Origin of the sequence: Chitinophaga cymbidii (assembly GCF_007992715.1) — a bacterium.
Lineage (GTDB): Bacteria > Bacteroidota > Bacteroidia > Chitinophagales > Chitinophagaceae > Chitinophaga > Chitinophaga cymbidii.
In genome coordinates this window covers 230,686-288,356 of sequence record NZ_BKAU01000006.1, presented here as the reverse complement: position 1 = coordinate 288,356, position 57,671 = coordinate 230,686, and the positions used below count along the sequence as shown (strand labels likewise).

Sequence of the window (57,671 nt, the reverse complement as noted above, 5' to 3'; positions counted from 1 at the left end):
GTGAAAACCAACCCGCTGGCCGTATCCTTCGGCGTAAACGACTTTGTAAACTACGTTAACGCAAACACCGGCACGTTGATCTGGAACCCGAAGGAATACCTGAACGTACATGTTATTCCCATCGGCGCCAACTATGCCCTCGGCACCGCCTATCCCGCAAAGCAGCTGGCAATTCCCGGTGAAGACCCGATCCTCGGCGTGGCAGGCACCGCGGCCAGTGAAGACGACTTCGTGATGAACTTCGCCAACACCTGCGCGGGACTGCCGCGAACCGTGCTTTTCCCCGGCCATGAGCGCAAGATCGAAGCATTCCGCTACATAGGCACGTTCTATGGATTGTATACACCGTTGTACAGCGCCTCAAGATTGTATTCGGATTACTGCTACGATACCCGTAAATTCGACGGTCAGGATAAACGGAACAGTTACTCCTTTGCCACCAAAGTAGGCATCGACAACGAAAAATATATTGCGGACAATGCGATGGACGACATACGCTATCCTACCCTGCTCTCCTCCATTACGGTGGACCAGGTGGCCCGGATGCGCGCTGTGATGACCCGTTGCCCCGGACGCATGAACACAAAAGATCAATAATCACCTAAACATTAAAAAATGAAACGAATCATGCTTTTGATCGCAGGCAGCGTCACTACCCTGATGCTGCACGCGCAGGACGGCAAACAAATGGCCTTCTCGCTCAACGGGAAGATCGATGATATCGGGGAACCCGGAAAGGTGATCCTGATGTACAGCGCCGACGGAAAAAGGCAATCAGACACCGTTGAGCTGAAAAGCGGTGCATTCAGCTTTTCCGGCAACATAAACAAACCGCACCAGGCGATCATCATTGTGCAAAAAGACAGCGATAATCCCCGTATGCGGTTCGGCATGGGTTATGGCAACGAGATCATCGGCAAGGATGGTACGTCATTTTACCTGGACGAAGGCGCCATCACCATAAAGGGAAAGACGATCAAAGACGCCTCCATCAGTGGTTCTGCAGCGCAAAAGGACTATGCGGCGCTGCAAAAAGCAAAGCAGCCCGTGACCGACAAACTGAAGGCCATCAGCGACGAGCTGAAGAAATATGCTGCGGACCGGGAAGGCGAACAGTATAAATCGGTGATGGACAAGCTGATGAAAACCCAGAAGGAAAACGCACCCATTGAAACGGCTTTCATCAAAGCGCATCCGGACAGCTGGGTAAGCTGGAACCAGGTGATTGGCAAAAGCATCATCAGCGATCCCAAAGCCACGAAGGCGCAGTACATGCAAATGAACCCGAAATTCCGCAACAGCGAAGAAGGCAAACAGTTCGAAGAAAGGCTGGAAACCGCGTTCAAAACCGCGGTGGGCGCCGTTGCCCCCAACTTCACGCAGGATAACACCGAAGGCACCCCGGTTTCTCTGGCCTCGCTGAAAGGGAAATACGTGCTGATCGATTTCTGGGCCAGCTGGTGCGGTCCCTGCCGCGCGGAGAACCCGAACGTGAAGCTGGCGTACGAAAAATACAAGAGCAAGAACTTCGAAATACTGGCCGTGTCGCTGGACGAAAAGAAGGACGCCTGGGTGAAAGCCATTGCGGATGACGGATTGCCCTGGCTGCACGTAAGCGACCTCAAAGGCTGGAAGAACGTAGTAGCGCAATTGTACAATGTGCGCGCCGTTCCGCAGAACTGGCTGATCGACCCCAACGGCGTGATCATCGCCAGCAACCTCCGCGGCAAGGAACTGGAAGAAGAACTGTCAAAAGCACTGCAATGATGATAAAAAAACAACTTGTACTGTCCGCGCTGACGCTGTTCGTCGCGCAGGCAATGGCACAGAACGTGGTCATAAAAGGGACCTTCAGCGGCGACACCAAAGGCGCCAACAAGGTGTACATCTACGGGACCGGCGTAAAGCAGGACTCCGTTGTGATGACCGACGGGAAATTTGAATTTACACTCCCGTTTGAAAAGCCTTTCATGCCGCTGTTCTATACGGAATACGACAAAACCGTGAAGCGCATGTACGCCCCCTTCCCCGTGCTGGTAGAGCAGCCGGGAACGGTCATTCTTTCAGACGGCGATATCACGAAGGGAATGGGCAGCATGAAGGTTTCCGGTATGTCATCCGCTAAAGACTACGGAGAACTGCGCGAGCAGCAGAATGCCGTGTATAAGGATATGAACGCCGAACTGGCGAAAAAGTACGGCGACAAATGGTATGCCCCCGACAATCCAAAAGCGGCCGACGTTGCAAAGGACAGGGAGCTGATGATACAAAGCAGTATGGGCGCCCTGCTGGAACGTTTCATTAAAGCGCATCCGGATTCTTATGCATCAGGCATCGCGCTGAGCTCGAGCCGTTCCACGCTGAAAACGCCGGAGCTGGAAAAGCTGTATGCCCTGTTGTCTTCCAAAGGAAAGCAGACCGAGGAAGCCAAAAACGTAGCGGACTACCTGAAGGGCGTGAAGAACTCCGCTATCGGCAGCACGGTAAAGGATTTTACGCTCAACACACCGGAAGAAACCCCGCTTAGTTTCAGCAGCCTGAAAGGCAAATATGTGCTGATCGATTTCTGGGCCAGCTGGTGCGGTCCCTGTAAGAAATCTTTCCCGCACATGAAAGAAGTTTACAAGAAATACAAGAGCGATCAATTCGAGATCTACAGCATTTCTATCGATAAGGACAAGGACGCCTGGCTGAAGGGACTGAAAGAACAGGACCTTCCCTGGCTGCAGACACTGGATACCAAAAACATCTCCCAGAGCGGTTTTGCGGTAACCGGCGTACCCACCACCTTCCTCATCGACCCGAAAGGAAAAATACTGATGAAAGAAGTAGGATTTGATTCCAGCGGTGAAAGCCCGCTCGAGAAAAAGCTCGTAGAGCTGTTCGGTGCGAAATAGGTTTACAAAGGAAGGCCGCTCACAATGGAGCGGCCTTCTTTCTTATTTCCATTTCTTCATGATCTTCACCAGCATCTTCGCTATTACCTCATTGCCTTTGTCCGAAGGATGCAGCCCGTCATACGTCATATCGATCGCTTCCCGCGGATAAGGATATGCATCCGCTGACGGATCGAATGGCACGCCAATGAAATCCGGGTACGGGTAGTTCCTGTAATCACCGGTGGCGGTATCTTTCAGCCGTTTGAACTTCACCAGCTTTTTCAACGATATCTCTTTCCTGTTATACAGATCAGCCACTTTGATGTGTTCGTGCCGGCCGATGGCTTTTACCGCCGCGGCAAACTGCGCAAGCGACTGACCGTTCTTCTCCCTGTAGGACCCCCAGGCGTTGTTCTTCATATTTTGCAGGTACACAAAATCCACACGCTGCATGGGCGTTACGAGCACAATATCCGCCTCCGCGTTCAGGCTGCGCAGCTTGTTGATGATCGTGCGGTAAGCGCCATAAAACGTACCATTGCCGGTGTTGCCGAGATAATCGTCCATCGTGCCCAGCGGCAGGCCCGCCCACCAATCGTTCGTACCGAGAAAAACAGAATAGATATCCGCCTTTTCCAGTCCCAGTTGCTCAATTTCCTTCGCGATCCGCACGGCCGTCCATCCATTATGTCCCTGGTTCGTATACCGGATATGCGGCAGCTGCTCCGTCACCCGCGTAAGATACCCTTTGGTAACGCGGTGGCCGGTTTCATCCGGATGATCGTTCAGGTAAGTGATGGAATCGCCGATGGCGGTCCAGGTAGTTTCCCGCTGTGAAAAAGAAGCACAGGCAAGAACGATGATAATAAGGAAGAGGAACTTTTTCATGTATGTCTAAAGATAGCAGATGTGGTAAAAGAATCAAAATCCCGCGCCGAGCCTGATCGCCCTTTCCACCGGCGACTGGCCATCCATGTCAAAATCCCCGCGCGCCACCAGCGGCGGCTGCGCCAGGAAACGCGGATGCGTGCCACGGTGCGGCTGCGCCGCATGCACAAGGAAAGGATGACACAGGTACACGGTACCCGCTTTCCCAGTAGCCAGCGCTTCCGGCCGGTGTGCGCTGACATCCAGCTTTCCCGCCAGTTCCATAAAGGAAAGGCCTGCCTCTCCTTCCGGCAGCAGGAGCTTCGCTACATCCAGGTGAGAACCCGTCCTGATGCGGGTAGGCGCATCCAGCTCCCCGACATCGGAAAAGAGGAACAACATGAGCAACGCCCGGCCTTTTGACCGGATATTCACCCGCGCAGTGAAGAAATCATTAGGATCATCGCCTGGAAAACTCGCATCCACATGCCAGCCAGTATCGCCGGGATCTTGCGGGGAAGGGAAACGAATGGGAAAAGATCCGAGGGCGCCAAGGGGAAACCACTTCCCCACGCCTGCCAGCTGATCGAAAGCCGTGTGTAGTAACGGCGTATTCGCCGCCTTCACAAATGGCTCCTGCGTATACTGCCAGAGCCTGATCACCGGTTGGGTCCACGTAGCCGGATCATCCGGATCGCAGCCGGTTTCTTTCCAGAGTATGCGGCGGCATTCTTCCGCGAGTTCGGTTGAAAATGCATTTTCGAGCTTTATATAGCCATCCTGCACGAATTGCTGCAATTGTGCATCAGTCAGTTTTTCCATTGTTATATTGTTTGAGATAAAAGAAATACAGCCTCCGGGAGCCGGAGGAATGTGTCAGTACGACGAAAAGAGCGGGAATGCTTAAAGGATTACTGTAAATCTCATAAGGATACAAAAATATTCAATTTCCGGAAAAAATGCTCATCTAACTTTTCAGATACTCCTTCACAAAATCCCTACAATAAGATTTGATCATCTGCCGCACCTCCGCAAACTGCTGCATTATTTCTTCCTCCGTGCCCGCCGCCTTCGCCGGATCAGGAAAATTCTCATGCAGCTTCACCGCTTTTGACGGAAAAACCGGGCATCTTTCTTTTGCATGGTCGCAGACAGTAATCACAAAATCGAAGTCAATGCCGGTGTATTCGCTGATGTTGTTGGAGGTATGACCGGAGATGTCGATCCCATCTTCCGCCATGGTGGCGATGGCGCGGGGATTCACGCCATGCGTTTCAACCCCTGCGCTATATATCTCCGCGCGGTTTCCCGCGAAATGGCGCAGGTATCCTTCCGCGATCTGGCTGCGGCAGCTGTTGCCGGTACAAAGCACCAGTACTTTTTGCATAGAAGATGTTTTAACAGCATCCACCGCCGGGCGTGCAGGCGTCTGCGGTTGCAAGGATCTTGAGGGAATCGGGTTTGGGTGTTCCGCAGGTCTGTCCCCGGTCATTCGCTTTGCATTGCGTGGCATCCGGCTGCAGATGAACGATCAGGTTTTCGCCATCTACTACAATATTATCCGGGTACATCTGCCGGGTATCAAAGGAATGATTACCGAACTCGATCTTTACAACCGCTTTCGGATGCAGATCGATTTTGCTTTCCACCAGGTCGATGATCTTCAATGCCTTGCTGGCCTCCATCGCTCTGTCAGATTGCTTTTCCGACGGCTCCCAGAGTTGCACGATCACTTCCGTCCATGCATTCATCACTCCGCCGCAATCCACCGACGTAACCGGCGCATGTTTGATCTCGGTGATGTGATAGGATGCAGCCACCCATTTACCGGCGGCATACTGAAATTGCAGGATCTGTCCGGGGTTTGCCCGGAGGGATGTTTTGAACGTGTCCCAGTTCATTTTCTTATTTTCCATTTATTGCAATATTACGATGATTGAAAGCAAAAAATTTTAGCAGCAGCCTCCCTGGATATTCACATCCGAGAAAAAGCCCGCGAACTGCTCCCGGAACTTCTTCCAATTGCCGGGATGAATACAATAGCAAACGCTCGCGCCTTCGATGCTTCCCTGTATCAGTCCCGCCGTTTTCAGCTCTTTCAGATGCTGCGATATGGTCGCCTGGGCCAGGCCAAGTTCCTCCACCAGGTCACCGCAAATGCAGGTGTTGGTCTTCGCCAGGTATTGCAGGATCGCAATACGCGCAGGATGACCGATCGCCTTCGCCATGGCGGCTATCTCGTTCTGCTTTTTGGAAAAGAGGTCGGATTTGGTAATGCCCATCGGAATTATTTATCGCAATATTACGATATAAAACCAGAAATCCACAAATATTATTTTTTAATACCTTTACCCCGGAAATAAACAGAACGGACCATGAACTTTACGCTGGACAAGATACCGGAACGCACGCAAAAGCCCCGGAAACACGGGCTTACGATGGTAAATGACAAGGGGCTGAGCCTGCAGGACACGAAGAACTTCCTGTCCGCCTCGGCGCCGCATGTGGATTTTGTGAAACTAGCCTTCGGCACCGCTTATGTAACCCCCAACCTCGGCGAGAAAATAAAGATATACCAGTCCCATAACGTTCCCGTTTTCTTCGGCGGCCTGCTGTTCGAAGCCTTTCTCATACGTAACCAGTTCGATGATTATGTAAACACGATCAAGGAATACGGCATCACCCATATTGAAGTATCCGACGGATCGCTGGACATCCCCCACGCCGAAAAATGCGGCTACATCGAAAAGCTGGCAAAGCTGGGCACCGTGTTGAGCGAAGTAGGCTCCAAAGACAAGGACCGCGAGCACATCACCCCGCCTTACAAATGGATAGAACTGATGAAAGCGGAGCTGGACGCCGGCGCCGAATACATCGTGGCCGAAGCCAGGGAAAGCGGCACCGTAGGGCTGTACCGCGATTCCGGTGAAGTGCGCGAAGGGCTTGTACAGGAGATCCTTACACAGGTACCGGGCGAAAAGATCATCTGGGAAGCGCCGCTGAAAAGCCAGCAATTGTACTTCCTGGAGCTGACCGGCTGCAACGCCAACCTGGGCAACATCGCGCCCGGCGAGATCATTTCGCTGGAGGCTATGCGCATTGGGCTGCGGGGGGACAGCTTTCATTTTTACCTGGACGGCGAATAGGAATTGATTAGGCAGTAATCCCGGAGATTGCTTATATTCGTCTGGTCAACCAACGATCATTATGTGATCTTCCATCTGCACATACCGTCCTCCCCGCTTTGTCACTTCATAGAAAGTTTTATTTACTATAAAGGCTTCCAACCGACTCATTCGTTAGACCGCTTTCTGCCGGATGGAAAGGTGAACATCGTCATCGACCTGGCAGATGCGCCGCAGTTCATTTACGACAACGATACGTTAGAAGAAATACAGGCCTGCCGGTATGTGTGGTTCTCCGGCATCCGCAATAATTGCATCACCATCCCTTCCGGCCGGGACAGCGAAATGTTCATCATCAATTTCCACAAAGGGAAAGCCTATCCATTCGTGCAAATGCCCCTGCACGAGCTGACCGATACCGTGGTGGACGGGAACCTGGTACTCACGAACGAGATCCTTCACCTGCGGGAACAGCTGCTGGCGCTGCCGGCCGTTCCGCAGAAATTCGCATACGTGGAAAAATACCTGAAGCGGCACTTCGGCAGCAGGCTGGAGCCTAACCGGTGTATCGACTTTGCCGTATCCCGTATCCTGCAGCTGCCCGATCAGCTGACCATTGAAGAGATTTCCCGCAAGGTCGGCTATTCACACAAGCATTTCATTCAGCTGTTCAGAGAAAACGTGGGCCTCACGCCAAAGGCTTTCCTGAAAGTGATCCGGTTCCAGAAAGCGATCAGGGAAATTGAAGCGCTTCAGAAAGTAAGCTGGTCGCGGGTAGCGCTGGAAAGCGGTTATTACGACCAGGCGCATTTCATCAACGATTTCAAAAACTTCTCCGGTTTTACCCCAACGCAATACCTTGCCATGAAGAACGGTCAGCTGAACTATATTCCCGTTGCCTGAGGTAAATTTTTTCCAATACCAGAGGATGAATGTTCATTTATTTTGACTTAAAATAATCTTATGGATCAGTTTTACATCAACCACTGGGCGGTGCTGGTCTGCGCCATCGCCAACCTGGCGCTGGGCGCGCTTTGGTATTCCCCGCTCCTGTTCTACAAAGCCTGGAAAACAGAGAACGGGCTTTCCGACGAAGAGCTGAAGAACATCAACCCGCTGAAAGTCTACGGGCTCACCTTCCTGTTCGCGCTTATCATGAGTTATAACCTGGCGTTCTTCCTGGGGGACGACAAAACGGACATGGCATGGGGCGCTACCGCCGGCTTCCTGACGGGCTTCGGGTTTGCGGGGTTGATATTTGCCGTGGTGGCTTTGTTCGAGCGGCGTTCCTGGCGGTATATCCTTATCAACGGCGGATATATTACGGTGTATTTTACACTGATCGGGTTGATATTGGGCGCCTGGAGAAGCTGAAATTTCCTATCTTGAGGTTTTACATACCGCAAGCATGGATTTTTATACCGATAAAGTAGTCTGGATCACCGGCGCGTCGTCCGGCATAGGCAAAGAACTGGCATTGCAGCTTTCAAGACAAAAGGCGTCGCTCATCCTCACCGCCAGGAACCGGGACGCCCTGCAGGACATTCAACGCGCCTGCCTGCAGCACACACCCAACTGCGCTTTGCTGCCGGCGGACCTCACCGATGCGGGAAACCTTGCCCCGCTTGCGCAGCAGGCCCTTGATACCTTCGGACACATCGATGTACTGATCAATAATGCGGGCGTTACCCAGCGCGCTTTCGCGGAAGACACCGCGCCGGAAGTAGACCGCCGGCTGATGGAGATCAATTTCTTCACCCCGGTAGCCCTCACCAAATTACTGCTCCCCCATTTCCGCGCCCGCAAAACCGGGCATGTGGCTGTACTCAGCAGCATGGCGGGACTGATGGGATTTCCCAAACGCACCGCGTACGCCGCCGCCAAACATGCCATCAAGGGATATTTCGAAACCTTGCAGGTAGAGCATACCATTCCCGGTTTTCATGCCACGATCGTGAGCCCCGGCCGCATTCAAACGCCCATTTCCCTGAACGCCCTTACTGCTTCAGGCCAGCCGCACAGCAAAATGGACGCGGGGCAGCAACATGGCATTCCTGTTGAGGTTTGCGTCCGCCGCATACTGAAGGCCATTGCAACACATAAGCGTCACCTCGTGATCGCGCGGAGCGAGCGCATTCTTTGGTGGCTGCATAAATGGTGCCCTCCGTTGTATTACCGGATTGCGCGAAATGCAGGGCTGAAAGATGAATAAAAAGGATATATTTAATCTGTAAAAACCGAAACTATCCGTGCTGTACCCGTTCGTAAAAATATTGTCCAGGCTCGCCTTGCGGATATTCTGCAGGCAGGTCACCTTCAGCGACAGATCGCTTTTGCAGCATAAAGGGCCATTGATACTGGCCTGCAACCATCCCAATTCCTTCTTCGACGCGATCCTGCTCGGCAGCCTGTTTGAGCAGCCCGTGCATTTCCTGGCGCGCGGCGATGCGTTCCGGAAACCGGTGGTCCGCAAAATACTCACGGCGCTCCGCATGATACCTATTTACCGGCTGAGCGAAGGAAAGGAATACCTGGCGCTGAACGACAGCACATTTGAACGTTGCCAGGAAGTGCTGCTGCAGGGCGGTATCCTGCTGATTTTTGCCGAAGGATTGTGTGAGAACCGGTGGGCGTTACGCCCGCTGAAGAAAGGCACGGCGAGGATCGCGCTGGAAGCCTGGAAAATGCCGCACCTCGCGGAAAAATGTGCGGTGCTGCCCGTCGGGATCAACTACGATTCCTTTTCCCGCTTCGGAAAAAGGATCATCGTGCATTTCGGGAAAAAGATCACTGACCAGGATATGCCGGCCACGCTTTCCATGAGTGAAAAAATACTTCATTTCAATGCCCTGCTGACCGCACAACTGGAAAAGGGCGTATTGACTTCCGATGGTCATGATGAGCTGGTGCAGGCGCTTATCAGCAACCACACCCGTATGCAAACCGGCGACGACCAGCTGATCGCTTCGCTGAAAGAAGCACAGGCGAGGGTAACGCCGGAGGAAGCGGAGAAACTGCGGCCACCGGGGCTCATGGCCGGAGGCATTGCGGACATGGCGGGCGCCGTGCTGCTGCTGTTGCCTGCGCTTGTGGGCTGGATACTGCACATCCCGTATTACCTGCTGGTAAAAAGGTTCGTGGTACAAAAAACAAACGGAACCGTTTTTTACGATTCCGTGTTGTATGGCTTGCTGTTGCTCACCTATCCTTTTTACTGGATCCTGTTAAATGTAATGGGAATGATATGGCTGGAATACTGGTATTTCCTGCTTTTTATGCCATTCCTGGCCTGGATTACGCTGAACTGGCTGGATTGTGTGAACCGTTTGGTCAACGGCCGCGCCTTCGCTAACGTATTTTATTCAGCGCCATCATCCCGATAACCCAGTCGGGCAACCGTTTATGGCCTTTTTCCTTTCTTTTCTTCAGGTTGAGGTACCAGCCGAATTTCTTCAGCACGGGTACTTTATGGGTTTCCACCAGCTCTATCAGCGTTCCGTCCGGATCTTCCACATAGCAGAAACGGCCTGCGGCCTCTCCCATATCGAAGGAATTGGCGCTGTCTACCGTAAAGCAGTAGCCTGATTTGGTGGAATTGGATTTGAGGCTGTCCATATCCAGCGCATCAAAGCAGATATGGATAAAGCCGCAATCGCCCCAGTAGCGGTTGTCGTATATCTTCTGCGGCGTCAGTTCCGTGTTCTGGATCAGCTCTATCTGCACGGCGCCGAGCAGTTTACTGAAAGCGCCTTTGTTGGCTACCTGTTTTTTCAGCAGGATGCGTTTGCAGTGCGCGCCTGCGGGTTCTTCCGGCGGCACATCATGCATGGGCGCTTCGCCGCTGTACACTACTTCATCGATGCCGAGCACGGATTTGTAGAAATGCTGCGCTTTGTCCATGTCACTCACGCCGATCACCGCGCCCACCACGCCACCGCAGATGCCGCGGTCTGTTTTGAACCATTCGTCGCCTTCCACGATGTTGAAGTGATTGCCGTAAGGATCGGTCAGCCAGAAATGCGGACGGTCGTCCGGCGAAGTGTAGATCGCGGAGAGCTTCACGTTGTCAAGCCCGCTGAAATAGCTGTGCGCGGCCTGCACATCTCTGGATTTGATCTTCACGGCAAAAATGCCAAGGTCGCCCAGCCGGGGAAGCATCGCCGGCTTCACCGGTTCACGGGAGGTGAACTGCCATATCTCAAATCCGCCGCCGCCGGCCATGTTGAGTGACAGAATTGCGTGTCTGTGGTGCACTTCAGTGCCAGTGTAACGGGTCATCAGTGCGGCTGCCGCCTTATCCTCAAAAATCAGCACGTCCATCCCGAACAATACTTTGTAGAGATGTTTCGCTTCACAGGCATCCTTTACACCAATTCCCACCTGTTGGATTCCGGTAATAAATTTCCCCATATGCTTTAAAGATAACAGAAAAAAGTTACCGGCAAAACAAAATAAATAGCCGTTTATTCAGTTCGCAGACTGTTGACGGGATTAGCCAGCGCCGCTTTTACGGTTTGCAGTACGATCAGCACAGTGGTAATAACCGCCAGCAGCACGATCGTGATCACAAATGGCGCAGCGGTGATGTGAATACGATAAGCGTAATCGGCCAGCCAGCGCTGCATTACAACATAAGCCACCGGCGCGGCGATCAGCCCGGCCACAGCGATCACCACCATGAATTCCTTCACAAAAAGCCCCACGATGCCGCTCACTGAAGCGCCCAGCACTTTCCGCACGCCGATCTCCTTTGTGCGTTTGCGGATGCTGAGGGAGATCATGCCGGTTACGCCCAGCAGCACAATGACCAATGCCAGGATGGTGGCGGTATACGCGGCCTGCTTCAGCTGTATTTCCGTTTGATAGATCCGCGCCAGCGTGTCGTCCATAAAAGTATATTCGAAAGGAGCGCCGGGCATTATTTCCGCCCATTTCCGCTCCAAAGCGGCCATGCCGTTGCCTTTCAGCTTGAAAGAAAAATAACGGAAAACATTGGCGGCACTGACGTGCAGGAAGATCATCGGCTGCACGGCCTCCTGCATCGAACTGAAATGAAAATCCTTCGTCACGCCCGCCACCACCATATCTGAAGCGCTGTTATGCATCCGTACCCGCTGCCCTACCGCGTCCGCCGGAACTTTCCAGCCAAGGGTGCGTGCGAGCGTTTCGTTGATCACCACTTTCCCGGGACCGGTGAGCATGCCCGGATCATGAAAGAACATGCCGGCGGCCATTGCAATACCGTAGGTATCCGCATAGTACTCATCAGTAGCGAGCATCAGCGAGGGCGTGGCTGTGGTGGAATCAGCGGAGGCGCGGTAGACCTGGAGGCTTCCGCCGTTGTTGCCGTTCGGTATCTCGTATGAAAGCGATACATTTTTCAGTTCCGGCATCGCGGCAAACCGGTCCCGCAGCGTTTCCATGCGCTTCGTGCCCTCGGGCGTCCAGTCCCGCGGCAGCTGCGCGGAAACGATGTAATCCTTGTTATATCCAAGCTGGTTGCTGAAAAACAGCTGTACCTGTTTTGAGATGATGAATGCGCCGGTGAGCACTACCGCTGCGGTGAAAAATTGGAAAGCCACCAGCGATTTGCGCAGCCATACGTTCTCTTTCGCGCCGCTGGCCTTTCCTTTCAGGGAATCCACAGATCTGAGCGAAGACAGTACGAAGGCGGGATAAAGGCCGGCCGCCAGCCCGGTTACCACGATCAGCGCCAACGGGAAGGCGATGAACCAGAGCGGAAATTCCGCGGGCGAGGGAATCGGTTTTCCCAGTATCTGGCTGAAGACGGGTTTTACGAACAGGAAGACCACAAAACCCAGTATAGCCGACAACGTTACAAGGATCGCGGATTCGGTGAGAAACTGCCAGATGAGCTGCTTTCTCAATCCGCCCAATACCTTGCGCACGCCGATCTCTTTCATACGCGAAGAAGAGCGGCTGACGGACATGTTCACAAAGTTGATGACGGCCATCAGCAGGATGAACAGCGCGATGGCGGACAGGGTATAGAGCATGCGGTTAACAAGACCATTATCTTTCTCGCGGTAATAATTTTTCAGCGAAACGGCGTATGGATGCAGGTTATCCGATATCTGCGCCGCCGTGTTGGTTTTCAGCAACGCCGCCATCGGTTTTTCAAGGTCTGCCGCATCTACGCCGTCCTGCAGTTCCAGGAAGCCGGGGATGCTGGTGTTGGTCCAGTTATCGAGGTTCCGGCCGAAGAACGGCAGGGCTTCCAGCGAAAGGAAGAACCCGTCGCTATCACGATGATCTACCAGGCTGGTGACGGAATTCCTGCCGGGTACTTTGATCACGGCCGTGATCATGAAGGCATGGCGGTCGCCGGCAAAGTTTTCTATGTTGAGGGACTGACCGGTGACATCCGTTCTCCCGAAATATTTCAATGCTTTTTCATCGGTCAGCACCAGCGAGTACGGGTCCTGCAGCGCGGTACGGGGATTTCCGTGCAATACAGCAAAACCGTACATTTCCAGGAAAGTGCTATCCCCTACCTGCAGCCCTTCCCGGAAACTCTTGTCACCAAGCGACACATTGGAGGTGATGCCATCCCAGCGATAGTAATTTTTCACCAGTGTGGGATACTGTTCCTTCAATACCCGCGGCAGCGCGCCCACGGAAGTGATCGCCGGTCCCATATTCGGGTCTTTCCAGTCGCTTTGCAGCACGTACTGGTTATCCGCATTTTTGAGCGATGCATTTACCTGCAGCTCGCTCCACACATACGCCATGATCAGCATGGCAAAAGCGATCCCGGTTGCCAGGCCGGCGATGTTCAATGCCGAATAAAAACGGCTCTTGCGGATATTTCTCCAGGCTATCTTGATGTAGTTCTGCAGCATATGTACATCGGATTTAAGCGTTGCGGGCGTGGGATCAAACAGGGTGCCATATTCCTACGGACTGAAAATGAGGAAATTACGGTTGGATAATTACCGCAACTGTCCGCTTTTAATACAGCTGTCGTTCAATTGCGGGCACTGGCAGGGTTATTGCCGCAAATCGCGCATGAAACAGTTGATCCTATTTTGCTTGACCACTTTCCTCTTCGCCTGCCAGTCCGCCTCACAAAGGAATGATAAAAAGCCGGATTCCGTTCCGAAAGGAGCGCCGAGGGTGGTGAGTGCGGACAGCCTGATCGTGCCGGGCAAATCTATCGGCAACATCAAACTGGGCATGGATGCGGCGCCGGTCATTAAACTGATGGGTACACCGTCCGGCGGAGATGCGGCGATGGGAAAAGCCACCGTGATATGGAACAACGGGGACGACCTGACGGCCATCTATACGGAACGTAACATGGGTGTGGACGATACGGCCCGCATCCTGCAGATACGCAGCACTTTACCCGGCTACCTGACCGATAAAAATATAGGCGTTGGCGTTACGCTCGATGACATCGAGCTGCAAATGCCGGTGGCGCGGCTGGGAGAATATTCAGAGGGAAAAGACACCTTTGCGCTGTACGTTACCCGGGCGGGCATTTCGTTCGAGATCAACCGGGACCAGCAATGCACGGGCATCATCGTTCATCCTGCCGGTACCGATCCCACCAAAGCCTATCTCCCCTTTCATTCCAATTTGCGCAAATAATTGGCTACCTGGACAAAGCAATAAGTTGCATTTCTTTCTCTTTACCCTTTAAACGGATGGCGCCAAGCGCCTGCACGGCGTAACGCCCCGTGAGCTGCAATTCCGCGGCCAGGTCCGCCGAAACGATCACCTCCGCATTGAATTCCCTGCACATGCCCTGAATGCGGGAAGTAGTGTTCAGCACATCGCCGGAATAGGTAATGTCCCGTTTGATGATGCCCACTTCGCCCGCTACTACTTTTCCGCAGTGGATGCCGGCTTTGAAGGCAGGCGTGAGATCGTATTGCCGGAGGTATTTATCGTTCAGCCGCTGCAGGTGTTCCTTGATATCGAAGAAGCACTGGATGCATTTCAGGTTGTCGATACCATTTTCATATTTCCAGGCAATGATCACTTCATCACCCACGTATTGATATATCTCGCCTTTGTTATCGAGGATGGGATTGGTGATATCGGAGAAAAGGTCTTTCAGGAAAGCGTGATATTTTTTATCGCCCAGCCGTTCGGCGATGGTGGTGGAAGAGTTCAGATCGAGGAACATGAATATCCGGCTTTCTTCTTTCGGCGTATTGTATTTGCCGCGGAGGAAGTTCCAGAAAACGCCCTGTCCGAATTTGCTGTTGATCTGCAGGAACAGCTGGGTAACGGCTACCACAATGCCCCAGACGAGGCCGTTCTTCAGCACGCGGTAAGAATCCGGTTTTTCGATGAAGATCCGCATCACGATATTCACCAGCAGCACTACGAACAGGAAAAACAGGGTGACAAAGATCACGGTATGGCCGTATGATTTGTCCCGGTACCGCACGTTCACGTAAAAAACAAGCGCACTGCCGCCCACCATGGCACCGATGAAACCGGCGCCCATGTTCATGAGCACCGATGTTAAAAAAGAATAGCCGGGAGCTGGCCCGGCCGAATTATTGGTAAACAGCACGAAGTGCTCGTACACGGCAATGAGAAAACCTATTACCAGCCAGGCGGCTGTAATGATGAAAAGTTGCCTGAACTTGTAAACAGTTCTCCTGTTCATGCGATGCGCTTCTCCTTCAAATTAAAGAAAAAAACCGTACAGGCAACTTTTCACCTGGATCAGATGCGCTTCAGCACTTCTTCGCCGATGGCGGCAGTGCCCAGTATCTTGTCCGCCGGCGTCTGGCTGTTGGCGATGTCCCTGGTCCGGAAGCCTGCTTTCAGCACCTGGTCTACCGCGCTGATCACAGCGTCGGATTCGGCTTTCAATCCAAAGGAAATATCCAGCAACAATGCCGCGGAAAGGATGGATGCAAGCGGGTTGGCAACGCCTTTGCCGGTGATGTCATGCGCGGAGCCATGGATGGGCTCGTATACGCCGGTGCCGTCGCCGATGGACGCGGATGCCAGCATGCCCATGGAGCCTGCGATCTGTGATGCTTCATCGGTGAGGATGTCGCCGAAGAGATTGGCGGTCACCACCACGTCGAAACGGCGCGGATCTTTGATCAGCAGCATGGCGGTGGCGTCTACGAACTGGTGTTCCACTTCCACATCCGGATAATCCAGCGCTACTTTCTGCACCACTTCGCGCCAGAGCCGGGAAGTTTCGATCACGTTCGCCTTGTCTACCGAGCAGAGCTTTTTTCTGCGGGTACGGGCGGCGTCAAACGCTTTGCGGGCAATGCGCTCTACTTCATAGCGGCTGTATTCCGCAATATCATAAGCGGTATCGCCGTCGTTTTTCCTTCCTTTCTCACCGAAATAAATATCGCCGGTCAGCTCACGGAAGAAAAGGATGTCCGCGCCTTTCAGTATTTCGGGACGGATGCTGGAAGCGTCCAGCAGTTCATCGAATAATTTGATGGGGCGGAGATTGGCGTACAGTCCCAGCTCCTTGCGCATTTTCAGCAAACCCTGCTCCGGGCGTACTTTCGCGGAGGGATCGTTGTCGTACTTCGGATGGCCTACCGCGCCGAAAAGCACGGCATCTGATTTGCGCATCTTTTTGAGGGACTCGTCCGGCAGCGGGTTGCCGGTGGCTTCAATTGCAACGTGCCCGATCAGTGCTTCATCGTACGTAAAAGTATGGCCGAATTTTGCGGCGATCTTGTTCAGTACCTGCTTGCCGACTGCTGTAACTTCCTGTCCTATTCCATCTCCCGGAACAATTAAAATATGCTTGCTTGCCATAAAGTATGTTAGATTAGATTCAACATTTTTTGTGTAGCCTTGATCGCCGATACGGTCTGATCGCTGTCCAGCCCCCTTGTTTTGAACTCGCGGCCGTTATAGCTCCAGGTGATGACGGTTTCACAGAGCGCGTCGCTTTTACCGCCGGGCGGGATGCGCACGGCGTAATCCACCAGGGAAGGCAGCTCCTGCTTTCTCTTTTTGTAGACTTTTTTCAGTGCGTTCATGAATGCATCGTACTGGCCGTCGCCCTGCGCATGCTCTTCGAAAGATTCGCCGTTGATGGAGATCTTCAGTGTTACGGAGGGCTGCAGGTTTTTGGAATGCGTCAGCACGTAATTTTCGATCCGCACTTTTTCGTCGATGGTGTTGCTGTCCAGAATATCGGAGATGATGTAGGGTAGATCGGCGGGCGTTACCACTTCCTTGCGGTCGCCCAGCTCAATGATCCGCTGGGTGACCTTTTTCAGGTCCGGCTCGGAAAGCTGGATGCCGAGCTGCTGGAGGTTGTTCTCGATATTGGCTTTGCCGCTCGTTTTCCCGAGGGCGTATTTCCGCTGGCGGCCGAAGCGCTCGGGCATCAGGTCGCTGAAATAGAGCTTGTTCTTTTTATCACCGTCCGCATGAATACCGGCGGTTTGGGTGAACACGTTCTCTCCCACTACTGGTTTGTTGGCGGGAATGCGGAAGCCGGAGAATGTTTCCACCAGCTTGCTCACGCTGTACAGCGACTTTTCCGCCACGGCGGTCTTCACTTCCGGCAGGAAATCGTTCAGCACGGCGATGGCGCTGGCGAGCGGGGCGTTGCCGGCCCTTTCGCCCATCCCGTTGATGGTGAGGTGAATGCCGTGCGCGCCGGCCTTGATCCCTTCCAGCACGTTGGCGGTGCCCAGGTCGTAATCGTTATGCGCGTGAAAATCGAAGTGCAGCTTCGGGTAGCGCTGCACGATGGCGGAGATGTATTCGTATACTTCGGAGGGCACGAGCACGCCGAGGGTATCCGGCAGCATGATCCTTTTTACGGGCAGCTGCTGCAGGAAATCGAGGTACTGGAAAACGTAATCGCGGGAATGGCGCATGCCGTTGCTCCAGTCTTCCAGGTATACGTTGCATTCGAGCCCTTTTTTCTTTGCGAGGGCGATCACGGCGGCTACTTCCGCGAAGTGCTGCTCGGGCTTTTTGCGGAGCTGGTGGGTCAGGTGGTTGAGGGAACCTTTGGTGAGCAGGTTCATCACTTTGGCGCCTGCTTTCTGCATCCATTGTACGGACACGTCGCCGTCCACGAACGTCAGCACCTCCACCCTGTTCAGATGGCCATTGGCCTTTGCCCATTTGGTAATGGCTTTCACGGCGGCGAACTCGCCTTCCGACACACGGGCGGAGGCGATCTCGATGCGGTCTACCTTCACTTCCGTGAGTAAAAGCTGTGCAATGGTCAATTTTTCAGAGGGAGAAAAAGAAACGCCGCTGGTCTGCTCACCATCGCGGAGCGTGGTATCCATGATCTCCACATAACGCGGGACAACTGGCATGATCGTAATTTAGTATAAACTCTTTGCTGCGAATGACTGGATATCGCTTTTCATGGCCTGCAGGTAGTCGATATCGTCGAAGCCGTTCGTCAGGTTATGCTTTTTGTAGCTGTTGATGTCGAATGATTCACTTTCGCCGGTGGCGAGGATGGTGATCTTTTGTTCCGGGAGGTTTACTTCCAGTTCGGTGTTGGGATCAGCTTCGATGGCGGTGAATATTTTGTCCAGGAAACCGGCGCTGACCGTTACGGGGAGGATGCCGATGTTCAGGGAGTTATTTTTGAAAATGTCCGCGAAGAAGCTGGACACCACGCAACGGAAGCCGTAGTCGTAGATCGCCCAGGCTGCGTGCTCGCGGCTGCTGCCGCTGCCGAAGTTCTTGCCGCCTACCAGGATCTTGCCGGAGTAGATGGGATTGTTCAGTACGAAGTCCTGTTTCGGCGTATCGTCTGCATTATACCGCCAGTCGCGGAACAGGTTATCGCCAAACCCTTTTCTTTCGGTTGCTTTCAGGAAGCGGGCGGGGATGATCTGGTCGGTGTCCACGTTCTCGATCGGCATAGGAACCGCGGAGCTTTTTAAGATGGTGAATTTATCGTAAGCCATTTTTTTAAATCGAATTGTTTAAACGTTTTTCTGTTTCTGATCACAAAGCCGGGGGGTGGCCTTTTACGGCGGCATCCGGCTTGCAGCGGCCTAGTCTGCCAGCAACACCCTCGGATCTGTCACCACACCTGTCACGGCGGCGGCGGCGGCCACGAGCGGGCTGGCCAGCATGGTGCGGGAACCGGGGCCCTGCCGGCCTTCGAAGTTGCGGTTGCTGGTGCTCACGGCATATTTGCCAGCGGGTATCTTGTCATCATTCATGGCGAGGCAGGCGGAGCATCCGGGTTGACGGAGCTGGAACCCGGCTTCCGTAAGAATATCCAGGATGCCTTCTTCTTTGATCTGCTGCTCCACGATGTGCGAGCCGGGTACGATCCAGGCGGTTACATGATCTGCTTTCTTACGGCCTTTCACGATGGACGCGAAGGCGCGGAAGTCTTCAATACGGCCGTTGGTGCAGCTGCCGATGAATACATAATCCACTTTTTTCCCGAGCATTTCCTCTTCTTCGTGGAAGCCCATGTATTGCAGGGATTTTTCGTAGCTGGCCTTGCTGCCGCCTGTTTCGGCCGCAACAGGGATATGCTTTGTAATGCCCATGCCCATGCCGGGGTTGGTGCCGTAGGTGATCATCGGTTCGATGTCGGCCGCGTTGTAGTTATACTCGATGTCGAATTGAGCGCCTTCGTCGGTTTTCAGCGTTTTCCAGTAAGCGAGGGCTTTATCCCATGCTTCGCCTTTCGGCGCTTTATCCCGGCCTTTGATATAGTCAAAGGTCGTTTCATCCGGTGCGATCATGCCGCCCCGCGCGCCCATCTCGATACTCATATTACAAACCGTCATACGGCCTTCCATGCTCATGTTCCGGAATACCTCACCGGCAAATTCCACAAAGTAGCCGGTAGCGCCCGCGGCGGTCAACTGGGAGATGATGTACAGCACCACGTCTTTCGGCATAACCCCTTTACCCAGTTTGCCATTCACATTGATGCGCATTTTTTTCGGCTTGGGCTGCATGATACATTGGGAAGACAGCACCATTTCCACTTCGGAGGTGCCGATGCCAAATGCGATAGCGCCAAAAGCGCCGTGGGTGGAGGTATGCGAATCACCGCACACGATGGTCATGCCGGGGAGGGTAATACCGTTTTCCGGTCCAACCACATGCACAATACCATTCTTGGGATTGCCCAGACCCCAGTGGGAAATGCCGTATTTGGCGGAGTTGGTTTCCAGCGCTTTCAGCTGATTGGCGGAAAGCGGGTCCTGCACGGGTAAGTGCTGGTTGATGGTGGGCGTATTATGGTCGGCCGTAGCGAATGTTTTTTCGGGAAACATCACTTTGAGGCCGCGGTTCTCTAATCCAAGGAAAGCCACCGGGCTCGTCACTTCGTGAATAAAATGCCGGTCGATAAAAAACACATCAGGTCCGTCTTCAATTTTCCTGACCACGTGTGAATCCCATACTTTGTCAAATAATGTAGTGGGTATTTTGCTCATTTTTTCATAATTTAAAAGGTAATGGCAAAATTCTTAAAATATATCCATAAATTCTGCTTTTTTATCTGATTTTTTCTAATATGGAAAAGAAAAGGAGAAATTTTTTGTCATCCATCTATATTTAATTGATTATCAAGTTGATATAAATTCAAAACCCGGTAGTGCTACCGGGTTTTAATTATTTTTAAGGGTTCGGATTCAAAATGAAGCGGGTGTACCAATACTTTGATACACCCGCTTTTTTCAATAAAGACATGCTATAGGTCAATCGATCAGTTCCAGCGCCTTGAGCCTTGCCGCGGCTTCTATCAGCATGGCGCCGCTCAGCTGGGTGGAAAGATCGGTAGTGGTCAGGGGTACTGTCCATTTGGTGCCGAAAAGTATCTGCGGGCGGGAAGTGCCTTGCAGCCATAATGTTTCGGCGTTCAGCTTGAGGAAGTTGACGAATTTGGACTGGTCTGTGCTGCTCAGGCTGCCGTCTGTGATCAGCAGCATCATGTAACGCACCAGGATGCCTTTGAAGAGGCCGCCGTCTCCGCCGCCTTCGTCTTTCATGATATTGCCCTGCGTCATGTCGCCGGTGAGCGAGTTATTGGCGGTTTTCAAGGCGTCGTTCAGGTATACGCTTTCGCCGGTGATCTTGTACAGCTCAATGCCCGCGCCGATGTAAACGCCCTGGTTGTAGGTAAACTTCCAGTCTCTGTTCGTGCCAGAACCATCGAGGCCGTCCCAAACAAGCCCGGTGGATGGATCTACAAGATAGGTTTTCTGCCACTGGTAGATCTTCCTGGCCCAGTCGAGGTCCGCGGGGTCCTGGTTCAGCTGGTACATGCGCGCGGCGATGATGGCTGCGGGCGCATTGGCAGGGGTATTCTTGTTCTGGCGGTTCTTGTTCCAGTAGATGCCACCGCCCCAGGTGTCGTCCCATCCTCCTTTAATATCCGTCCACAACTGTTCCGCCACGGTCTTGAACTTTACATCGCTAGTGGTTTCGTACGCGCGCAGGCATGCCAGCGCCATCCATTCCATATCATCATAAAAATGATTGATATAGGTATTGCCGTTCTTCGCTTTCATGCCATCCAGCAGCTCGTCCATCCGCGTTCTGATCTGCGGGTCGTCCGTCCGGAGATAGGCATCCACGAGCACATCCAGCACATGCGCGTTGCGCCAGTAATGGAAATCGGTTTTGCCGGCGCTGTTCTCGTTATAATATTTACCGGGCTGGTTGTAGAAATTCGCGATAAGGGAAGCGTAGGAGGAATCCGCGATCGCTGGCCAGTTGTACACATACGCCTTCTTGCCTGCGCCGGGACCGGGGCCATCGTCCACCGGTTCCTTGAGACAGGCGCTTAACGAAACCACGGGCAGCAGCGCAATCAGTACTTTCTTGAATAGTCCATTCATACGGCAATTATTTTACGATTACTTCATGTGTGTAGTTCTTGTCCGCCCAGAAGTAAACTTTCACATCGCAGGCGTGGGTGTCTACTTCGGTCTTGAACTTGTAGCAATAATTCCACTGATCGTTATTCGTGATGGGCTTCAGTTCCCAGAATGACAAAGGTGTTGCGCTGGTCGGGCGGCTGTTGTCCGCATTGGAGCTGCCTACCCATTCTTCACCATCCACTCCTTCAGCGTTTTTCACGTTCATGCGGAATTTGTAGCGTTCATCGCGGCCCCAGGATTCCTGTTTGAAGGTGATCACCTTATCGGTAAATGACCAGGTGCTGTTGCCTTCGTAAGTGAGATCGTACATGATCTTGTTGTCGGGCGCAAACCACAGGCCGATGCCGGTGATCTCCGTAGCGGTCATGGTGGCATTGTTGAAATCGAGGCGCAGGCGGTATACTTTGGTGCCGCCGCTGTGGGTGCTTTCGCCATCTTCTTTCAGCAGCGCGCCATCCGCGTAAAAGGTAGCGGGGGTACCGGTGTTCCTGTCAACAAATTTGTATTTGCCGTCTTTCAGCGAAGTATAAATTTCAAAAACGCCGGCTGTGAGGGCTTTCATTTTCTGCGCGTTCGCGAGGTCAGCGCCGGCTTCGGTGGCGTCGCCGGTCAGGAATACGTCTACCGGTATTTCTGCGAAGCCGTTCGGCCTTTCCACTTCAATCGTGCGTACTTCTTTTGAAGGCTGGATGTTGAAGCCTTTGGACGCATAGACGGCCCATTTCAGCTTGCCGGTGCCCAGTGCGGGAATGCCGGCTTTCGCCGCGAGGGTGTTCAGGTCTTTGTGGGAATAGGTCAGCTTGTTCTGGATGCCGCCGCCGTCAGACGCTACTTTGGCGATAGGCTCCGAGAAGTCGCCGTTCTCCGTGTCGAACACCACTTCGTACAGCACCAGGGAGCCGTCTTCCGCCCTCGCCTGCTCCCATTCGAAGCTCACCGTGGCGCTGGTGGCGGGTTGCAGCTTGGTGAACTTGTCGTTTACCGGCGCCGTGAGCTTCTCTACCGGCATGATGTTGGTGTTCAGCTTATAATCATCTTTTTTACAGCCGGCCATCACAGCGGCGAGCATGATAAAAGGAGCTATATATCTTTTCATCTGTTAATATTTGATTTTTTACGGGCCAGATGGAACCTCACAGTAACATGGCCCTGGGTGATAAAATTTATTATGCTCGGTTTCATAACAGTGTGTTTAATATTGATGGATTATTGCCAATCCGGGTTTTGGCCGAGGTTTTGATTCTGGTCGCGTTCGAAAGTGGGCACCGGCCACAGGTAATGTTTCGGATCTTCGAAACGCCGGGCTTCCACGATGATGTAGCCGTTCGGATCTTTATTGAAAGCGCCGGAGCTCACTTTGATGCCGCGCACGGGTTTGTTCAGCACTACGTCGGCGATCTTCCAGCGGCGGATGTCGAATGCGCGGACGCCTTCAAACGCCAGCTCTGCTCTCCTTTCGCGGCGCACGATCTCGCGCAGTTGTGGTTGTGACGCGCCTGTGGGGAACTCCGTGGCGCCGGCGTCTGTAAACTTCGCACGAACGCGGGTGGCTCTGACGGTCTTGTTCCAGATATCGGCATCCAGGTTGTTCAGCTCGTTCATGGCTTCCGCATACATCAGCAGCACGTCGGCATACCGGATGATGGGAAGGTTCAGGCCAGAATTGTAGTTCGGCGCGGTGGGATCGTAATGTTTCTGGAAATAATATCCGGTCGGCGATGCGCCCTGGTCATCCACGCTGTTGGTGGCGGGCACGGAGCCGGGCTGCGTGAGGATGGTCTGCACCTGGCCTTCGAAATCCGTGATGGTGGAGCCGTGATGCAGGATGGTGGCCTCGAAGCGGGGGTCCCTGTTCGTGTACGGATCGTTTTCATTATAACCGGAACCGGCTTCGCGGATGGCTTTGCCGTTCAGCATGATGTAGTCGTCCACCAGGTCCTGCGTAGGCACCAGCACGCTCCGCAGCAAGGCTACCGTCTGCGGCAGGAAGCTGCGTTGTGTGCTGAACGTTCTGCCGCCGCCATATTGCAGGTCGAGGATCACTTCGCTGTTAAACTCGTTGGCTACCTTGAACAGGTTCGCATACGTGCCCAGCAGGCTGTAAGTACCGTTCTCCGTGGAGTTGATCAGCAGCTCGCATTCGTTTTTCACTTCCTCCCATACCCCTCTTTTTAACTGCACCTTTGCGCTGAGCGCGATCGCTGCGCCGCGGGTGATGCGGCCTCTGTCCTTTTCCGCATACTGCACATTGGTGGGCAGATCGCCGCGGATCTCGGACAGCTCCTGCAGCACGAAATCGAGTACGGTGTTCTGCGCGGTGCGGCTGATGGTCTTGGATTCGTCTACCGAGATCTGTGTGGTAAAGAAGGGTACATCGCCAAACCAGTCCGTCAGCTCAAAATAGGAATACGCGCGGATAAAGCGGGCTTCCGCAATGATGCGGCGCTTCAGCGTTTCATCCATCGACGGTACTTTATCGATGTTTTCCAGCACGATGTTACACTTGCGGATAGCGCCGTAGCGGTAGCTCCATTCCGCGGTCACGCGGGCATTGGAGGGATCGTAGCTGCCGCCGGCCACCAGCGATACGCTGCTGAAGCCGGTACCCGCCACATAGGCGTTATCGCTGAGCGCCTCGTTACCGAAGTAATAAAAGTCGCTCGACATGTTCTCATAGCAACTGGTGAGCGCGTCCAGGGCATCCTGCGCATCCCGCCAGTAGGCTTCTTCCGTAAACTCCCGCGTGTTCGGCTGGTCCAGTTTACGGCAACTGAACAAAGCGGCAGCACAGCATATTATCAGGAATACTTTTTTCATCAGTGCATATTTTATTTTTTTCGGGTCTGATGGAGCCTTGATGATTATTTCATCATGCCGGCTTCATAAATCACTTGTTTATCAGAATTTGATATCCAGTCCGAATGCAAACGTGGCTGCATTGGGATAGTTACGGCCTGCGATGGCGTTGTAATTGGAAAATCCGAGCTTGTCGTCATACTGCGTGAACTCCGGATCTACGCCCAGTTCCGCGAAGCGGCGCGGCGTGAAGGTCAGCAGGTTCTGGCTGGTGAAGTACACGCGCAGGCTTTGCAGGTTCACGAGGCCCGTTACGGATTTAGGCAATGTATACCCCACCTGCAGGTTCTTCAGGCGCAGGTATTTTGTATCGAACATCCAGTAATCTGAATAAGCAAAGTTGTTCGCATTGGCGGTACCGATGGTGAGGCGGGGATAGCTGGCGCCGGGATTGGTGGGCGTCCAGCGGTCGAGGTGCTGCACAAAGGCGTGGTCTTCGTTGTTGTGGAACGCCTCCACAATGTCGCCACGCAGGAACTGTGAGCGTTTGCCAACACCCTGCCAGAACATGGTGAAATCGAAATTGCGCCAGGTAGCGTTATACGTAACACCGAAGGTGTAGCGCGGGAACGGGTTGCCGAAGATGAAACGGTCGTCCGCATCAATCACGCCGTCTTCATTTCTGTCGATATACCTGATATCACCGGGCTGTACCTGCTGGTTGTAGGCAAAAGGCACTTTCGGCGCATTCTTGATATCGTCCAGGTTCTGATAAAGACCGTTGGATTTATAGCCGAAATAGGACGCGATGGGGAAGCCTTCGCGGATGATATACGTGTAGTCCGCGCCGCGGATGGATTCCTGTCCGAATTTAACAACCCTGTTCAGGTTATCGGAAAGGTTCGCGCCTACGGTGTGGTTCACGGGACCGGTCTTTGCGCGGTAAGATACCGCCAGTTCCCAGCCCTGGTTCTCCACTTCGCCTACGTTCTGCAGGCTGGAGCCGATGCCCGCGGTGCCGGGCACTACCTGTGACAGGTAAATGCCGGTGGTGCGTTTGTTAAAGTAGTCGAAGGAGACCTGCAGCTTATTATTGAAGAAATCCGCATCAATACCGTAGTTGCTCATGGTGGAGATCTCCCATTCCAGGAACTCGTTGTAAGCGGTGAAGTCGGCGCCGGGATTGGCGGTGTTGTTGAACGGATACTTGTTCGGGTTGAGGTTCACCCTGGCGAGGTAGTTGAATCCGCCGATGTTGGAGTTGCCCACCTGTCCCCATGAATAACGGAACTTCACATTGCCGAAGCGGTCCCGGAAGCCTTGCAGGAAGTCTTCGTCCGTCACGCGCCATCCGAGGGAGAAGGCGGGGAAGAACTGCCAGCGGTGGCCGGGCGCCAGTTTGGAAGAGCCGTCGTAGCGCCAGGTGAATTCCGCGAGGTATTTATCGTTGTACACGTAGTTCACCCTGCCGAAAAGAGAGTTCAGGGCGTGCAGCTCCGGGTTCACGAGGTTGTTGTATTCACCGATGGTGGCATAATCCAGTGTACCGTCCGGCTTCGGGATATAACCGCCGCCGATGCTCCAGTCATCATCCAGGTTGGTTACGCCGTGGCGCCTGGCTTCGATGCCGTAATGCTGGTTGAGCGCGTCGCTTCTCACACCTACCTGTCCTTTTACATAATGTTTACCGAACGTATTTTCATATTCCGCCGTGGCATATACGTTGGTGGCCATGTCTTTGTATTCGGACTGGTACATCACGTTATTGATGGGCGGATTGGCGGTGGTATAGTAAGGCGCGTAGCTGTATTTGTTGGTCCGCACCTTGTCGCCGGTGATGGTGTAGGTGCCGGATGCGTTCAGGTTGATGGTGAAATTTTTCACCGGCGTGATGGCTACGTTCAGGCCGCCGAGCAGGTTGTCCCGCTCCCGTTTGTTGAAGCCCTGGTATTCCAGCTGCGCGATGACGTTGTTGCTGTTCAGCGCGGGCACTACGAAATTACCGAGGGAGTCTTTCACCGGGTAGATCCGCGGGGTACGCATGGCGTCGCGCATGAGGATGCCGATGTCAGCATTCTGCCGGTTGAAATATAATTTGGTGTAGGACATGTTCACATCCACCCGTACGTATTTGCTCACCTCTACAGACATGTTCAGGCGGGCATTGTAGCGTTTGTAGTTGAAGTCCGCATTGGTCAGGTATTTATTTTCCAGCATGTTGCCCTGGTTCACATATCCCAGTGAAAGCAGGTAGCTGCTGCTTTTGCCGCCACCGGTGAGGCTGATGTTGTGGTTCTGCTGCGGCGTGAACTTGCGGAGCATTTCGCGAAGGTAAGCCGGTTCCGAACCGCGTTCGTGCCAGTAGCTGATATCTTCCGGTGAGTACTGCGGCGTTTTGCCGGAGTTCACGAGTGCTTCGTTCTTGAGGGTCATGTACTCCCACCCTTCCATCTGGCGGGGCAAGGCGGTGGGCATCTGCCAGCCGTACATGCCGTTGTACTGCACCGAGGGTTTCTCGTCTTTCTTCCCTTTTTTGGTAGTGATATAGATCACGCCGTTGGCGGCCTGGGAGCCGTAGATAGCGGAGGATGCGGCGTCTTTCAGTACGGAGATGCTTTCCACATCGTAGGGGTTCAGGTTTTGCAGCCCTTCATTGCTGGCCTGTATTCCGTCTATGATGATGAGGGGGGCGTTGCCGGTGAGGCTTCCCACGCCGCGGATGTTCAGCGTCAACGCGGCGCCGGGCTCCGCCGTACCTTGTTGCAGGGTAAGGTTGGGCGCCGTGCCTTGCAGCGCCTGGAACATATTGGCGACCGGCCTGCTTTCGATATCTTTCGTTGAAATGGTGCTGATAGCCGCGGTTACCTGTCCCTTTTTCTGGGAGCCGTACGCCGTGATCACCACTTCGCTCAGTTCCCTTGAATCGGCGCCGAGCAGGATGGTGATGCTGGTGCGGCCGTTGATCGCAACACGCGCGGGCTCAAATCCCACGGAGGTGCAGAGAAGGGTGTCGTTGGCCTTGTCCGCCGGTATGCGCAGTACGAAATTCCCTTCTTCATTGGTGACAGTGCCGATGCTGGGGGCACTTTGCAGGCGAACGTTTACTCCCGGAATGCCTTCACCGTTATCACTCACTACCCGACCATTAATGGTCACGTTCTCCTGCTGTGAATATACGGCGGCGGGCACGTTTCCCTGTTTCAGGATGATCTTGTTGTTGATTAGCTCAAACCGGATGTCCAGGGGAGACAGGATCATCTCCAGTATCTCCTCCAGTTTCTTATCCCTTACATTCAGTGAAACCTTTTGCGACGCGCTGATCTCGTCATTGGAATATACAAACACGTACCGTGTCTGCTGTTCGATCCTTTCGAGCACATTCACCAGCTTTTCATCTTTTACAAGAAGGCTGATGCGGTTTTCGAGCGATCTTTTGGTGTCCTTTGCCTGTTGTTCCGGCGCCATGCGGCGCATACCCGCAGCATAGGCCTGCTGCGCCCTGAGATCCAGCATGCCGAGCAATGTCAGGCAAAAGATCAGGGAAATGGACAACAAACGGAAAGGGCCCATCAATTGTAATGGTCTTTCTTTCATAACGTTTGAACGTTTTGCAAATTGATTTTTTAAATACTAGCCGCGTTGTTACTCACTGATCAGCAGGAGGCTGTCAGTGATTGTGTACTTGAACGATTTTGATTTTGCCAGGTAATACATGATTTCCTGAAGGTTGTTGTTTTGAAATGATCCGGTCATCCGGTACTGACGTGGTTTATCTGAGTGAAAGGTCACTTTCTTTCCGAAGGTCCTTTCCAGTTCGCGGCAAATGTCTTCGAGGGATACGTCCCTGAAAACGAGCCGCCCTTCTGTCCAGGCTTTATCATCTTCTCCGGAGGTCGCTTCTTTTATAATATTGTCATGATTGCCCGTGGGCCGGTAAATGACCTTCTCATCCGGCGTAATGTAGAACGTGTCCGACCGCTGGTCGCCGTTCTCATATTTCGGGATGAAAGCCACTTTGCCGGTCGTTACAGAGGTTTGTACAGGTTCGTTGTCGTATGCCCGTACGTTGAAGGAAGTGCCGAGCACTTTCACCATTCCCTTTGCGAGATGCACGATGAAGGGGCGGTCGGCGCTGCCGGCCACATTGAAGAAGGCTTCTCCGTTCAGGTATACTTCACGGCTTGTTTTACCGAATACTTCCGGGTAGGTCAGCTTGCTGTCCGCATTCAGCCAGATCTTGCTGCCGTCCGCCAGCTCAATCACGGCGCGGGTGGCCTTTCCGTTCTGGCGTTTGAGCCATTGCATGGTGTCGTTACCGGTTTGGGCCGTTATCCTCGCGGAACGGTTTTTTTTCGGCCACACTACGGTCACGGCAAATGCGATCCCCGCTATGACCGCCGCAGCAGCCATCCATTTCCAGCGGCTTGCGCGCAGGCGTTGGGGTTGGCGTATCTTCTGCAGGGTGCGGTGCAGGGCCTGCTCGGTATCGGCAGAGGTATGCAGGGTAGATTCCCGGAAATATTGCTGCAGGATAAGATAACGGCCCTGAAGGTCTTCATGCTGCTGCAACATGCCGTCCAGCTCCTGCAGCTCCGCTGCTGTCGCTTGTCCCGCCAGTTTCCGGGCAGCCAGTATGATGAATTGTTCTTCGTTGACCATTATAAATATTGAGCCGTTGTATAAGAAGGACAGCAGAAAAAAGGGAATTACTTACAAGGAGGGGAATTTTTTTTTCAATCGCCGCGCAGAAGGCTAAAGCAGAAAAGGCAGCACCGAGATCAGCAGCAGGAAAGGCGGATTCAGTTTCCCGGTCTTCGATCTGCCGGGGCGGTAATGCCCGATGGCTTCATTCAGCCGGCGGATGGCGCGGAAAAGCTGTGTTTCCACGGTCCGGGGAGAGATATTCAGGATGGCCGCTACGTCCCGGTATTTGAAACCTTCTTCCTTGATGAGCCGGAATACTTTTCTGCACTGGTCCGGCAGGCGGTTCACCTCCAGGTCCAGCTTCATCAGCATTTCCTTCCATTCCATTTCCTTTTCCGGGTCCATGGCGGTGCTCAGCTGGGCAAGGCCGGTATCGACCGGTATAATGCGAAGCGGGGAATATTGTTCGAGGTAGTTCAGGGAGTGATTTTTGACCGCCACGAACAGGTATACTTCGAGGTTATCCACCTCCAGCAGCGCGGTGCGGCGGTTCCATATCTTTACGAAAACATCGGAAACGATCTCCTCCGCCGCTTCGGGGGACTGCACATACTGGATGCAAAAGCGGAGCAGACGGTCATACAGCAGCCTGAACAGGTCCGCGAAGGCCTGCTCATTTTCGTAACGTGCAATTTGCAGTTGCAACTCCTTTATATGCTTACTGGTTTCTGTCATGTCCCCTTATTAGGACAGGTAATCGGGTTGAAATACTTACAAAAGTTAAAAAAAATTATTTACCTGCCAACCGGGGAAAGGGTAATATTATAATGTTCGCATATGTATCCGCATGTCTTTTCTCCTCCTACTTCTCTTCACAATACTGACTTTTTAACTGCTCCACCTCATCGCCATACATCTGACTGAAACCGAGATCTATTGCGCGCTGCAAGTCACGGCAGGCGCTGTCCATATCCTTTCTGGCAATGTATACAAGCGCCCGGTTTCTGAAGGCGTACGAATTATCGGCCTTTAGCTTGATGGACCGTTGTATGTCTTTCATGGCGCCTTCGAGATCATGTTGCTTGTAGCGTGCAAATCCCCGGTTATTGAAAGCAAACGGGTCTTCCGGTGCAATTTCCAGCACCCGGTTAAACAGGCTGATGGCTTTCTCATAATTCCCGGCTTCCATATGCGTGAAGCCCAGGTTGCCGATCGCGGCAATTTCACGGGGAGCCTGCAGGACAGCTTTTTCCAGGTAGCTGATGGCCTCCTCCTTCCGGTTCAGATCGTTTAAAACAGTGCCGGTAGCTGTGAGGATAGCTATATTGGTCGAGTCAAACGCCAGCCCCACCATGAAGTCTTCATACGCTCCCTGGAAATCTCTTTTCATGGCTTTAGCGGTTCCTCTCCTTACGATATCGCTATATTTAACAGAATCCTCCCGGGCGTACGCGATCGCCCGGTTAATATCGCGGATACATTCATCAGGCTTTTGAAGGTCGTAAAAATAGTTGGCGCGTGTGCTGTAATAGAAATGATTGGTTGGCTGAAGTGCGACAGCCTTATCAAAATTGATCAGGGCTTCATCCATATTTCCCATCATCTTCTGTATGTTGCCCCGCAAATTGTAGAACAAGGCACTGTCATTATGAGCAGCTATCAGGATGTTGATCTGTTGCAGCGCTTCTTCATATTTTTCCTGATCATACAAACTATAAATCCTTTCAAGCGAAGGGTTTTCTTTCCGCTGCATGCATGCAGTAAATAATAAAAATAATATTGCGCAAGCGACTGTGAATTTCATAGCGTACAGGATTTGTTTTCAAGCATGAAAAAGATACATTTTTTTGGAACGATTACAAAATGCATGTAAATTACCGCATTGTTTGTAACCTAATTCTTTTCGAAAATGCATCTCGACAAATACGAGTATCTGGCAGACCAAACCTTTGCCAGCTTTATGTTTCAAAGCAACGGTCCACGCGGCTCGATCAGGAAGATCGTTAACTACCAGGAAGTATTTCCTTTCCCTGACGGCAGGCCGGTCATCAATCTTGGATTTGGTGATTGGGATGAAGATATTGAGAAAGTAGATGATTCCATTCTCTCCAATAATCAGGACAGAGACAAGGTGCTCGCCACTATCGCATCTACGATTGTTGAGTATACAGATATTCATGGCAAGATGCCGATCTATGCACAGGGAAATACACCGGTGAAAACGAGGTTATACCAGATGGCGATGAATGCGCATCTGCATGACATAGAGCAGTTGTTCTGGGTGTTTGGTCTTTCAAAAGGTAACTGGACCAAATTTGAACCGGGAATAAATTTTGAAGCGTTCATGATTATCAGAAAATAGTCTTACATTTGGAGTGTAAAAAAAGGAGGTGATTTATGCTTTCAAAAATTTTCAGAAAAACGAAAGCAGGCAACCTTAAAAAAAGCAAGGTTAAAGTCTGCAAATCTTTAAAAGATTTCTCTAACGAAGCTTACTTCGTTAAAAAGGCAGAAGCCGCAAGAGCAGTACTGGCCAACTCTGTTTTTCCCAAAGAGTTTATTCCCGCCGGCCGATAGTTCAATATTCATTATATCCATCCATAATATTTGATCCTTCAGGAAGCTGAAGGATTTTTTTTATCCGGAAATGCCGGTCATATTGCTCATGTATAGCATTCAAATCCTGATTTGAATAGATGGAACAGCACAAACGATGCAGTTTTGCAGTAAATGAAACCAAACATATGAAATGGATCTTTACATTGTTTGCCGTCTTTTTACCTGCACAGTATTTGTTCGCCCAGGAAATGGATACAGCCGGCTTCGCCCAAAAAATGGAATCCCTGCGCCAGCGTTATCATATTCCCGGGCTTTCCATTGGCGTCGTGCATCAGCGGAAGATGATCTGGAAAGCCGGCCTTGGATATGCCAACGTGGAACAAAAAATCCCACCTGATGAAAATACGGTGTACCAGGTAGCTTCCGTTACCAAAACCTTTGGCTCCATTATCCTGATGCAGCTGGTGGAGGATGGTAAACTGAGCCTGGATGATCCTATTTCGAAATACGGCATCAACCTTGGCGCCCGCTGGGGCAGCGACGAGCGGATAAAGCTGACGCACCTGCTCACGCATACGGCCAGCGGCCATAGCTTCAACGGTTTTAAGCCGGGCTACAGTTTCCGGTACAACGGGGCCTGGTACAATGAACTGGGTAACGCGATCGAAAAGACGTCCGGACGAACGTTCGGGGAATTGCTATATGAAAATATCATTCGTCCGCTGCATTTACGGCGCACTGTACCGAGCACTGACGACAGTGCGGCTTTCAGCCTGAGCGGGTATGATAAAACGGCTTTCCTGAAAAACGTTGCCAGGCCGTACGACTGGCGGGATAAACAGATCGTGCCCGTACAGTTTACCTATGGCTTCGGGCCGGCTGCCGGACTTATGAGCACCGTGTCCGATCTCGCAGTTTATTCCAATGCCATCGATGAAGGAAAGTTTCTCAAAGACGCTACCTGGCGGCAGGTTTTGACGCCGTTTGTAACGCCTAAAGGTAAAAAGGTCCAGTATGGATATGGCTGGTTCGTCAGCCAATACAAAGGCATGAAGATGTTCTGGCACACCGGTTGGTGGACGGGCTATTCGGCCTTGTTCCTCAAAATCCCGGAAAAGGACCTCACTTTCATCATCCTGGCGAACTCTCAGGACCTCAGCCGTCCGTTCTACCACATCATGCGGCCGCTGCCTATGATCAATCCTTTCCGGAGAAGCCTGAACAAAAAGGTGCAGGCATCCGCTTTCGCCAGGGCCTTTATCGACTATTTCGTCCGGTAGGGTCAGGATGAAGGCAGCTCTACCCTGATCTCCGTGCCTTCGTTCATGCGGCTGTTCACAATGATCTCGCCTTTGTGCATCCGGATGATGTTGTTGGTCAGCGGCAGGCCGATGCCGTATCCTTTGAAGGGTTTGGTGTTGGATGCGCGGAAGAACGGGGAAAAGATATAGGGCAGATCCTCTTCCGGTATCCCGATGCCGTGGTCCCGCACAATGATGATATTCTTTGAATTAGTGGCGGCCAGCGCAACGGATACGGGGCTGTTGCTGGAATATTTTACAGCATTGCTGATAATATTGCTCAGGGCCAGTTCCAGCAGCTGGAAATTTCCGGGGATGCTCATCTTTTCTTCTTCTTCGGGGAAAAGGCTGTAGTCGATCTCCACTTTATTGCCCGGAGTGATGCGGTCTATCATATGCTTGACGGAGAAAAGCAATTCATCCGTCCGTACGCTGCCCCAGCTTTGCTTCTTTCCGTCGAAGCCGGTCTGTGCAAGATGCAGCAGGCTGCGGGTAATGTGTTCCAGGCGTTCAGCTTCCCGCAGCATGCTCCGGATGGATGCCTGGTAGCTGTTACAGTCGCGTTCCTTGCTCAAGGCCAGTTCGGCTTCGCCGATGATGGCCGTCAGTGGGGTGCCGAGTTCGTGAGATGCGTTGCTCACAAAATTGTTCTGTGTTTCAAAAGCCGTCTCCAGCCGGTCCAGCATGTTATTGAAAGTGCCGGCCAGTTCGCTCACTTCGTCCCCGCCGGAGTGCGATTCCACCCGCATATGCAGGTTGCCGGAACTGATGTTCTTCACCTGGTTCATAATGCGGTGAATGGGCCGGAGGATGTAGTGGGTAAAGAAAAGTCCCGCCCCTATGACCACCCCGGCCGCAATGATAAAGCAGATAATGAGGATGCGCCGCAGTTCCGCGATGTACTGCGCCCTGTATTCATTCACGGCGGAAACGATGACGATGTAATTGCCGTCTGTATGCGTATACAAAATCCCTTCATAAAAGCGTTCGCCGCTGCGGAAGGTTTCCTTGCCATTGCGGATCACCTCCTGGTAAAACTGCAGCGGCAAACCGAGTTCGGGATGCGGGCGCACATCGTCCATTTGCCTGACGGGGAGAATATATTCTTTCTCTGAAGGCAGCTTTTCCAGGTGGCGGTCGCGGATATAATTGTAAGCCAGCGTGTCCGTGCCCACTGGCGGAAAAGTAGCGTGCGCGGTCAGGTAGGCGCGTATTTCCAGGCGCTTGTAAAAGTCTTCAAAAGAATGCTGGTTGGCCATGTAATACACGAAGAAGCTCATCCCCGTGATGATCGATACTGTCAACAGGGCGAAGAGCAGCATGATCTTGTTACTGATTTTCATCCGTCAGTGTTTCCTTTAACATATAGCCATGCCCTACCACGGTATGGATCAGCTCCGGCTCGTTATTCCTGTTTATCTTTTTACGGAGATAATTGACGTACACGTCCACCACCTTCGTGTTCATGTTAAAATCAATTCCCCAGACATGTTCCAGTATTTCTACTCTTGACAGTACCTTGCGGGGATTGCGCAACAGGTATTCCAGCAGCCGGTATTCGGTGGCGGTGAGCATGATGTTCCGGCCGTTCCGGCCTGCCTGCTTGGTGTCTGTATTCAGCTCCAGCTCCGCCAGCCGCAATACGCCGGGCGCTGCCACTGCCTGTCCGTTGAAAGCGGGCGCCTGCCTTCTCATCAGGGAACGGATGCGCGCTTCCAGCTCCTGGAATTTGAATGGCTTAGTAAGATAATCGTCCGCCCCGCTGTCCAGCCCCATCACCACGTTCTCCGTGGTGCCGAGCGCCGTCAGCATCAGGATGGGCACTTTCATATCTTCGGAACGCAACTGCCGGCACAGCTCGATGCCGTTCTTTCCCGGCAGCATCACATCCATGATGATCATGCCGAAATCATTGTTCCGCGCCATGTCCAGCCCCAACAGGCCGTCCGGTGCAACACTCACTTCGTACCCGGACTCCGTTAATCCCCGGGAGATAACAGATACCACAGCGGGTTCATCTTCTATTAATAATATTCTCATATGATCTGTTCAAATTTAAGGTCTGCGGGCCGGAAAACAGCAGATCGCGGCATTCTCTTACCGGATTCTAACCTCCCTCCCGCTACATTCTTACCATTTGGCAACAATACTCTAACGCCGCGCTTACCGCATCTTAACACCACCGCTCTAGCTTTGTTGTAAAATAATACTGCTCATGAAAAATATTCTGGTACCCACAGATCTTTCCATTCGCTCTTTAAGTTACCTGCACAACCTGGCAGAGAATCACAACGATATGCTGAACATTACGCTGATGCATGCGCTCCGGCTGCCGGATTCGATACTCGACTTCTGGGTGTTCTCCAAATCCACCCGTCACCATGCGCTGGTGAGCAACGAGTTCCGGGAGGCATGTGAAGTGATGAAAAATAAATATGCGACGGTGATCAACTCCCTGCAAGTGGAGTTTTTTTACGGCACCACCGCGCCCGCCCTGCGCAATTTCCTGAAGGCGCACGAGATCAGTGAAATAGCGCTGCCGGAAGGTTTTTATTACCAATTGCCCTGCACGGAAAGCTACAACCCCCAACGGCTGTTTTCAAAGTGCAGGCTGCCGGTAAGCCCGTTGAAAATGACGGCGCCCAAACAGGTGATCACCGCCAGCACCTCCATATCGGAGCTGCTGGTGGTACCTCACTGAACGTGTTCTCTTAATTAAAACTATTGGCGATGTTACTGAAGAAAGGGATTCCGCTGAAATATATATTCGGCAAGATCAAATACGAAATACTGGCTGTAACGATTTACACTTTGGTCATCAACATGCTGTATTATCAGTATGGCCTGAAAAATATTTCCATTCCGCTGAGCGTGCCGATGGTGCTCGGTACCGTGCTTTCGTTATTGCTGGCATTCCGCTCCAACCAGGCGTACGACCGCTGGTGGGAAGCCCGCACCATTTGGGGCGCAATCGTGAACGACTCACGCACGCTCACGCGGCAGCTGACATCCATGATGGACCACGCCAATGAATCAGAGGAGACCAGGCATTTCCGGGACCAGTTCGTTAAAAGACAAATAGCATGGAATTACGCCCTCGGGCAATCGCTCAGGAAAAAAGAACCGTTAAAAGGACTGGACCGGCTGCTCTCCCGCCGGGAGCTGAACTATGCCGCCAAATTCGATAACGTTCCGGCCGGACTGCTGCAGATGCACAGCCGCGATCTGAAATACGCGCTGCAGCAGGAATGGATCAACCCGTATCAGCAGGTGGAGCTGGACCGCACGCTCACGCGCCTGTGCGATTCGATGGGAAAATGTGAAAGGATCAAGAACACGATATTCCCGGCTACCTACAGCCTTTATACGCACTTTGCCGTGATCTTCTTCATCCTGCTGCTGCCCTTCGCGCTGATCGACTCCCTGGGTATTGTGGAAGTGCCGCTGGTGGCGGCTATTTCGGCTTCCTTTCTGCTGATAGAAAAAATGGCGATCAACCTGCAGGATCCTTTCGAGAACAAACCTACGGATACACCCATGACCAGCATCGCCCGGAAAGTAGAAAACGACCTGCTGCAGATGCTTGAAGAAACACAGCTGCCCGAAGTGGAAACGGAGCCAATAGACAACCGGGCGTACTATGTGCTGTAGTTTTTTAGAAAAACATTAACAACCTGCCTGATATTTATCAGCTGTCTCTTTCCGCCAATTTGTAAATTTGCTGTACACCAAAACGATAACATATGAAACGACTGATTCTCTCCCTTTCGGTGATATCGCTTACCCTTTCCGGCTTTCAGGCTTTTGCGCAAAGCGGTGTATATCTGAGCGCCAAAGATTTTGAAAATGCGAAGCTCAGTTACACGGAGCATCACATCAACGCGCATATTCCGTTACGCTATTCCAAAGTAAAAGTGAATACGCCCGGTGAAACGCTGCTGCTGAACAAAAGCGAAGTATTCGGTTACCGCGATGAAAAGCAGCGCGATTACCGGTTCATCAACAATCATGCGTACCGCATCCTGGACCATCAGTATTTTCATGTGTACAGCCGTGATGTGGAAGTCTCCAAAGGCAAGGGCCGCATCAAGGAAACGAAGTATTACTTCAGCACGCATGCGGATGGAGAAATGCATCCGCTGACCATTGCCAACCTGAAGAAAGCCTTCCCGGAGCACAAACGCTTCCACGAACTGCTGGACATGCAGTTCAGGCATGATCCGGAGCTGGCGTGGTACGACCAGCATGCGCAGCAATTCAAAGTGAAATCGATCTTCGAGCAATCCATATAAGCGATCAAAAGCCCGGGCGTGAACCCGGGCTTTTTTTATAATTCCTCTCTGAAAAAGATATCCGTTTCCGTGATCACCTTATCCCAGTTCCCCGGCTGGCTGAAGCCATGGTCAGCGCCAGCTATTTCAATATACCGGTTCGGAATGTTTTTACTGTTCAGCACATTGGTGAATGCTTCGTACAGTGTGGCGCTCACGTCCGGCATGTTGAACAGCTCGTTATTTTCCGGGCGGATATTGATCGTGGCTTTCCCTTTCCCGCTGCTCACAACCCAGTAAGGGCTTACCGCCATGTAGGCCAGCTTGTTTGCATTCACGGGCTCATACCCTACCGCCCGGTAGTATATTTCCACGAGGCGAGGGTCCACCTGGTCAAACTGTGATTCGTCCTGGAAGCTGAAATCTGTTGCGCCCGCCCAGTTCGCGGCCACCTTTACGCGGCCGTCCGCATTCACGTCCGTATACGCATATAACATGGCGAGCGTGGCGCCGGCACTGTGCCCCGCGATCGCCCAGCGGTCTACACGTATCTTCCATTCAGCCGCTTTACCCGCCGCCACACCAACCGCCAGCTTTATATCCTGCAACTGCTCTGTGATCCGCACGGCGCTTGGCTTGTGCACAATGGGCGTCTGTAAAATGCCGGCCGTATCCACCAGCCGGTAATTCATGTTCAGCACCACATATCCCTTTTCAGAAAGCTGCCGGGAAGGAGCAGCAATATCCGATTTATCGCCCGCCACAAATCCTCCGCCATGCAGCAGCACCACCACCGGCGTGCCGGAAGTCCGGCCTTCAGGCAGGTATACGTCCATTTTCTGACGGGCGTCCGGGCCATAAGCGACATCGCTCATCACCGTGATTTCGGGCTTCGTATCCTTATCATCTTTACTACATCCCATCATGAGGCAGCAGGCTGTGACACCGATGGTAACAGCTTGTAATTTTCCGTGCATAACCGGTGTTTGAGGGAGGTATGTCAAAAAGGATGCCAGTGGCCTTACGGAAGCCTGGCGACTTCAATACTTTCCACCCATTTCACATGGCGTGGACCAGTGATCTTGTCATTCCGGCATATCATTACAAAACGCCCGTCTTCCATGATCGGCCGGCCGTTCTCCGCGAAAATGAGAAAAACTTCATCGCCTGTAGGATTGTTATAAATATCATTCCAGGCATATATCGTTGTATAACCGTCGCTAGCGCGGACGGCGATATAGTATTTTCCCCGTTCTTTAGGGCGTGGCATGGTTATACCCGCACTGTCAAGAATGTATTTGAGCGATATCCCTTCGAATGACCGCAGCACTTTTTTCGTTTCGCCAGAAGAACAGACGATGTTCATATTTTGATAGGTTTGCGGTTTAAAATGACGGATATTATCGAGCGTGATGGTAAAAGGATGTGCTATCAGTCCGTGGACAACCACCTGGTCCGTGACCGGCTCCGTCGTATCTGTTACAGGCGGTATGGCCTGCCCGGCAAGGCTTACAAGCAGGAAAAAGGAAAGGAAATGCATATGTAATGATTTATAGAATGGAATAATTAAAATTCAGTTTGATGAAATAGTTGCGCCCCTGTTCCGGAAAGCCCTCCACCAGCACGTAGTCTTTATCAAAAATATTATTCACGCCCATGCGCACCTGCAGCCAGGACTGCACAGGCACTGCCAGCGAGCCGTGCAGCAGAAAGAATCCCGGCGCTTTTGTTCCATAGCTGGTGCTGTACCGGTATGTGTTGTATTCGCCGTCTACGGTAAGGGCTACACGTGCAATCGAGTAGGTTGCCGTTCCACTCAGTTTGTGTTCGGGAACGTCTGTAAAACGGATATTTTTATCATCCAGATTTTTACGGCGGATGAACGAATAATTAATGCCGGTTTGCAACATGCCGATATTGTACGATACAGCCGCTTCACCTCCGTAGAATGCTGCGCGGCCTTTATTCTGCATTTGCGATAACCAGCGGCCGGCGGGGGTATCGTATTGAACATTGTTTACATTCTGGATCACATTTCCGATGCTGCTATAAAACACCGCCGCCTGCAGACGAACACGGCGGATGCTGGCATCCTCATAGCTTAATTCATAATGCAATGCATGCTCCGCTTTCAAAGCAGGATTCGGGACCGCCGTGCCCATGCGGTAAGAGTACCTGTCCTTTATTGTGGCTAACCGCGTCATGCGGCCGAAGGAAGCACGTACCGAACGCGCCGGGGTAAAATACCGCGCCAGGGAAGCCTGTACGTTCCAGGCCGTGTTTGTTGCGGCGTCAAACTGGCTGACAGCACCGGTTTGGCTATCATAATTTTCCGCACCGTCGTTCTCCCGCATGTTCCAGCTTACCCCCGCCTTTGCCGCCCAGTTGTCCGAAAACCGTTGTTCATCGGAAATGCTGACAGCATAAGTATTGTCCGCGGTTTTTCTTACCGGCTCACCGATGTTATGTTCTTTGTGAATATCGCGTTTTGCATGTAAGGCCGCGCTCAGCCGGTTATCCGTCCGGATGTTCCTGCTGTATTCAGCGCTGGCGCCGATGCTATGATCGTCATAGATGCTGCTGAAGGCATAGGGTCTTGTCTGCGCGGTATAGCTGCCGTCGTCATAGCTGTCCAGCCGGTTACGGAACTGATCGAAGTACACGCGCAGCTTCACCTCGCTCAGGCTGTCCGGCTGCATATTGGATATAAAGTACAGACTCTTTTTGTTCCAGTAAGGCCATTTCCAGTAGCGGGGATTTTTCAGGAGGGAATTCAGCGAATCGGCTCCGGCATATACCGGCGTGCCCTTTTCTCCCTGCTGATCAATATAGCCGATCGCGTATTCGCTGCGGGAATTGGGCGTATACCCGATCTTGATATTGAACTGCACATCTTCATGCATCGAGTTTTCGCGTTCTTTCCCATCTTCTGTTTTAGTTGGTGTGTAGTTGCCGGAAAGACCGAAGTGATCACGCTTGTACCTTGAAACACCCGCCTGCACATAGAATTTCTTCAGCCTGCCGCCAATATTGAGATAACCCTCATGACCACCTGCAAGCCAGCCAGCGCCAGCTTCCAGGTCCAGCCTGTGAACAGGCTTCACCGATACAAGGTTGATAGCGCCACCCATGGTGTTAGGGCCATACAATACGGATGCGCTGCCCTTGCTCACATCGATGCGGGAAACCCCGAATGTTGTAAACCGCGCAAGGTCCACATACCCGTCATAAGGAACGTACACGGGCACGCCATCCACAAACACCGGCACCTGCCGCAGGTTGAACCCGCGGATGAAAACCACGGATTCATTGCGTGGCCCCACGCTCCCCAATGTCACACCCGGCAACAGGTTGAGCGCGGTAGCCACGTTCAGGCGCTGATGCCTGTCAATGTCTTCCCGGTTAACAACATCCTGCTTTATATCCTTGATGACCACTTCTCCCAGATGAAAAACACCGGAGCTGTCACGTTGGGCGGTAGCGGAAAAACTGAATAAGATGAGGTGTATGATGGCAAGAGGGACAATGGTTTTCATTATGCTTTTTTTTGAATAACGGTACAAACATAATAAACAAAGTGATAATTGCAAATGTGGGGAATCAATCCGGGAAGATTATTTAGATGAGGGTTTGAAGGTCAACTCTTTTGAGTAGGATGCCAGAAATTCCTGGAAGGCGCCGTTAAATTCCCTGAACTGCTCAACGGCCTTTAAACCTTCTTCGGTAAGCACGGCCTGGCCGCCTCCCTTTCCGCCGGTATTGGCCACGACCAGCGGTTTTTTCAACACCTGGTTCATCTGCTGCACAAATTCCCAGGCCTGGCGGTACGACATTTTCATGGCCAGCGCGGCCTTTCGGATAGATCCCAGCTCATGTATCTTTTCCAGCAGCTCTACCCTGCCATATCCTAAAAAAGCGCCGTCAGGCCCGTCGATCCAGATCCTGCCGTTCGCTTTGAAGGTATGTTGCTTTTTCATGGCTGTGAATTTAATAAAAAAGATCAATCCGCACGTCTTACCCGCACCCCAAAAGCCTCAACAGGATTACGCTTCAGCACCAGATCCACATCCCGCTGCGTAAAACCGTTCCGCAGCAATGCGGGAATAAAAGCATTGAACAATTCCGTATATGGCCGGTAAGGCCCTCCGCCGGGATCACCAACGTAGTACCATCCGCTGTCCTGCGACAGCAGTACTTTATGCAGCAGTCCCTTGTCTTTCATGTACCGCAGCAGCTTCAAATATTGCGCATGATTGTCGGTTTTCAAAGCATCGAACTCCACCCATACGCCTGCTTCCGCCATTTCGCTGAAGATGGAGAAATCTGTTTCATTCTGTGCATGTATCCATACAAATGCCTCCGGCGATACACCATGTTCCTGCAATATCTTCAGTTCTTCCTGCGCGGCGGCGCCATCGCCGGAATGGATGCCGATGGTAAGACCGGTTTGCAGATGTGCGAGCGCGCCGGCATGCACCAGCTTTTGTTGTACGGGCGTTAACGGCGCCTTGTCCGCCGCGAGCTTGATGAATCCGGGGCGCACCGCGGTGCCTTCGATGCCTTCTTGAAATTCACGGACCCACCGGGCAGCGAGCTGCTCCGCCGTTTCCGTATAAGCATGTTCCGGGAGATGCTTTTCCTTGCTGGCACCGTAGTAGCCGGTGTTGGTGACGAGGTGCAGTCCCGTTGCTTTGGACAGCCGCTGCAACAGCTGTACGTCCCGGCCGAGGTAAGCGGGCGTACATTCCAGCATGGTGGCGCAGCCGGCCTTGCGCACATCCGTCAGGAATGGCAATGCTGTTTTGTACACTTCATCGATGTTGTACCTGTCTTTGCTGATCTTGCCCGCTTCGATGAAATCCACCATTACATGCTCATGTGTCAGGAAGTAACCCAGCTTTGACGGGGGAATCCAGCCGTTCACGCCCATGATCCGCAGCCGGGGCTTTGCCGCACTCGCGGCCTCCGCGAAGGATGGCAGCAAGGCAAGTGAAGCGAGGGTCCGTATGAATATTCTGCGGTTTTTCATGCTGACCGAAGTTACAAAAATCAGCCAGTATCCGCCAACCACGGCGCATATTCCGCCATCCGCCAACTAATCCCCAACATGCGTACTTTTACGCTTGACCCGGTTTATTATAATTGATAACTTCGTTACATCGTTGTATTGACCCCTATTTGCAATCCCCTTACCTCATTTATTAAACCCCAAAATAAATTCACATGGAACAGCTAAAAACGCTGATGTTCGTGCGTGCGGAAAGCAATGGAGCCTTTGACGGGTCCGTTAACGGCACGCAGGTAATGCTGAGCGGCAGTGTTGCCCGCTCGGAAATCGAGAACCAGTTCCTCGTTAAAAAAGGTTTCATCAACATGGGCCGCATTCCCGAGCTGGAGGAAAGCGGCGTATTCACGCTTGAAGCGATCGTTATACCGGACACGGTAAAAGGCGCACGGCAGAACATCATCGAATCACAATCCCCGCCCGCGGCGCTTTACATCGACAGCAAAGGATTGCTCAGCGGCAGCGTGCATGTCAAAAGCGGCTGGAAGGTGATCACTTCCAAAACAGCGCTGGCCGCCGGAAAAACGTATCGCGTGCGGTTCTCCCGCGATAAAGCAGGCAAGCTGTCGCTCGAAGTGAACGATAAAGTGGTGGCCAGCCAGAAAGTGACGGGCGCCCTCGAAGCGGTGGGACAGCTGGGCTTCAGGGCCGGCGCGGGAATGGACGGTAAAAGCTACCAGTTCAAAGGCAAGATCGGCGACATCCTGATCCGCGAAGGCGCATTCACCTCAACGGCCTGGAGCAAACGTGTCAAAGATGCCAAAACGCTCGAAGCCAGCATCAAATCAAAGATCGGCATCAACGCCATCGTAAAGGTGATCGCCAGCCTGGATGAAAGCAGGGCGCGCCTGCAGCCGGTAAAAGAGATCATGAACGCCGCCGGCGTGGACAAGATCAGCGACCTCTCCACCCTTCAGATCAAAGTACCTACTTATATTCCCAAAGGAAAAGTGCTGATCGCGCCGAAGAAAATGAAAGAAGTGAAAGTGAACTGGGGCAAGATCGCCAACAGCTTCACGCAGCTGAGCGCGGCACAAAAGAAAGAGCACCTGGCGCGGTACCTCCCAAACCGCAACAGCGCCACCGTACTGAAGGGCGCGAAGCCAATGGCGGTAACGCCCACACCGTCCCCGGTGATCGTGACAAGACCCGGCAGCGTCATCAACACCACCGGTCTTTCCGGCCGCCTCGATCATCTTACCATACTGAACAGAACAGGCGTCCGCCTTTCCCGCGAAGTGATCCGCAACAGTCCCACCATCGAGGCGTTCCGCACCGGCGTCAGCCTCAATGAGGTGGTGCAGCTCAACGGCGCGGGCCTGAAGCTGGCGAACAAGGAAACGTTCCTGAAACAGATCGCCGCGCAGAAGCCGGAAGAATGGCCGATGCTGTCTGAAATGGTCCGCCCGCTGATGTTGAAAACATTGCCGGTGAATACTTCCGTGATCATCGCCGGTGTGCTGGACCTTACCAATACACAGGTGGTAGTGGAGCCGGATGTTGAAAAGCTTTACATCATCGCGGAGCGCGTGATCTGCGGCAGCAATGCCACCATCACCTGGCGCAGGCCGGGCGGCTCCACGCCACCGCGGCTGGATAACCCCGACCTGAACGGGCGCGGCTGGAACGGCATCCACACCAAGCCGGATTCCCGCGACGGGCTGGACGGCGACAACGGCAGACCCGGCGAAGGCGGCATTGGCGGCGCTTCCGGCCGGAATGCACCAGCGCTGGAAATGTGGGTAAAAGACCTGACGAACATCCCGAACATCGATCTGAACGGTGAAGACGGCATCAAGGGCGGCAGCGGCCAGAATGGCGGCCGTGGCGGTGATGGTGGCGACGGCAGCGGCGGTAAACGCGCATGGTTCTTTGGATGGCACTGCGTCAGCGATCCCGGCGACGGTGGTAACGGCGGCAATGGCGGCCGCGGTGGCGACGGCGGACGTGGCGGTAACGGCGGTCATGGTGGTAACATCACGATCGGTGTGCTGGACGGAACGCTGGCCAGCACCGTCACCAATAATTCATTCCGGCTGAAGAACCAGGGCGGGCAACGCGGACGCGGCGGCAACGGTGGTAATGGAGGCCGTGGTGGCAGCGGAGGGCGCAGCGGTAATGGTGAAACCTGTCATGATGCCCGCAATGGCCACAACGGATCACAGGGGCAACCCGGCGCTACCGGCGCGGATGCTGCGCTGGCGGGACAGGATGCGCAAAACAGCTTTTTCCAGTTTACGGAAGATGCCTGGGAAGAACTGCTGACCCGTCCATTTATCACGGAGATCAATCCTTCGGAAGTCTTTCCCGGCAACAGCATCACCCTGCGCGGAACGCAATTCGCCAATAACGACCGCGTGGTGATCGACGGAGTAGCTACGCTCGTGCCGGTCATCAACCCGGATGAAAGCATCACCGTTACGGTGCCTTCCAATATCGCGGGCGGACAAAAATCCGTGTACGTGCGGCGCGCATCGGACGGCACGCAAAGCAACCGTGTTCCCATCCGCGTGAAGCCGCAGCTGGACACGCTGCCGCCTGCTCTTCCACCGGCCACTGACGTGACCATTACCGGCAAAGCCTTTATCACCGGCGCTTCCGTGCTGGTGAACGGCGCAGCGATCCCGGCTTCCAGTGTTACGCAAACGCAGATCATCTTCCGGATGCCCGGTACCGGGGGAACCGGCAGCACCGGTGGTTCTGTGAGCGTACAGGTCAGGAATCCTGACGGCATGGTGAGCAACAGCAGAACGGCTACGAAACCCCGCGTGCTGGAAATCCCGTTCACCTACGGCGTTCACAACCTCCCCTTCAACAACTTCAAAGACGGCGTGCCCAGCTGGGGAACGTTTGAAGATACCTTTGGCACCGCGGAAGTGTGGCATGAACTGCTGGACCCGATCTTCGGGCATCCGGTGCTCACCGCCGCCTACTACGCTTTCTACGAACACTTCCTGAAAGGAGAAACCAACGGCGGACTCGCTACCGGCTTCTGCACTTCTTTGTCCAGCCTCGTAGCTGACAAACTCTGGAAAGGCGAAACAGATACCATCACCACCACCAAGGCCAGCGTGCACAAAATGCTCACCGCTATTCACGGTAAGCTGCTGAGCCGCGAAAGCCTGATCCATTTCCACGATCAGAGCCGCCAGGGCACTGCGCGCGTGGAGCAAACGGCCAGGGAAATAGAAAGGGTGTTCCTCACAGGTTGCGACAGAAATGTTGCTCCCCTCCTGTTCTTCATTCCTTCCGGCGCCATATGGGACGCGGGTTACATCGATGGATTGAGCGACTCCCATTGCCTCATGCCGTACCGTTTCGTATATCCTTCCGGCCACCCCGGACCGCAGCTGAGCCCCAATGGCACCACCACCATCGCTTCGCTGGACGGCGTGCAACTGTTCTGCTGGGATTGCAATCATGCGGACAACACCAATTGCCGCCTGCAATTCAGGATGGATGGCGGCGAGCTGCATTATGATTATTTCGACGGCGGCTCCGGCATTAAATTCAGCAGCAGCGACGGCGTCACGCTCGGCCAGATGAGCAATGGCGATTACATGCTGTCTGACCACGACCTGCCTTTCGGTGGACCATTTGGATTAACGAGCTTTATCGTGGATTTCCTGCTGAGCCCCGCCGATCTTGAAATACTGGATGAGAACGGGCTGCGTGTGGGCAATTTCAATAACCGTATATACAGCGAAATTCCGGATTCACATCCCTGCTACCTGCTCAAAGGCGCGTACCTGCTCCCGGTGAACAGAAGCTATACCCGTCATATTGTGGGCGACGGCGCGGGGACGTATACATTCAACAGCATCATGCCGGACGGCACCACCATCAAGCTGGAAAATGTAAAAACACAACCCGGCCACAGGGATACGCTGATGGTCAATGCGGATGCTTCGCAGATACGTTTTGCGCCGCATGCGGAAAAAGAGTTCACGGTAACGTTCTCGAAACTGATCGGCAACCAGGTACGGTCGCTCGCCATCAGCGGCGTGGGCGGCGGTCCGGGTACGGAATCGGATATTACCGTGGCGCCTGACCTCAGCCTTTTCCGGCTCGGCAACCGCAGCACGCTGAAGAACGTACAGGTGAAAGCATTTTCGATCAATAAAACGAGTAATACGCCTGTGAATAAACAGGTCAATGTAAACCTTCCTTCGAATCACGACCTCGTGGTGTCTGTCGGCAACTGGAATACGGTGGACCTTCAGGCGGAGGCGCTGGAGTTTTAAGTGGATAAAAAGCAAGGGCTGTCATTTGGTTGGCGGCCCTTCTTCATTTTGTGTGGGATCAACAACATGTTTCACGCCGTCTTTCATCATCACCAGGCAAGGCTTTTCCACTGATATGCCCGCAACGCTGCCTGCTTTATAGAACGCCGCCATCACCGTGCCGTCTTCCAGTTGCAGCGCCTGGCATTCGGGGGTATTCCGTAATACCTTCCAGCGTTTCTTCTCCGCCAGCCGGCGCACCTGCCGCACATTGTCACAGTACGCCACTACATAACCGGAAGCATTCCGCAAGGATGGTTTGAATACCTTTTCCCGCACTATTTCCGGGGAACCGGCTGCATTGATGGATTGCCAGCTTCCCTCCTGTTCTACCACCTGTACATTTATAACAGAAGTTTCCAGCGGTATGTAGGCCAGCTTGTTATGATAGACCCAACGGGTATCCGTCAGCACATCGCCCTGCAACCGGCATTGGTCCAGCGTAGTAATGCCGGACCTTCCGGCGATCAGGCAGATCATCATATTATCATAACAAGCCCAGAGCTTCTTTCCTTCTCCGAAGTCCATCACCGCGAAGCCACTCCGGCCATCGGTTACGCCGCCGGTGAATGCACTGCGGGTAAAGGCGCCTTCGGTAGTGCCGGGCAGATGCTCCCAGTCCCAGGCGGGCATCAGGTTCGTATATTCATTCCCGTTCAGTATGAAATATCCGTCGCCACTATGCATCAAATGACCTTTAAGGTTTTCGCTGTTGATGGATTCCGCCGGTAGTGTGCGGTTGGAAAGTGTTTTCAGGAAGAAGCTGAACTGAGGATGATGATAAACGGTAAAATCGGACCGCGGATAATGACGGAATCCTGTAAGCGGTTCTCCGGCACCGTTCTGCCGGGCTTCAATGGCAAGATAAGCCGCCTTGTTGGCGGGATCAAGCTCGCAGAGATATGGTATCAGCGGCCGGATATCCGCGCCCTTCAATGCATTCGGCCTGCTCACCGAGCGGTCGACCGTACCGGGAACGGTGTAAATGCCCCGCGCCATCCATTGCCAACCTTCAAGGATAAACGAAGAAAGGATCGCTATTTTTTCTTGCGGGAATGCCCAGGGCGTTCCTTGCGTTTCCCAGGCCAGGCGCACGTTATCCTGTAGAAAAGCCCGGCCGTAATGATACATTTGCAGGCGTTCCTTATGCTGATGAAAGCTGTAATCCGGCTGTACGCCTTCTTTTGTGGTAATTTTTACTTCCTTCCAGATCATTTCCACGCAGCTGCGCATCAACGCGGTATCGCCGGTGAAAGCGCCGTAGTGAAAGGTGAGGTCCGCGCACCAGACGAGGTTAGCACCGGTGCTCCTGCGCCAGGATGCCTCATCGTTCTGGGCCATCACCGCCAGTGCCTGTGACAGTTCATCCCTGTCAAGCGAACCGCGTAGCATCACGATGATATCCCGCATCAGCTGCGGTACGCCGATCTTGTTATGCCACCAGTTAGGGCTTTGATAACGTTTCTCCAGCCAGTGATGCAGGGCGTTGTCTATGATGCGGCGGCATGCACCGTCCTGATACCACGAAGAACGGGGATCAGACCAGGCGATGGACAGGTTACGCACCCTTCGCAAATGGTCCGCCACGTTCCAGCCCGCCAGATCGCGGTCCGCATAGTTGATATCCGGCCACTGGCGGATGCTGTCGTAATTTGAAACGATCGGGCTGATATCCGTTGCAGGCTGTGCGAGCAAATACCGGCGGTAACGGTTAAGCACCGTATCCGCCTGCGCGAAAGACATGTAACAGCATACCAGTAATGGAATCAGCAGGGAACAGCATTTCATACGATCGGTTTTGTTATTTCCGTAACCGCATCAATGCTTCTACGTAGTAGTAATCCGCATAGATCAGCGGCACGTCGATGTCTGCATTGCGGGGATGATTGCCCACGCCATGCTTTAATATGAACCCGCCGCTTTCCTGCGTTCCGGCAAAGTATTCCGGTGACGAGAGGGCTTGCAGCATGTTCTTTGCCGCTCCAAGATACTTTTTAGCGGGTTTTCTTTTTACATATTTTGCCAGCTCAAGCAGTGCAGAAGCCGTAATTGAGGTAGCGGAGGCGTCCCGTACGGCATCGGGAATGCCGGGCGCCTGGAAGTCCCAGTAGAACACATGGTCCGGCGGCAGGTGCCGCAGCATGTATGCCGCGATATGTTCCGCCTGTGTGAGGTATTGCTTGTCGCCGGTTTCGCGGTACATCACCGTGTAGCCGTACAATCCCCAGGCCTGGCCCCTCGCCCAGGCGGATTCATCCGCCGCGCCCTGCACCGTTTGCTTCTTCTGCACTTTGCCTGTTTGCGGATCGTAGATCACCAGGTGATAAGAGCTGTAATCCGGCCTGAAGTGGTGTTTCATGGTAGTGTTGGCGTGTGTCACCGCTATTTTATAGAACGATGAATCGCCGGTCAACCGCGTGGCGGCGAAGAGCAGCTCAAGGTTCACCATGTTGTCGATAATGACCATGAATTGCGTGGGACCGGAATCCCAGGAGCGGATGCATCCTGTTTTTTCGGAGAACCGGCTGGCGAGGGATTTTGCGCTGGTAACGATGATCTCCTTATAAGATGGTTCCGGCGCGATCCGCGCGGCGTTGCCGAAGGAGTTGTACATCATGAACCCGAGGTCGTGCGTGGAGGTGTTGAATTTCTCTTTTTCCAGCACTTTCATCTTCGCCACCGCTTCCCTGTAAAGGGAAGAATCGTGCGTGGCTTCGAACAGGTAGAGCAATGTGCCGGGATAGAAGCCGCCCACCCAGGGCTCCGAGCCGCTGGTGACCCACTTGCTGGATTGAGCGTAGTAGGTAACCGGGAAACGGTCTGCCGGCAACTGTTTCGCGAGGTAGTGATAATTCTCTGCCGCGCGGCGAAGCAGTTGCTCCGCGTTCTGGCCTGCTGCTGAAAGTGTGATCAGCAGCAGGCAGAGCGGTAAATATAATCTTGCGGTCATGCGATCGTTTTATTTCAGCAATTGGCGAAGCTGCGCTTCCGTCAGGCTCACAGCGGGACGGAAGTCCTTCCCGGTGATGTACTTTTCAAGGCTGTAGCGCAGCTGACGGGCGGCCGGTCTTTTTTCAAGATCACGGGCCAGGTCGATGGAAGTAAGGATCAGTTTGCCTTTGCCTACTTTCGCTTCGATGACGTTCGCCATTTTACGGTTCTTGAAGAAATTATCGATCACACGCACCACCGGTGTCATCTTCGGCAGAGAATCGATGATCATGGTTTTGGACGATGTGATGAGGTCCCACCACTGCCAGTTGCTGTAAAATGCTGTGGGGAAGTGCCGGAATGCCGGGTGCTTCGGATCACAGAGAATACCCATGGTGCCCGGCTGGTCGGGGAAATGCACGGGGCTCCAGAACACCGGCGCAAAGCGGCCTTCCACGCCTTTCAAGGTGGCGGTGTCAGGATTCAGGAGCACGGTTTTGCCCCGTTCCAGCAGTTGCAGCGCTTCATCCAGCGAGCGGGTGAACGTTGCGCCTGTTGCCGCTACCGTTTCGGGATATACCCAGATGTTCCAGCGGTTCTGGTGGCCGGTGCCTTTGAGGGACAGCGTTACGGTCAGCTCCGTGGCCGCTTTGATGTCTTTCAGATCAAAGGAAAACGTACCGAGCGTTTGTCCGTTACCGGTAGCAATGTCCTGCGGCTGCAGTTCTCCGCCGGCAAGCTGCTTGCCCGCCTGGTTGCGGATGCTCCATACCGGCGTGCTATTCCGCAGTGCGGCGTTGCTGAAGTTGGCGACTTCCGCGGCGGCGGTAAAGGTTTCCTTATTGGTATAAGTCGCTTTATCAAAGCGGATCAGCGGCACTACGGGCCCGCAATAGCTGCGGTGCTGCGCCGCTGTTACAAGCCCTTTACTGTCCCAGAACGCATCGAGTATCCCGATCAGCGCGGTGCCTTGTCCGGGAAAATCATGGAGGTCCAGCAGCTGGAATCCGCTCATGCCCTTAGTTTTCAGCGCTCTTTCAATTTCCTCCTTATACAGGTTGGCCGCGAACTTTCCGCTGGCGAGCAGGTATTGCTTTGCCAGCGGCAACAGCCCTTTTCTTTCGAGGTCCTTGCGGATGGCTTTCAGGTTCAGCGGGTCCAGCACACCAGTGTACTTTTTGATCTCGTCCATATTCGGATATACGGAATACTGGCCGATCTCGTGGGTGATGATGGGCACTGGCATGCCGTCGATCGCTTTCGTATAGTCGGTCACGAAGTCAGGCGCGATCGTATTGAAGATGCCCTGGCCGCGCACCCATCCTTGGGTGGTATACTGGGTGATGAAGAAATCATCCACCGGCTCCGGCCAGCGGCCATGATCTTTCTGGAAAGAAAAGGTCGTGGTGGTATAAAGATGGCGCGGGTCCTGCTTTTTGAGATGCGTTACCATACCTGACAGCCAGCCGAAATCGCCTTCCAGCTCGTTCCCCATCGACCAGAAACAGAAAGAAGGATGATTCCCGTATTCCTGAATGATCTGCTGCGCTTCCGCTTCCAGCCATGCGTTCATTGGCGCGGGCTTTCCGGCGTTCTTGTTCCAGAAAGGCAGCTCCACCTGCAGGTAGAAGCCCATGGAATCGGCTACCGCGAACGCGGCTTCCGGCGGGCACCAGGAATGGAAACGAAGATGGTTCAGCCCGTAAGCCTTTGCCGCGGAGAACACTTTTATCCAGCCTTCATGCTGCATGGGAGGATACCCTTTCAGCGGGAAGATGTTGCATTCCAGCGTACCGCGTAAAAATATGCGGCGGCCATTCACCTGCAGCATGCCGTTATCATTGCTCAGCGCACGCATGCCGAAGGTGGTGCTGCGCGTACCCGCCGCACCGTCTGCCAGTGTAGCGGTAAGTGTGTACAGGAACGGATGGAACTCGTCCCACAGCTTTGCGTTTTGCAGCGGAATATCTATCTCCTGCGTGGAACTGCCTGCGGGCGCGTTCACGGATATTTCTTTCGAAAAAACTTCTTTTTTATCGCTGCCGGCTACACGCACTTTCAGACGTATGTTCCTTGCATTGCCGGAAGTGTTTTCCAGCGATACGACTGCCTTGGCGGAGCTGTTCTCCACATCGGGATAGACCTGCAGCTGCGCCACGTGCAAGGGGTCGCGGGCGGTGAGCTGCATCCGGCCGATCACGCCGTTCCAGATGATCTGCGTACCGTTGGTCCAGGCATGCGCCATGTTGCGGGTACTCATATCATAACGCTTGCGGTTATCGATGCGGACCACGAGCTTGTGTTTACCAGGCGTGAGCAGTTGGCTGAGCGTATAACGGTGTGGCGCGATAAGGCTTTCCCGCATGCCGGCTTCCTGTCCGTCTACCCAGATACGGGTATCCCAGATCACTCTTTCCAGCAAAAGCTCGATGTGCTTCCCTTTCCAGCCCGCCGGTATCTGTATTTCCTTGCTGTACCAGGCTGCGCCGATGTAGGCATGCTTCCGCGTGAGCATCAGCAATACTTCCTTGTTAATGGCGTCGTCTGTCAGTGACGTGGGCGTACCCACGCCGGCGTCATCCAGCGTGCCGGGCAGCGAAATGCTGTTCGTAAAGTCCTGTCTGAACCATTCCTGTTGTATGCCGGCGTCCTGCGGGTCCAGCTTGTACTGCCAGCGTCCGGCGAGAGAGATCGTCTGCGCCGAAGCGGACATTACAAAAAGGAGCAGTGCGGCCGTTATCAGTTTTAAACGCATGAGTTTCATTTTTATCGTGTAACCAGTTCCGGTAGTTCGCGTATCATCTGCAGGTGCGTCTGCGCGCCGAAGTGCATGTCTTGCTGCAATACACTTCTGAAGGCGGCTTCCGCATCCGCAGTTTCCTGCATTCCAATATATCCCAATCCTGTCATATACGTGCAATGCATCGCATTCCGCACGCTCAGATCATCTTCAAATATCAGCAGATCGGGCAGCGACACGGCAAAATAATCGATCTTCACCTTGTCCTGCTGATGCGCTTTGCCGTAATCGACGAGCTTTTTGAAAACGGCTGCCGCCTTTTCCTGCTCCCCGAGGGCCGCCCATGCCAGCCCCTGGTAGAATATCTTGTCCGGTGGCTGATCGTTATAATACATCGCGGCGGCGAGTTCGGACAGGCCGTCTGTGGCTTTCCGGAAATATTCCTTCGCTTTTGCTTCCTGCTGCAAGCCTTCATAGGCCACACCAAGCCAGTAGAAAATATCGTTTTCCTTCGCGCCGAACAGCTTGCCTTCACCCAGGTTGTCTGGGTACACCTGCGCATTTTCCAGCAACGGAATGGCTTCCTGGTAGCGGCCATCATGAATATGCCGGCGGGCCATGGCCACGAGGCTGTAGATGTATTGCCCGGACACCTTGCCTTCGCCGCCTTCCCAAGGGTGGAACTTCCGTTCCATGATGAGGCTGTAGGCTTTTTCATGCTGGCCGAGGAAATTGTAGATCGCGGCGCGTTCAAGATAGAGATCATCGCGCCAGTCTACTACGGAGGGATGTTTTTCCAGCAGCGCCAGGCGTTTTTCCGGTGCTGTGTTCAGGCGCTTATGGAGCTGGTCCAGTTCCATGAGCACCCTGGCGTCTGACGGGTCCAGCTCGAATGCTTTTTCAAAGCAGACCAGCGCGCGTTCCGGATCTTTCAGCTTGTTGAAAGCGGCAATGCCGAGGTTCCTGAACAGCGTGGGGAATCTATCATCCCGGTCCGCGGACAGCTCCCACATGGCGATCGCGTCGCGGTACTGCCTTTTATCGTACCATAAACATCCGAGGTAGTACGGCGCTTTGCCGTCTTCCGGGTTGATGTCCGTTGCCATTTTCAAGACGGCCACATCTTCCATCCTGTTCGGGAAGCAATAACCCGCATCGGCTTTTGCACCCTGCCGGAAGAAGGATTTGGCAGCGGCCTTGTCGCCAGAACGGTGATGGAACCAGCCGAGATAATAGTACACCATCGGCGATGCCTGCGGCAGCATTTGCAGCAGCGCAATGCCTTCGTTATAAGCGCCTGCCGCGGCATAGTCTATCGCGTAGGACATAAAGTTCTGCTCGTTGTTGCGCGCGAGGCGTTGCAGCGTATCCAGGGCTGCGGGTTCAGCGAAATGCAGTTCGTAGTAAGCGGACAAATTGAAAATATCCCGCCTGATAGCTTCCCGGCAAACCTGCTCTGCTTCTTCATTTCGACCGGATTTGCGGAGGATGAGCGCTTTGAGCGACCATGCCCTGCTGTTCCGCGCATTCCTGTCAATCGACCAGTTCACCTGTTCCAGCGCCTCCTCATACCGGCCCTTGCCAGCGTTGATCTGTGCAAGGGAAAAATACGCACTGTCCTGCCAGGCGCTGTTCCAGGTGGCCTTGTAAAAATGTTCGTATGCTTCATCCGGTTTGTCCTGCATTTGCAGGCAAAGCCCGAGGTTGTACAGCGGTTCGCCGTTGTAGGGGTTCGGGTTGCGCGCCGTCAGTGTTTCGATGGCTTTCCGGAAATATTGTTCGCTTTTCTCAAACTGGCCTCTGCGGAGGTACCACACGCCGAGGGCGTTGTTGTTGCGGATGTCGCGCGGATCGCGGCGCAACGCCTCTTCGTAATAATCCACCGGGTTGTAGGTGGCATGGCGGTACTGTTCCAGGTGCAGGCCGGTGAGATAGAGCTGTTCGTTGTTCTCCACTTCCCGCGGGTCCAGCGCGGCGCTGGCGGGATCGGGAATTTCGTTCTTCCTGTCCGTGGATGGCTCGTAACGGATCAGCTCGCTGCCGTCCGGCCTTTTGATGATGAGCAGGATATCTTCTTCCCTGCAGGCGGCTTGCAAATCTGCCTGTTTTGCATATACGGTTTCAGGCGATATGTCGAAACGGTCGGTAAAAACTTTTTTTCCTTTCACATGCAGCTCCAGGATGTTACCATGCTGCACGGAAGTGGCGAATACTTTCAGCTGGGCTTTCTTACCGTCCACGTTGATATACAGCAGGACGTCCCGGTTGGCGTTTTTCACGACGCCCAGCTCGCGGTAAGGCATGAAATATTGTGTAAAGGACTTTTCTTCATAAGGCATCAGCCAGCTGAAATCGGGCTGGTTGTCGGTAAATACGCCGGTCATCAGCTCGATGTAAGGGCCGTCTTCATCGGTGAGGTTCTTGTCCCACGCCTTTCCGAAATCGCTGTGCCCCCAGGTCCATTGCTTCTTGCCGGGTGAGATGTGGTGATTCGCCACATGCAGCAGGCCGGCCTGCGTATCGTTCTCATATCCCCCTACAAAATCATAATCCGAACGGATAGCCATATACGAAGTTGGCACCGGGATGTTCTTGTAGCGCGAGATGTCTGTTCCCGGCGCATAATCTACTTTATAATACGTGCCGGTAGCGATCGGAAAATCCGATACGTCGCGTTTGCCGTGATCGAATACGGCATTCACATCCGGCGGGAAAACGGACTGGTAGTGATCGTTTACCTTCACGGCGGGGTTGGCCCACCAGAGGAAGGTTTGCGGCAGCGGCGTACGGTTGTACAGCTTGCCTTTTATTTCAAGATATGCTTTATCAGGATGCAGGGTAAAGCCCGCCATGCCTTTCGTGTGGAACATGCGCTCCACCTCGTTCACCCAGATGGTCTTGCTGCCGTCGCTGTGCTCTTCAATGGTATGATCTACCGGATCGAAGGTGCTCGGGCGGTGGTGCTGCGGCCAGTTAAATTCAATGCCGCCGGAGATCCAGGGGCCGCACAATCCCACCAGGGCGGGTTTGATCACCTGGTTGTAGTAGATGAAGTGCCGCTGGCCGATCTTGTCGTACGCCATTTGCACACGGCCGCCAAGCTGCGGCAGGATCATGATCTTCAGGTAACGGTTTTCCAGGAACACGGCCTGGTAGGTTTCCTCTTTCTTTTCGTCAAAGATCTTCTCGATGACGGGGTTAGGATATACGACGCCGCTGCTGCCCTGGTACACTCTTTTTTCGAAGAACATAGGGTTTTTATCGGGCTTGCCCACGCCGTATGTCGGGATGCTGATCTTCTCTTCCCAAACCTTCACGGAAAAATCGCTCATAGCATAAAGTTTGTTTAATGTCCAGTTAAATGATGTTCGAGTTGTTCCAATGTCTGCCCCTTGGTTTCTTTCACTTTACTGCGGACGAACAGGAACCCGAGCAGGCAGATGCCCGCGTACAGGTAGAAAGGTCCGTACGTGCCAAGCTGTTCAGCCAGCACGGGGAAAGTGAACACAAGGATGAAATATGCGCCCCATAAGGACACCACCGCAATGGAAGACGCGATGCCCCTGATCTTGTTGGGAAATATCTCTGCTATCAGCACCCAGGTAACGGGTGCGAGGGAGGTGGCGTACATGGCGATGGCGAGCAGCACGAACAGGGAGATCCAGCCGGTGTCTGCCTGGTTCTTTAACAGGAACGCCAGTACGATGTACACGATGGAAAGCCCCAGCGAGCCGATGAGCATCAGCGGGCGCCGTCCCAGCTTGTCCACCTGCCACATGGCCACCAGGGTGAACACGAGGTTTACGATGCCGATGGAAATGGTCTCGAACAACTGGCTGTCCAGGTCCGCTCCCACGGATGCGAATATGGTGGAGGTATAATTGAATACGATGTTGATGCCGCAAAGCTGCTGGAATACCGCGAGCGTGATGCCGATGATCACGGCGGGGCGTACGGCTTTTTCGAAGACAGCTTTGTAGGACTGGCGGGTAACGCCTTTCAGGGAGGTTTCAATATCGCTGAAGGTGCTTTTCACAAAGCCTTCATCGCCAATCCTGCGGAGCGTTTGCTCCGCCTGCTGCAATCTTCCTTTGCCCACCAGCCAGCGCGGGCTTTCGGGCAGCCAGGCTACGCCTATCAGGAATATCATGGAGGGCACCGCGCCCAGGCCGAACATCCATCGCCAGGCATCGTCCCCCTTGTCCGCCAGCGTGTAGTTCACGAGATTGGTCACGAGGATGCCGATCACGATGGTGAGCTGGTTGATGGACACGTTCCGGCCACGCATATGCGCCGGCGATATCTCCGCGATGTACAGCGGGCTGAGGATAGAGGCCATGCCTACGCCGATCCCCGCGGCAAAGCGCATGATCACGAACATGGTGAACCCGGAAGACCAGGCCATGCCTAACGACGACAATGTAAAGATGAGCGCCGCCAGCATCAGGCCGGGCTTGCGTCCGTAACGGTCCGCCATTTTACCGGCGGTCAGGCAGCCGACCATGCACCCCAGCGCCAGGGAGCCTGTGAGAAAGCCTTCCCACCATGCGCTCAACTCAAATGTCTGGCGCAGGAACGGCAGCGCGCCGGAGATCACGGCAAAGTCGAAGCCGAAGAGATAGCCGCCCAATGCGGAGATAAACGAAATACCAGTGATGAATGAATAATTGAACTTGTGAGCCATGATAACTTTTTAGAAAAACCATTGCAGGATGCCGTCCGCGATCAGCTGGTGCCCTTTTTCATTCGGGTGATTGCTTTGCGCCATCAGCGGTTTTACATCCTTTTGTGCTGAAAATATTGCGTAACTGTCCACCAGGCCGGTGTGATATTTTTCCGCCAGCGCGCGGATCTGTGCGGCATGCTGGGCCAGCTCATTGTCCGGCTGGTCCCATGCCCCGCTGATGTCCGGTGAAGGCGTCAGCAGCACTACCTTTATCTTCTTCTTCAACGCCTGTCTGATCATCTTCTCCCATGCCGCTTTCGCCTTTTCCAGCCCCACTCTCCTGTCGTTCAGCGCATAGTCGATGAACAATACGTCCGGCTGGTGATTGAGCACGGTCTTGCGGAAGCGGGCGGCGCCCTGTACGGCGTTCTCTCCGCCGATCGCGGTGACGATCACGTTGATGACGGCGTTGGGATACTTTGCCTTGAGAGCTTTCAGCACCAGCTGCGGGTAAGCCGAGAGCGTTTGCACGTCCGGCGTGCGGAAATAGCCGGAGGGCACGGAATGACCGTGGAAGACCAGGTTAACCGTTTTATTCTGCGGCCAGGTTTTCTGCAGGGCCGTTTTCACGTTCTGCAGATAATCCTGCGCCATTGTTGCCGTTGAGCAACACAGGG

General features: G+C 53.4%; 48 protein-coding genes (2 of these 48 only partly in view). 16 read left to right on the top strand and 32 right to left on the bottom strand.

What is annotated here, in order from left to right; translation table 11 throughout:
• The 3 genes in view from CCY01nite_RS23810 to CCY01nite_RS23800 are tightly spaced (at most 30 nt apart) and all read left to right on the top strand, a layout consistent with a single transcriptional unit that may run on beyond the window.
• Window positions 1-597, top strand: the 3' end of a protein-coding gene (locus tag CCY01nite_RS23810) for a hypothetical protein (RefSeq protein WP_146867014.1). 675 nt of this gene lie to the left of the window's left edge; only the last 597 of its 1,272 coding nucleotides appear in the window; the start codon falls outside the window, past its left edge; its stop codon occupies window positions 595-597.
• Between the two features lie 30 nt (window positions 598-627).
• Window positions 628-1,767, top strand: a complete 1,140-nt coding sequence (locus CCY01nite_RS23805; protein WP_186831228.1) for a TlpA disulfide reductase family protein — start codon at window positions 628-630, stop codon at window positions 1,765-1,767.
• Entirely contained in the window at window positions 1,764-2,897 is a 1,134-nt protein-coding gene (locus tag CCY01nite_RS23800) for a TlpA disulfide reductase family protein (RefSeq protein WP_146867010.1), read from the top strand. Before CCY01nite_RS23805 ends, CCY01nite_RS23800 begins: the two co-directional genes overlap by 4 nt.
• 42 nt (window positions 2,898-2,939) lie before the next feature.
• Here the strand turns inward: CCY01nite_RS23800 and CCY01nite_RS23795 are convergent, their stop codons facing one another.
• The 5 genes from CCY01nite_RS23795 to CCY01nite_RS23775 form a co-directional block, all read right to left on the bottom strand.
• Window positions 2,940-3,767: an SGNH/GDSL hydrolase family protein gene (locus CCY01nite_RS23795; RefSeq protein WP_146867008.1), complete on the bottom strand. Its 828-nt coding sequence runs from the start codon at window positions 3,765-3,767 to the stop codon at window positions 2,940-2,942.
• Between the two features lie 33 nt (window positions 3,768-3,800).
• Window positions 3,801-4,568, bottom strand: a complete 768-nt coding sequence (locus CCY01nite_RS23790) for a phytanoyl-CoA dioxygenase family protein (protein ID WP_146867006.1) — start codon at window positions 4,566-4,568, stop codon at window positions 3,801-3,803.
• Between the two features lie 145 nt (window positions 4,569-4,713).
• Window positions 4,714-5,133 carry an arsenate reductase ArsC gene (locus CCY01nite_RS23785; RefSeq protein WP_146867004.1) on the bottom strand — a complete coding sequence of 140 codons (420 nt, stop codon included), beginning with the start codon at window positions 5,131-5,133 and terminating at the stop codon, window positions 4,714-4,716.
• A 10-nt stretch (window positions 5,134-5,143) separates the two neighbouring features.
• Window positions 5,144-5,662 (bottom strand): DUF6428 family protein, encoded by a 519-nt coding sequence (locus CCY01nite_RS23780; protein WP_146867002.1) that lies wholly within the window; start codon window positions 5,660-5,662, stop codon window positions 5,144-5,146.
• Window positions 5,663-5,698: 36 nt separating this feature from the next.
• Window positions 5,699-6,028 (bottom strand): ArsR/SmtB family transcription factor, encoded by a 330-nt coding sequence (locus tag CCY01nite_RS23775; RefSeq protein ID WP_146867000.1) that lies wholly within the window; start codon window positions 6,026-6,028, stop codon window positions 5,699-5,701.
• 93 nt (window positions 6,029-6,121) lie between these two features.
• Between CCY01nite_RS23775 and CCY01nite_RS23770 the strand changes: the two genes are divergently transcribed.
• The 5 genes from CCY01nite_RS23770 to CCY01nite_RS23750 are packed head-to-tail and all read left to right on the top strand — an operon-like array spanning window position 6,122 to window position 10,254.
• On the top strand, window positions 6,122-6,892 hold the full coding sequence (locus tag CCY01nite_RS23770) for a phosphosulfolactate synthase (RefSeq protein WP_146866998.1): 771 nt from the start codon (window positions 6,122-6,124) through the stop codon (window positions 6,890-6,892).
• 27 nt (window positions 6,893-6,919) lie between these two features.
• On the top strand, window positions 6,920-7,774 hold the full coding sequence (locus CCY01nite_RS23765) for a helix-turn-helix domain-containing protein (protein WP_146866996.1): 855 nt from the start codon (window positions 6,920-6,922) through the stop codon (window positions 7,772-7,774).
• 60 nt (window positions 7,775-7,834) lie between these two features.
• Window positions 7,835-8,245, top strand: a complete 411-nt coding sequence (locus CCY01nite_RS23760; RefSeq protein WP_146866994.1) for a DUF1761 domain-containing protein — start codon at window positions 7,835-7,837, stop codon at window positions 8,243-8,245.
• A gap of 34 nt (window positions 8,246-8,279) precedes the next feature.
• Complete coding sequence (locus tag CCY01nite_RS23755) at window positions 8,280-9,083, top strand: SDR family oxidoreductase (RefSeq protein WP_146866992.1); 804 nt, start codon at window positions 8,280-8,282, stop codon at window positions 9,081-9,083.
• Window positions 9,084-9,120: 37 nt separating this feature from the next.
• Window positions 9,121-10,254, top strand: coding sequence for a 1-acyl-sn-glycerol-3-phosphate acyltransferase (locus CCY01nite_RS23750; RefSeq protein WP_146866990.1), 1,134 nt, complete (start codon window positions 9,121-9,123; stop codon window positions 10,252-10,254).
• Here the strand turns inward: CCY01nite_RS23750 and CCY01nite_RS23745 are convergent.
• Window positions 10,220-11,281: a VOC family protein gene (locus CCY01nite_RS23745; protein ID WP_146866988.1), complete on the bottom strand. Its 1,062-nt coding sequence runs from the start codon at window positions 11,279-11,281 to the stop codon at window positions 10,220-10,222. The genes CCY01nite_RS23750 and CCY01nite_RS23745 overlap by 35 nt on opposite strands.
• Window positions 11,282-11,334: 53 nt before the next feature.
• Window positions 11,335-13,734: an ABC transporter permease gene (locus CCY01nite_RS23740; RefSeq protein ID WP_146866986.1), complete on the bottom strand. Its 2,400-nt coding sequence runs from the start codon at window positions 13,732-13,734 to the stop codon at window positions 11,335-11,337.
• 175 nt (window positions 13,735-13,909) lie between these two features.
• Here CCY01nite_RS23740 and CCY01nite_RS23735 point away from each other — a divergent pair, with 175 nt between their 5' ends.
• Window positions 13,910-14,485, top strand: a complete 576-nt coding sequence (locus CCY01nite_RS23735) for a hypothetical protein (protein ID WP_186831227.1) — start codon at window positions 13,910-13,912, stop codon at window positions 14,483-14,485.
• A gap of 4 nt (window positions 14,486-14,489) precedes the next feature.
• Here CCY01nite_RS23735 and CCY01nite_RS23730 read toward each other — a convergent pair whose 3' ends face one another.
• The 12 genes from CCY01nite_RS23730 to CCY01nite_RS23675 all read right to left on the bottom strand — a co-directional run bounded on the left by CCY01nite_RS23730 (window position 14,490) and on the right by CCY01nite_RS23675 (window position 30,931).
• A complete protein-coding gene (locus tag CCY01nite_RS23730) occupies window positions 14,490-15,518 on the bottom strand; it encodes an adenylate/guanylate cyclase domain-containing protein (RefSeq protein ID WP_146866982.1) in 1,029 nt (342 codons plus the stop codon).
• A 59-nt stretch (window positions 15,519-15,577) separates the two neighbouring features.
• Window positions 15,578-16,651 carry a 3-isopropylmalate dehydrogenase gene (gene leuB / locus CCY01nite_RS23725; protein ID WP_146866980.1) on the bottom strand — a complete coding sequence of 358 codons (1,074 nt, stop codon included), beginning with the start codon at window positions 16,649-16,651 and terminating at the stop codon, window positions 15,578-15,580.
• A gap of 8 nt (window positions 16,652-16,659) precedes the next feature.
• Window positions 16,660-18,183, bottom strand: a complete 1,524-nt coding sequence (locus CCY01nite_RS23720; protein WP_146866978.1) for a hydroxymethylglutaryl-CoA lyase-like TIM-barrel protein — start codon at window positions 18,181-18,183, stop codon at window positions 16,660-16,662.
• Window positions 18,184-18,192: 9 nt separating this feature from the next.
• Window positions 18,193-18,789: a 3-isopropylmalate dehydratase small subunit gene (gene leuD, locus CCY01nite_RS23715; RefSeq protein WP_146866976.1), complete on the bottom strand. Its 597-nt coding sequence runs from the start codon at window positions 18,787-18,789 to the stop codon at window positions 18,193-18,195.
• A gap of 90 nt (window positions 18,790-18,879) precedes the next feature.
• On the bottom strand, window positions 18,880-20,289 hold the full coding sequence (leuC, locus tag CCY01nite_RS23710) for a 3-isopropylmalate dehydratase large subunit (protein WP_146866974.1): 1,410 nt from the start codon (window positions 20,287-20,289) through the stop codon (window positions 18,880-18,882).
• A 264-nt stretch (window positions 20,290-20,553) separates the two neighbouring features.
• Entirely contained in the window at window positions 20,554-21,696 is a 1,143-nt protein-coding gene (locus CCY01nite_RS23705) for a glycoside hydrolase family 76 protein (RefSeq protein WP_146866972.1), read from the bottom strand.
• 7 nt (window positions 21,697-21,703) lie between these two features.
• Entirely contained in the window at window positions 21,704-22,834 is a 1,131-nt protein-coding gene (locus tag CCY01nite_RS23700; RefSeq protein WP_146866970.1) for a SusE domain-containing protein, read from the bottom strand.
• Between the two features lie 110 nt (window positions 22,835-22,944).
• Window positions 22,945-24,555, bottom strand: a complete 1,611-nt coding sequence (locus CCY01nite_RS23695; protein WP_146866968.1) for a RagB/SusD family nutrient uptake outer membrane protein — start codon at window positions 24,553-24,555, stop codon at window positions 22,945-22,947.
• 81 nt (window positions 24,556-24,636) lie between these two features.
• On the bottom strand, window positions 24,637-28,128 hold the full coding sequence (locus CCY01nite_RS23690; protein ID WP_146866966.1) for a TonB-dependent receptor: 3,492 nt from the start codon (window positions 28,126-28,128) through the stop codon (window positions 24,637-24,639).
• Between the two features lie 48 nt (window positions 28,129-28,176).
• Window positions 28,177-29,193 carry a FecR family protein gene (locus tag CCY01nite_RS23685; protein WP_146866964.1) on the bottom strand — a complete coding sequence of 339 codons (1,017 nt, stop codon included), beginning with the start codon at window positions 29,191-29,193 and terminating at the stop codon, window positions 28,177-28,179.
• A 93-nt stretch (window positions 29,194-29,286) separates the two neighbouring features.
• Window positions 29,287-29,913, bottom strand: coding sequence for an RNA polymerase sigma-70 factor (locus CCY01nite_RS23680; RefSeq protein ID WP_146866963.1), 627 nt, complete (start codon window positions 29,911-29,913; stop codon window positions 29,287-29,289).
• A gap of 127 nt (window positions 29,914-30,040) precedes the next feature.
• Window positions 30,041-30,931: a tetratricopeptide repeat protein gene (locus tag CCY01nite_RS23675; protein WP_186831226.1), complete on the bottom strand. Its 891-nt coding sequence runs from the start codon at window positions 30,929-30,931 to the stop codon at window positions 30,041-30,043.
• A gap of 156 nt (window positions 30,932-31,087) precedes the next feature.
• Between CCY01nite_RS23675 and CCY01nite_RS23670 the strand changes: the two genes are divergently transcribed.
• From CCY01nite_RS23670 to CCY01nite_RS23660, 3 genes are all read left to right on the top strand, one after another.
• Window positions 31,088-31,540, top strand: a complete 453-nt coding sequence (locus CCY01nite_RS23670) for a DUF6934 family protein (RefSeq protein ID WP_146866959.1) — start codon at window positions 31,088-31,090, stop codon at window positions 31,538-31,540.
• A gap of 35 nt (window positions 31,541-31,575) precedes the next feature.
• Window positions 31,576-31,755, top strand: a complete 180-nt coding sequence (locus tag CCY01nite_RS23665) for a hypothetical protein (RefSeq protein WP_146866957.1) — start codon at window positions 31,576-31,578, stop codon at window positions 31,753-31,755.
• A gap of 167 nt (window positions 31,756-31,922) precedes the next feature.
• The gene (locus CCY01nite_RS23660) at window positions 31,923-33,017 is read left to right on the top strand and encodes a serine hydrolase domain-containing protein (protein ID WP_186831225.1); all 1,095 of its coding nucleotides are present in this window, start codon (window positions 31,923-31,925) and stop codon (window positions 33,015-33,017) included.
• A gap of 2 nt (window positions 33,018-33,019) precedes the next feature.
• Here the strand turns inward: CCY01nite_RS23660 and CCY01nite_RS23655 are convergent, their stop codons facing one another.
• Window positions 33,020-34,381: a sensor histidine kinase gene (locus CCY01nite_RS23655; RefSeq protein WP_146866953.1), complete on the bottom strand. Its 1,362-nt coding sequence runs from the start codon at window positions 34,379-34,381 to the stop codon at window positions 33,020-33,022.
• Complete coding sequence (locus CCY01nite_RS23650; RefSeq protein ID WP_146866951.1) at window positions 34,368-35,078, bottom strand: response regulator transcription factor; 711 nt, start codon at window positions 35,076-35,078, stop codon at window positions 34,368-34,370. The genes CCY01nite_RS23655 and CCY01nite_RS23650 overlap by 14 nt, the downstream gene beginning before the upstream one ends.
• Before the next feature lie 175 nt (window positions 35,079-35,253).
• Between CCY01nite_RS23650 and CCY01nite_RS23645 the strand changes: the two genes are divergently transcribed.
• The 3 genes from CCY01nite_RS23645 (at window position 35,254) to CCY01nite_RS23635 (ending at window position 37,330) form a co-directional block, all read left to right on the top strand.
• Window positions 35,254-35,739 carry a putative universal stress family protein gene (locus tag CCY01nite_RS23645; RefSeq protein ID WP_146866949.1) on the top strand — a complete coding sequence of 162 codons (486 nt, stop codon included), beginning with the start codon at window positions 35,254-35,256 and terminating at the stop codon, window positions 35,737-35,739.
• A gap of 29 nt (window positions 35,740-35,768) precedes the next feature.
• Window positions 35,769-36,689, top strand: a complete 921-nt coding sequence (locus CCY01nite_RS23640) for a bestrophin family protein (protein ID WP_146866947.1) — start codon at window positions 35,769-35,771, stop codon at window positions 36,687-36,689.
• A gap of 92 nt (window positions 36,690-36,781) precedes the next feature.
• The gene (locus CCY01nite_RS23635) at window positions 36,782-37,330 is read left to right on the top strand and encodes a hypothetical protein (RefSeq protein WP_146866945.1); all 549 of its coding nucleotides are present in this window, start codon (window positions 36,782-36,784) and stop codon (window positions 37,328-37,330) included.
• A 35-nt stretch (window positions 37,331-37,365) separates the two neighbouring features.
• On the opposite strand, the gene CCY01nite_RS23630 is transcribed toward CCY01nite_RS23635, so the two are convergent.
• The 5 genes from CCY01nite_RS23630 to CCY01nite_RS23610 form a co-directional block, all read right to left on the bottom strand.
• Window positions 37,366-38,286 (bottom strand): alpha/beta hydrolase, encoded by a 921-nt coding sequence (locus CCY01nite_RS23630; protein ID WP_146866943.1) that lies wholly within the window; start codon window positions 38,284-38,286, stop codon window positions 37,366-37,368.
• A gap of 44 nt (window positions 38,287-38,330) precedes the next feature.
• On the bottom strand, window positions 38,331-38,849 hold the full coding sequence (locus CCY01nite_RS23625; RefSeq protein WP_146866941.1) for a molybdopterin-dependent oxidoreductase: 519 nt from the start codon (window positions 38,847-38,849) through the stop codon (window positions 38,331-38,333).
• Between the two features lie 10 nt (window positions 38,850-38,859).
• Window positions 38,860-40,845 carry a TonB-dependent receptor plug domain-containing protein gene (locus CCY01nite_RS23620; protein WP_146866939.1) on the bottom strand — a complete coding sequence of 662 codons (1,986 nt, stop codon included), beginning with the start codon at window positions 40,843-40,845 and terminating at the stop codon, window positions 38,860-38,862.
• A gap of 78 nt (window positions 40,846-40,923) precedes the next feature.
• A complete protein-coding gene (locus CCY01nite_RS23615; RefSeq protein WP_146866937.1) occupies window positions 40,924-41,286 on the bottom strand; it encodes a winged helix-turn-helix domain-containing protein in 363 nt (120 codons plus the stop codon).
• Window positions 41,287-41,309: 23 nt separating this feature from the next.
• Window positions 41,310-42,338: a phosphotriesterase family protein gene (locus CCY01nite_RS23610; protein ID WP_146866935.1), complete on the bottom strand. Its 1,029-nt coding sequence runs from the start codon at window positions 42,336-42,338 to the stop codon at window positions 41,310-41,312.
• Window positions 42,339-42,532: 194 nt separating this feature from the next.
• Here CCY01nite_RS23610 and CCY01nite_RS27000 point away from each other — a divergent pair, with 194 nt between their 5' ends.
• Complete coding sequence (locus tag CCY01nite_RS27000; RefSeq protein ID WP_146866933.1) at window positions 42,533-46,618, top strand: choice-of-anchor Z repeating domain-containing protein; 4,086 nt, start codon at window positions 42,533-42,535, stop codon at window positions 46,616-46,618.
• Between the two features lie 21 nt (window positions 46,619-46,639).
• Here the strand turns inward: CCY01nite_RS27000 and CCY01nite_RS23600 are convergent, their stop codons facing one another.
• The 6 genes in view from CCY01nite_RS23600 to CCY01nite_RS23575 are tightly spaced (at most 14 nt apart) and all read right to left on the bottom strand, a layout consistent with a single transcriptional unit that may run on beyond the window.
• Window positions 46,640-48,445 (bottom strand): polysaccharide lyase family 8 super-sandwich domain-containing protein, encoded by a 1,806-nt coding sequence (locus CCY01nite_RS23600; RefSeq protein ID WP_146866931.1) that lies wholly within the window; start codon window positions 48,443-48,445, stop codon window positions 46,640-46,642.
• Window positions 48,446-48,458: 13 nt separating this feature from the next.
• Window positions 48,459-49,607 carry a glycoside hydrolase family 88 protein gene (locus CCY01nite_RS23595; protein ID WP_146866929.1) on the bottom strand — a complete coding sequence of 383 codons (1,149 nt, stop codon included), beginning with the start codon at window positions 49,605-49,607 and terminating at the stop codon, window positions 48,459-48,461.
• Window positions 49,608-49,616: 9 nt separating this feature from the next.
• Window positions 49,617-52,343, bottom strand: a complete 2,727-nt coding sequence (locus CCY01nite_RS23590) for a glycoside hydrolase family 2 protein (RefSeq protein WP_146866927.1) — start codon at window positions 52,341-52,343, stop codon at window positions 49,617-49,619.
• Between the two features lie 11 nt (window positions 52,344-52,354).
• The gene (locus CCY01nite_RS23585; protein ID WP_146866925.1) at window positions 52,355-55,660 is read right to left on the bottom strand and encodes a DUF5107 domain-containing protein; all 3,306 of its coding nucleotides are present in this window, start codon (window positions 55,658-55,660) and stop codon (window positions 52,355-52,357) included.
• Window positions 55,661-55,674: 14 nt separating this feature from the next.
• Window positions 55,675-57,012: a sugar porter family MFS transporter gene (locus tag CCY01nite_RS23580; protein ID WP_146866923.1), complete on the bottom strand. Its 1,338-nt coding sequence runs from the start codon at window positions 57,010-57,012 to the stop codon at window positions 55,675-55,677.
• A 9-nt stretch (window positions 57,013-57,021) separates the two neighbouring features.
• Window positions 57,022-57,671, bottom strand: partial view of an SGNH/GDSL hydrolase family protein gene (locus CCY01nite_RS23575; protein ID WP_146866921.1) — the 3' portion only. 28 nt of this gene lie beyond the right edge of the window; only the last 650 of its 678 coding nucleotides appear in the window; its start codon lies off the right edge, out of view; the stop codon is at window positions 57,022-57,024.

Coding starts and splice junctions, on each gene's coding strand:
- CCY01nite_RS23805 (WP_186831228.1), top strand. CDS start 628: ATGCTTTTGATCGCAGGCAGCGTCACTACCCTGATGCTGCACGCGCAG.
- CCY01nite_RS23800 (WP_146867010.1), top strand. CDS start 1,764: ATGATGATAAAAAAACAACTTGTACTGTCCGCGCTGACGCTGTTCGTC.
- CCY01nite_RS23795 (WP_146867008.1), bottom strand. CDS start 3,767: ATGAAAAAGTTCCTCTTCCTTATTATCATCGTTCTTGCCTGTGCTTCT.
- CCY01nite_RS23790 (WP_146867006.1), bottom strand. CDS start 4,568: ATGGAAAAACTGACTGATGCACAATTGCAGCAATTCGTGCAGGATGGC.
- CCY01nite_RS23785 (WP_146867004.1), bottom strand. CDS start 5,133: ATGCAAAAAGTACTGGTGCTTTGTACCGGCAACAGCTGCCGCAGCCAG.
- CCY01nite_RS23780 (WP_146867002.1), bottom strand. CDS start 5,662: ATGGAAAATAAGAAAATGAACTGGGACACGTTCAAAACATCCCTCCGG.
- CCY01nite_RS23775 (WP_146867000.1), bottom strand. CDS start 6,028: ATGGGCATTACCAAATCCGACCTCTTTTCCAAAAAGCAGAACGAGATA.
- CCY01nite_RS23770 (WP_146866998.1), top strand. CDS start 6,122: ATGAACTTTACGCTGGACAAGATACCGGAACGCACGCAAAAGCCCCGG.
- CCY01nite_RS23760 (WP_146866994.1), top strand. CDS start 7,835: ATGGATCAGTTTTACATCAACCACTGGGCGGTGCTGGTCTGCGCCATC.
- CCY01nite_RS23755 (WP_146866992.1), top strand. CDS start 8,280: ATGGATTTTTATACCGATAAAGTAGTCTGGATCACCGGCGCGTCGTCC.
- CCY01nite_RS23745 (WP_146866988.1), bottom strand. CDS start 11,281: ATGGGGAAATTTATTACCGGAATCCAACAGGTGGGAATTGGTGTAAAG.
- CCY01nite_RS23740 (WP_146866986.1), bottom strand. CDS start 13,734: ATGCTGCAGAACTACATCAAGATAGCCTGGAGAAATATCCGCAAGAGC.
- CCY01nite_RS23730 (WP_146866982.1), bottom strand. CDS start 15,518: ATGAACAGGAGAACTGTTTACAAGTTCAGGCAACTTTTCATCATTACA.
- leuB (WP_146866980.1), bottom strand. CDS start 16,651: ATGGCAAGCAAGCATATTTTAATTGTTCCGGGAGATGGAATAGGACAG.
- CCY01nite_RS23720 (WP_146866978.1), bottom strand. CDS start 18,183: ATGCCAGTTGTCCCGCGTTATGTGGAGATCATGGATACCACGCTCCGC.
- leuD (WP_146866976.1), bottom strand. CDS start 18,789: ATGGCTTACGATAAATTCACCATCTTAAAAAGCTCCGCGGTTCCTATG.
- leuC (WP_146866974.1), bottom strand. CDS start 20,289: ATGAGCAAAATACCCACTACATTATTTGACAAAGTATGGGATTCACAC.
- CCY01nite_RS23705 (WP_146866972.1), bottom strand. CDS start 21,696: ATGAATGGACTATTCAAGAAAGTACTGATTGCGCTGCTGCCCGTGGTT.
- CCY01nite_RS23700 (WP_146866970.1), bottom strand. CDS start 22,834: ATGAAAAGATATATAGCTCCTTTTATCATGCTCGCCGCTGTGATGGCC.
- CCY01nite_RS23695 (WP_146866968.1), bottom strand. CDS start 24,555: ATGAAAAAAGTATTCCTGATAATATGCTGTGCTGCCGCTTTGTTCAGT.
- CCY01nite_RS23690 (WP_146866966.1), bottom strand. CDS start 28,128: ATGAAAGAAAGACCATTACAATTGATGGGCCCTTTCCGTTTGTTGTCC.
- CCY01nite_RS23685 (WP_146866964.1), bottom strand. CDS start 29,193: ATGGTCAACGAAGAACAATTCATCATACTGGCTGCCCGGAAACTGGCG.
- CCY01nite_RS23680 (WP_146866963.1), bottom strand. CDS start 29,913: ATGACAGAAACCAGTAAGCATATAAAGGAGTTGCAACTGCAAATTGCA.
- CCY01nite_RS23675 (WP_186831226.1), bottom strand. CDS start 30,931: ATGCAGCGGAAAGAAAACCCTTCGCTTGAAAGGATTTATAGTTTGTAT.
- CCY01nite_RS23670 (WP_146866959.1), top strand. CDS start 31,088: ATGCATCTCGACAAATACGAGTATCTGGCAGACCAAACCTTTGCCAGC.
- CCY01nite_RS23665 (WP_146866957.1), top strand. CDS start 31,576: ATGCTTTCAAAAATTTTCAGAAAAACGAAAGCAGGCAACCTTAAAAAA.
- CCY01nite_RS23660 (WP_186831225.1), top strand. CDS start 31,923: ATGAAATGGATCTTTACATTGTTTGCCGTCTTTTTACCTGCACAGTAT.
- CCY01nite_RS23655 (WP_146866953.1), bottom strand. CDS start 34,381: ATGAAAATCAGTAACAAGATCATGCTGCTCTTCGCCCTGTTGACAGTA.
- CCY01nite_RS23650 (WP_146866951.1), bottom strand. CDS start 35,078: ATGAGAATATTATTAATAGAAGATGAACCCGCTGTGGTATCTGTTATC.
- CCY01nite_RS23645 (WP_146866949.1), top strand. CDS start 35,254: ATGAAAAATATTCTGGTACCCACAGATCTTTCCATTCGCTCTTTAAGT.
- CCY01nite_RS23640 (WP_146866947.1), top strand. CDS start 35,769: ATGTTACTGAAGAAAGGGATTCCGCTGAAATATATATTCGGCAAGATC.
- CCY01nite_RS23635 (WP_146866945.1), top strand. CDS start 36,782: ATGAAACGACTGATTCTCTCCCTTTCGGTGATATCGCTTACCCTTTCC.
- CCY01nite_RS23630 (WP_146866943.1), bottom strand. CDS start 38,286: ATGCACGGAAAATTACAAGCTGTTACCATCGGTGTCACAGCCTGCTGC.
- CCY01nite_RS23625 (WP_146866941.1), bottom strand. CDS start 38,849: ATGCATTTCCTTTCCTTTTTCCTGCTTGTAAGCCTTGCCGGGCAGGCC.
- CCY01nite_RS23620 (WP_146866939.1), bottom strand. CDS start 40,845: ATGAAAACCATTGTCCCTCTTGCCATCATACACCTCATCTTATTCAGT.
- CCY01nite_RS23615 (WP_146866937.1), bottom strand. CDS start 41,286: ATGAAAAAGCAACATACCTTCAAAGCGAACGGCAGGATCTGGATCGAC.
- CCY01nite_RS23610 (WP_146866935.1), bottom strand. CDS start 42,338: ATGAAAAACCGCAGAATATTCATACGGACCCTCGCTTCACTTGCCTTG.
- CCY01nite_RS27000 (WP_146866933.1), top strand. CDS start 42,533: ATGGAACAGCTAAAAACGCTGATGTTCGTGCGTGCGGAAAGCAATGGA.
- CCY01nite_RS23600 (WP_146866931.1), bottom strand. CDS start 48,445: ATGAAATGCTGTTCCCTGCTGATTCCATTACTGGTATGCTGTTACATG.
- CCY01nite_RS23595 (WP_146866929.1), bottom strand. CDS start 49,607: ATGACCGCAAGATTATATTTACCGCTCTGCCTGCTGCTGATCACACTT.
- CCY01nite_RS23590 (WP_146866927.1), bottom strand. CDS start 52,343: ATGCGTTTAAAACTGATAACGGCCGCACTGCTCCTTTTTGTAATGTCC.
- CCY01nite_RS23585 (WP_146866925.1), bottom strand. CDS start 55,660: ATGAGCGATTTTTCCGTGAAGGTTTGGGAAGAGAAGATCAGCATCCCG.
- CCY01nite_RS23580 (WP_146866923.1), bottom strand. CDS start 57,012: ATGGCTCACAAGTTCAATTATTCATTCATCACTGGTATTTCGTTTATC.